This window comes from Methanobacterium subterraneum (genome assembly GCF_002813695.1).
Taxonomy (GTDB): domain Archaea; phylum Methanobacteriota; class Methanobacteria; order Methanobacteriales; family Methanobacteriaceae; genus Methanobacterium; species Methanobacterium subterraneum.
Window position 1 is genome coordinate 1,445,172 of record NZ_CP017768.1, and the last position, 57,671, is coordinate 1,502,842.

The following is a 57,671-nucleotide window of genomic DNA, read 5'->3' on the forward strand; positions in this document are numbered from 1 at the left end:
ATGGCACGCTCATGTAAGTTAACATTACACACCAGGAGCTGATCTGCCTCAGGGTGTTTGGAAACACTCAATATTTCCCCTTTTTTAATATCAACCCCCATTACAGGATCTTTAATTTCCCCCAGGCTGATGCGGTCCTTTAAACCAGAGATGGTGTTGAGGAAGAATTTAATCTTGGCCAGGGCCTCTTCCAGTTTTGGTTTCTCCTCTCGATTGGCCAGTTCCATGAACTGCAGGTTCCATGATTCTCCCCCAAGGGCTTCAACTATTTCCATTCCCTGGTCTTCCAATAAACTTATTTGAGGAGTTTCAATCATTGCAGCTGGTTCCAGGTAGGAGTAGTAAAGGGTCTGTATTTCTGAAGTCATTTTCCGGGCTGCCTGTAAAGCCTGTTTCTTGTTCCATTTGCCCTTGAGGTTAGCCCCTTCAACTGACCTCATGAAAAGTTCAACTGATTTTTCTGCCACTAAAAGCCGGTAATCATTACTAGTATCCCACATTAGAGCACCTGATATAATTTGATGGATTGCTTAAAAAGTTAAGATCAAATATCTTCCTTTGAAAATTAACATTTATTTCTTAGATTTTCATTAATTTAAATTAGTTTACTATTTAAATAGTTCTGTTAATTTATGCCTTTTTTCTGGGATTACTATTATAAATTTATTAAAGACCACATGGATTGGGGGTGTTACTCCTAAATTTCTCAAGAAGAACCTCTTCTTTCGAAATATTTAAGTATAGGGAAGGTTTTAATTTAATTTAGTTAACGTTGCACCCTGAAATGTAAAGGATAAGTTTGATAGACCCAGGGCATGCACCAAAAAATGAGAGGTGGAAAGATGGTGGAATTAACGAATCTGTACAACTTAGATGTGTACACCACACGTGGAAAGTACGTGGGACGCATCCAGGATGTGATCTTAAACATCAAAAAAGGCAGGGTTTCAACCCTAAAAGCCGTTGCCATGAATCCTGATAAAAAAAGCGTTGGTATTAAAGACGTTATAACCAAAAGTATACGAATAGTTCCTGAAGGGGATGAAATAAGACCCCTTAGAGAAGAGGGGACTGTGGAAATACCTTACGACCGAGTTCAGGCAGTGGGAGATATTTTACTCATTAGTCCAGAAATTAAGGAAACCACAGTGCCAGCCAGTGCGGAGACTTAGATTTAAATGAGGGTAGGCATTATGGGATGTGGCGCCATAGCTAACATTATCACTAATTTTGCCAGAGAAGGGAAGCTGGGCGTTGAAATCAAATTTTTTTATGATCGAGATATGGAAAGAGCCGAGAACCTGGCCTCCCAAGTGGATGGTCGGGTGGTTCTGGACATGGAAGACATGCTTAACCAGGTTGACCTGGTAATTGAAGCTGCCGCCCCCCGGGCAGTGGAAGAAATGATACCACCCATCCTCAAGGCAGGTAAGGATGTGATTATCATGAGTGTGGGGGGCTTATGGACATGGAAGTTAGGAAAAAACTGCAAAAATTAGCTAAAGAGAATAATTGCAGAATATATGCTCCTTCAGGGGCAATAGTGGGATTGGATGGGATTAAAGCTGCTTCTCTTGGTAAAATTGAACACATTACCCTTGTAACCCGGAAACCACCACGTTCACTAGGGATCAGTACGGAGAAAGAAACCATACTCTATGAGGGTAAAGCCAGTGAAGCAGTTCAGAAATTTCCCCTGAATATCAATGTGGCAGCCACCGTAAGTATAGCCGCAGGTCATGAAATTGATGTGAAGATCATTGCCGACCCCCAGGTGGACCGTAATATGCACGAGTTGGAGATGGTGGGGGACTTTGGAGAATTCCGCACCATAACCAGCAACCTCCGATGTTCAATGAACCCTAAAACCAGTGTTTTAGCTGCATATTCTGCTATAAAATTGCTCAACAGTCTCAATGAGAACCTGTTGGTAGGAACCTGAAAAAATTCCTCTTTTGTAGAGACTTGAAATTGATTTCTGAAATTCATTTTTTTAAAAAATCTATTTTTTATAGTACTGATAAAAATACAATAAATCATAAACTAAAACTATTACTCAGGATAATTATAATTCCATAATTTCTTCACAGATAATGCTTGCCCATTTAGGAATGGGAAGATTTGGGGGTTATCGTAAATAAAATAAAACTAAATGTATTTTATTTGATCTATTCGAGTTAGATTTAAAAATAATCTCTGTGATAAATTGAGATGAATGCAATATGTGAGATTAAATGAAAAAATGTGAAATATTTTCCAGTTTGAAAGTTCCCTGCACTTCCCATATAGTGGTCAGGCTTGATGGGAGGAATTTCTCCCAGTTATCCCGTAAACTGGAGTTTGAAAAACCCTATGATCCTGAGTTTATGAGGATCATGGCAGAAGCAGCCAGCTTGCTCTTTCAGGAGTTCAGCCCCAAATTCATTTTCATCTTCTCCGATGAAATCAGCTTGCTTCTGGGAGAAATACCCTTTGCCGGACGGGTGGAAAAGATTGATTCAGTTATGGCCAGTTTTCTAAGTGGAGCTTTCACCGGTAAGATCATGGAACAGGATGAATTTCGGGAAAAACTTAAAAAAACAAGTCCTATTTCTTTCGATTCCAGGGTTATCCCATTATCCAGTGAGGGGGTTGTTGATTACTTCCAGTGGAGACAGATGGAAGCTTGGAGAAACTGCCTCAACGGCTATTCCTACTGGAAATTAAGGGAAGAACATTCACGAGAAGAAGCAATGGCAATTCTCCATAAAAAGAAGAGCAGCCAGTTACATGACCTGCTCTTCCAGAAAGACATTAACCTGGCAGAGACACCGGCCTGGCAGAGAAGGGGAGTGGGTATCTATAAAGAAAAATTCACAGTTCAGGGTTTAAATCCTCTGACCAAGGAAAAAACTACCACCCACCGGAGAAAAATATTCATAGATTGGGAGCTTCCCTTATTCAATGATGAATTTTTCAAAACAAATTCATTCATTTAGAACCCATTAAATGAAACTAAATTAAATGAAAAAATTAATCTTTTTATTTGATTTGTTAACAGTATTTTTTAGCAAAAAAATAATGCAATTAAAACTTGAACATCCCTGTTGATTGATTTTATGAAGAAAAAAGAGAGTTGGATGGACCGGGTTATTGGATCTTTTCTGGGAAACCAGGATAAGAAATTCCGGGAAATACTCATAGACCAGGAAGTTGTTGAGGATATAATACAAATTGCTCGAGAGTCTCATCCCCTTGAATTTGCCGCCCTACTTGAAGGTAAGATTAAAAAAGGTGTTTTAAAGGTGGATGGCCTTGTTTTCCTGCCAGGTGAAACATCTAACCAGGGCGCGGTGATGAAAACCTTCATGATGCCACTCACCACCGGCACAGTGGGATCAGTGCATAGTCATCCCATCCCCAGCCGGGAACCTTCCACTGCGGACCTGCAATTTTTCGCCAAAAACGGTTTGTTCCATCTGATAATAGCCTATCCCTACACCGAAGATACCATACAGGCCTATGATACATTTGGGGAAATGATCAGTTATGGGCTAATTTAATATTCTCAATAGATTGCTTGGAATGAATTCTAAGGAAAAAATTCTTGATTTAACACCCAGTACTACTATTAACAAGTTAAAATTTAAAATTTTTTAATTCTAATTTAAATTAAACTCCCTAAAACAGTTAAGGAAATTGATTTTGATTTTTAGACCATTTAAAGAATTAGAATATTATAATAAAAGTAAAACTACTACAATAAATAAAAGAAGAGTATTACAAAGAAACATTACAAAAAAAAGTTTTGTTCAACCTTTTTTAAAAGGTTGAATTATAAATTAACTGACACTGCATCGTAAACATGGGCTAAAGCTTTAATATCATCTTCCACATCACGGGAGACGTTCTGATCCACTTTTAATACCATAACTGCTTCTCCACCAGGTTGCTGCCTTCCTACTTGCATTTTAGCTATGTTTATATCGTGTTCACCCAGTTTAGTTCCAATTGAACCTATTATGCCTGGGATGTCTTTGTAGCAGACAATTACCATGGTTCCTTTGGTTTCAACATCCACTTGGTAGTTGTTGATCATTACAATTTTGGGTTCTTTGTCAAAAACACCCTCAACACTAACTTCATTATTGTCAGCCTTCATTTTGATGCTTATGAGGTTTTTGTAACCCTTGGAATCACTTCTTTTTCCTTCAGTGATGATTATTCCCCTGTTTTTAGCAACTCCAGGGGCGTTTACCAAGTTCACCGGTTCGGTGAGTATGGGGTTTAAGACTTCCTGGAGGATCATCCGGGTTATGATGTCGTGTTTTTGGATTTCAGCCAGTTCTCCGCAGTATGTGATGTCCAGTTCGTTGATGTTACCCTGGGCAGTTTGAATCAGGAATTTACCCAGTTTTTCGGCCAGACCAAAGAATGGTTTGATTAGTTGAAAGGTTTCTGGATCCATTACTGGCATGTTAATAACATTTTTAGGGGATTCTCCCTGGAAAACCTTCTTGATCTCCTTGGCCACGATTATGGCAGCGTCACGCTGAGCTTCAGATGTTGAAGCTGCGATATGAGGGGTTAAAACTACATTATCCAGTTGAAGGAGAGGACTTTCCTTGGGAGGTTCTGTTTCAAACACATCAAGTGCAGCACCACCAATTTCATTCTGGGTGAGTGCATCATACAGGTCATCCTCTTTGATTATTCCTCCACGGGCACAGTTAACAATAATGGCATTCTCTTTCATTATCTTGAATTGTGGTTTGGAGATGAGGTATTTGGTCTCAGGAGTTAGAGGCACGTGGATGGTAATTACATCCGCGTTAACCAGAAGGGTTTCCAGATCAACCACTTCCACTCCCAGTTCAGCCGCCGCTTCAGGGGTGATGTAAGGGTCGTAAACCATAATATCCATACCAAATGCCTTGGCCCTGATAACCACCTGGCTGCCGATACGACCCATGCCCACTATACCTAGAGTTTTACTATTGAGTTCCATTCCCATGAAACGGCTTTTTTCCCATTTACCTTCCTTAACTGAGTTATCAGCAATGGCTATCTTACGGGACATGGATAACACCAAACCCATGGTGTGTTCTGCCACAGTTATGGAAGTGGATTCCGGTGCATTAACCACCATTATTCCTCTTTCGGTGGCTGCTTCCACATCCACATTATCCACACCCACTCCAGCTCTGGCAATGATTTTTAAAGAAGGAGCAGCTTCAATAACTTCACGGGTCACTTTGGTTCTACTTCGCACTACAATGGCATCAAAATCTTTAATATCATCTACCAGTTCTTCTGGAGTGATGTCTGTACGCGCAACAACTTCTGCAACCTCTTCCAATTCTTCGATTCCTTTTTGGTTTATCTGATCAGCGATAAGTACCTTCATATTATCCACGTTATCCATTTTTATTACCGGCCCTACATGGGCAAATTCAATTATCGTACAATATTCATATAGGAAGGATATAGTTTAAAAATCTGTTGTGAATTCCCATAAAAATAATACAATAATTATAATATGAAATTAATTAACCCATTTTCTTTAATAACATATTGCTCAACAGGATTTATCTAAAATTAAACTTATTTTAAGGAATATTTTTTAGTCAATATGATACTAAACTAAATTTTAAAGATTTAAACTCTTAATGAGCATAAATTTATATCTTGGAAATGCTATGAGTTTATAACAAATGTAAGTTTTTTTAGAATGTACTGATTGTGAACTGAAAAAAAGAATATGTTTTAGGAGGTCGGAAGTATGGTCTCAATTGATGAATATATTATTGTGAGCTCAAATTACATACCAGGATATGAAATTACAGAAACTAAAGGCTTTGTATACGGCCTTACCGTCCGTAGTAGGGGTGTTGGCGGACAGATAGGTGCGGGGATACGTTCCATGTTCGGAGGGGAGATCAAGGAATACGTTACAATGATGGAAGAAACACGGGACGAGGCCATGACAAGGGCCATTGACCATGCCAAAGCCATGGGTGCCAATGCCATAATCAGTGCCCGTTACGACTCCAACGATATTTCCGATGTGATGCAGGAGATCCTGGTTTTCGGAACTGCAGTTGTGGCTCATAAAGTCGAATAGAAAAGGTGAATGAAGTACTAAAGCATCAGTAAACCCAACTTTGAAAAATCCAATACAAATAGTGAAAAGTGTATTTCAAACTACGAAAGCAATAATACGAGCTTAAGAAGATGTATTTTTGATAAAATGTTAGAAGGTTACCTTGAAATAGATGGAAAAGAGATCCCTCGTGCTTTACTGGGAACTTCCCCCTTTATTGGGGCCGCCCACTTCGGTCACCGGGCTCGACTGTACCTCCTGGATCTTTACCGAAATCCAGAAGCAATGGCCAGGATAATGATTAAATCCTACGATTTAGGAGTTAGGGGAATTCAGCTAATACCCCATGCTCCGATAATAGAGGCCTTGCAGATTGCACAGCATGAGGGTTGTCCACTGGATATCATAGCCACCATCGGATCAGAGCCTGGAAGTGATGATATAGCTCTTGTTTCTGACCTGGAACCACAGGCTATGCTGATTGATCCGTTGATCACCGACCAGGCTGACTGGAATATCATAGGGAAAAAACTGGATGCCATTAAAGATACAGGATCAGTAGCCGGCCTCATAACCCAGTTCCCATTCAGCACCACCAGGAAGCTGTTTGATTCTCCTGTGCTGAATGATTTCAAACTATACATGATCCCCCTTAACCGCCTGGGATACCTGATGGACTGTGATACTTTTGGTCCAGATGAAAGAACCCACTTCAAGGAAATCATCAAAAAACTGGATAAAACCATAATCGCCATGCACATGATGGCAGCCGGGATAATTACACCTGATGATGCCTTTGATTATCTTAAAACAGTGGATTTCGTGGACATGGCGGCCCTGGGAATAGCTTCTGAGGTTGAAGCGGAGGAATCCTTTTCAAAGCTGTTTAAACGTTGAGAAAATAGTTGATTTTTTTATTATAATTTATTTATTCTTTTTAACTGAGAACAAACAGTTACTGGATATAAAAACACTTACCGCAGATGATCATAAATCAACATGAAAAAGGGAGAATAAATTGATATTGTGAGGATAATCTTAGAAATAAATTTTTAAAACTCATTTATAATATAAAAAGGGATTTAAAAGAATGAAAAAGGATTAATTACATTCCCTTCTTTCAGCCAGCATTTTAAGGAACTCGGCTGGATTTTTCATTTCACCGATCTCCCAGCTGTGAACTACTGGAACTCCCTCAATACATTCAGTATCCTTCTTTTTTTCCAGAATGAAAACTGCATCAGTGTCAATCACACGAGAAAGGTCCTTTAGATTTGTGGCCATTTTACGCAGGACTTTCTGATTTCTGTTTTTCTCCAAATCGGTGATTAAGGGTTCTGCCTTTTTGGAGGTGGCTTCTGCCTGAGCCATAGCATCAAAGGGTGTACGGTTGGTGTTTATAACTCCAAAACCCAGATCAACCAGTTCACGGGGTTCGCCCTTTTTAACATCTGCCTTCCCCTCATTTTTAGGAACCGAAAACAGGTTAACTGAAAGAGTGATTCTCATGTCCAGGATGTTCTCCAGTAAAAATGCGGTGTCTGGTTGTGCCCGTACCCTTCCGGTTTCATATTTGTAGATGGTTTCCCGGGATACATGGGCTTTGTCAGCCAGATCCTTCAGGGATAAGTTCTGCTGTTCTCGCATTTCCTTAATGATCTGTCCATCGATCTGCACATAATAACCACCCCTGTCTGCGAATATCTCAGGATAAATATCTTCCACCACTATATTACGCAGAGTTGAAGGTGCAATAACCGGTATTCCGTGGCGTTCATAAACCACGTCTTCCTCTAAAACTTCATTTTTAGATTTTAGACCTACTAAAAGGGGAGATCCGAAGAAGGTGCTGGCTACTCTTTTTATTTCCTGGGCGTGGGCTGCACTAAAACCATCCACGTTAACCAGTACTTTCATTAGAAGTAGTAGTAGTTCCCTGCGGGCCACCAGATCAAAACAACTTCTATCATATATATTAGAAGTGTCAAATCCATGGTTGGATAGAAGCTCGTTGATCTCAATAATTATATGATCTCGATGTAAGGGCATGTTCGACATGAAAAAACACCCCGGTGATATTTGATATGAATAACCATAATTTTGATAATGATTTTAGCGTTTATGTTGGTATTGATGACACTGACTCTGCCAGTGGCATGTGCACCACATATATATGTTGTGTGATAATGGACCGACTTATAAGTTGTGGTTTTAGAGTTGATGGTCCACCCCGCCTGATACGTCTCAACCCATTTGCACCCCATAAAACAAGGGGAAACGGAGCAGTATCATTTAAAATAGTCCTAAAATCTAAAAAAGAAGTTGAACAGGCTAAAAAAATAATTCGAGACATGGTAGGGAATCTGGCAGTCATGGGAGACCCTAAAACAAACCCAGGACTGGTATTCTATGAGGGAAAGATAACCCCTGAACTTCAGGATTATGCCATCCGAACCATCCGGACTATTGTAAGCCAAGAGGAAGCAGAAAAGTTAGCAGGGAATTTAGGTGCAGATATATTCAAGTATAAGAAAGGTAGAGGTGTTATAGGATCTCTGGCAGCCATTGGTTGTCCCCTTACTGATGCTACCTATGAATTACTGGCCTACCGTGAACCTGCAAATTACGGGAAAAAAAGGATGGTGGATGAAGATTCAGTGCTGGGGATGAACCAAAAAACCTATCCCAACACTTTTGACAATGTTGATGATGGTTACATGACCATAACTCCCCATACCCCATGTCCGGTTCTTTACGGGATCCGGGGAGAGACCATGGGAGCAGTGGAGGAAGCTCATAAACTGGTTAAGGTTTCTGAACCCATAGAGTTTTTCAGGGTGTTTTTAACCAATCAGCATACTGATATGCACCTGCAAAACATAGATGCCATTTCCAATATGAAACAGTTCCAGTGTTACATCGTCCCGGGAACAGTTAGAACTCAGCCAGTGGTTATTGAAGGGGGACACGTTATTTTCGTCCTAGAGGATGAATCTGGTGAGGTGGAATGTGCAGCATATGAACCCACCAAAAAATTCCGTGATGTGGTGCGCCACCTGGCCCCTGGAGACCAGGTGATAGTATACGGGGGAATTGGGAATAAAGGAACCCTCAATGTGGAAAAAATCAAAATCACATCTTTAGCACCCGTATACGAATATTTAAACCCGATCTGTGACTGTGGTAAACGTATGAAGTCTGCAGGTAAGGGTAAAGGGTACAAGTGTCCCCGTTGTGGTAGTAAAATGCCAACTGGTTCTGAAGAAGATGTGGAAGTTAGGGAAAAAAGGGAAATTGAACGAATGATTAAACCCGGTTTTTATGAAGTTCCACCTTCAGCACGCCGCCATCTGAGTAAACCATTAGTTAGAGGTTGATTATATCCTGAATTAATGTTAAGGTTGAAAAATGATTACCCAATATCTTGCAGAGTTCATTGATTCTACCCGTTACCAGGATCTTCCAGAAAATGTTATTAACCAGGCAAAACTCTGTTTTCTGGATTTTCTAGGAGTTTCCCTAAGGGGTTCCCGTGGTGAAAGTTCAGGAATTGTGAGAAACATTATAAATGCCCAGGGAGATTCCACTGTTATTGGTTATGATACAAGTACCCCCATGGATGCTGCTTTAGCCAACGGTGTATCTGCCCACTGCCTGGATCTGGATGATGGTCATCGCCTGGCCCAGCTTCATCCTGGTGCCTGTGTTATCCCCTCAGCACTGGCTTTAGCCGAGACAGAGAAACGATCCGGAAAAGAATTTATAACTGCCATGGTGGTGGGATATCAAGTAGCAATTCAGCTGGGGATGTTGCTTAATCCAAGTCATCGCCATAAAGGTTTCCACAGTACTGGTACCTGTGGCACCATTGGTGCTGCGGCTGCCGCCTCCAAGATATTGGATCTGGATAAAGAAAATATTCTGAATGCATTGGGGTTGGCAGGGACCCAAGCTGCAGGGTTATTGGAGTCTGATCATGCAGGTAGCATGGCCAAACACCTACATGCAGGTAAATCCGCCCAAGAAGGCGTTTTATCAGCATTATTAGCCAGTGAAGGCTTTACCGGAGCCCATACTATTCTTGAAGGGAAAGAAGGGTTTTTAAAAGCTATGGGAGAAATTAATGATGTACAAACTCCTTTACCAGAAACAGCCCCTGAACAACCAACTAACGGGGAATTTGAAATTTTACGGGTATACTTCAAAAAATATCCAGTATGCAGACATTTACACTCATCATTGGATGCTATTTTTAATATAATGGAATATAATAAAATTAAAATCACCGATATTCATGATGTGGCTGTTGAAACCTATGAAATTGCAGCTCTTCATAATAATTATCATCCAGAAACTGCTGAAGGATTCAGGCAGAGTTTACCCCTGAGTTTGGCCATGGCCATTATCAATGGAAATTTGGATGTGGTGAACATTGGAAACACCAACTGTGAAGATTTGAATGAAATTGCTAGTAAAATCAGGATTAAATGTAATGACGATTTAAATAAACTTTATCCCCATAAAAGGCCCTCAAAAGTAACCATTAAAAGTAAAGGTCAATTTTACATATCAAGAATTGATCTCCCTAAAGGAGAACCTGAAACTCCATTCACCAGGGAGGAATTATTAAATAAATTCAACACCCTCAATCCCGAGGTGGATGTGAATGTTTTGGATGTTCTGGAAGATTTAGAAGATTTACGCACAGATAAATTAATGAATTCCCTTAATGATGAGTTTAAATGATACTTAATATATTCTTTAGAATAATCATGCTCTAATTGAAACTAAAATAAATTAAAATTAGAATAAGTTGATGGAAATAGTGGATTATGGGAATATTTTGATTAAAAAATTATGATAATCAATCATATGATAATGAAAATAATGGTAAGGGAGTAGGTGTGTGAAATGGACACTCATGACTTTTTAAATAAAATTGGAATTATTAAATCTGAAAATAATTTACAGGATTCACCTAAGCGGTTTCCAGATGGTGCCCAGTACCGTTTTGAAGTTCCAGGTATCCAGAAACCAGGTGCCCTGGAGGGTTTACTGGAAGCCATTGATGAGTACGAGGTTATGGTGCACCGGGTGACCCAAACTAAGGGAATAATGCTCTTGACTGATCAGGAAATACTGGACATGGCAGATCTGGCCCATGATGCCCAGATGGAACTCTTTTTAAGCGTGGGTCCACGTGCACCCTATGACACCAGTGCCTCTGCCAAGACTAAGGAGGGGGCACGTATAGGATACCGGTTAAGGGGATATGATAATTTAACCTACGCCATTGAAGATGTTAAAAGGGCGGTGGATCTCGGTGTAAGGGGTATAGTGGTCTACGATGAAGGACTCCTGTGGGTGCTGAGTAAAATGCGTGAAGAAGGAGAATTACCCACTAATGTGCATTTCAAGGTTTCAGCCCACTGTGGTCATGGGAATCCTGCCTCGGCAAAGCTTCTGGAAATGATTGGAGCGAATTCATTCAACCCGGTCCGAGATCTGCAGATAGCCATGCTGGAGGCTTTACGAAACTCAGTGGATATATCCCTGGATATTCACACTGAAAATCCCAAATCTTCTGGAGGGTTCATCAGGCATTACGAGGCACCGGAAATCATAAGAAAAGCCTGTCCGGTGTACCTTAAAACAGGGGGGTCGGTGGCAGCTTATCATGGGTATGATACCACCCGTAAAGAAGCAGGAGAAAGGGCAAGGCAAGTTTTACTGGTTCAAAGTATGGTAAACCGTTTTTATCCTGAAGCTGTGATCTCCAAAAAGGGAGCAAGTGAAATGGCCATACCAGATAATATTTAACTAGAGGTAAAAACCTATTCAAATAATTTTGTTAAAAAATCTTTAGATTAAATATTTCCAGAACATCAGACGATTAGGAGCTTATTATGTTGGTAAACATCAAGGAACTGGTTAAAGATGCGGTGATAGAAGCCAGCACCACTTTCAGAGAAGACCAGATTAAGGCTTATCAGCGGGCTGTGGAAATGGAAGAAAATGATAACGCCCGCTGGGTTCTGGAGTTATTACTGGAGAATGCAGAAGTCGCCCATTGTAATAAAGTTCCTCTATGTGACGACACTGGCATCCCCCATGTACTGGTAGAATTAGGAGTTAGAACAAAGTTTAATCCTGATTTATTCAACCAAATAGAAGAAGGCATATCTTTAGGCCTTATTAAGTTACCTGGAAGGCCAATGGCAGTTCAAGGAGATGATATTGGGCGGATTGAACAGAGCCAGGGACTTTACAATGATCCGGGAAAAGTAATACCTCCATCTGTTTTAGTTGATAAAATGGATGGTGAGGGTGTTAAAATCCATGTATTAATGTTAGGTGGAGGTCCAGAGATAAGGAGTCACACTTATCGTGTTTTTCACCAGCGGGATCATGGAAACCTTTTTAAGGAAGCATTGACATGGATGAGATCAGAGATTCCTAAGTTGGGATGTACACCATGCATCCCTGCACTGGGGATTGGGAGAACCCATTTTGAAGCGTCATCACTGATGTTAAAGGCAATGGCCTATGGGAATCTTAATCATCAATCATTAATTGAAAAAAAGATAACTAATGCCTTGAATAATACCAATGTAGGTGCCCTTGGTCTAGGGGGTTCAGTAACCGCACTGGGGACTATGGTGAAAGTAGGGCCGCAAAGGGCTAGTGGAGTGCGTATTGTTTGTATGCGCCCCTGTTGTTGTGTTGAACCACGGAAAGCATCTATTTATCTTTCACAAGATTCACTGGAGTAAAGAAAATGGCAATTGGAAGAGAGACTGTGGAAAATTTATTAAAGCTTACCAAGCCCAAATGGAGGACCTCCATTACTAAGGTAGAACCTAACCGAATAATCACCCGCGGATACCCTCAGGAAGATTTGATAGGAAATATTTCATTTTCAGAAATGGTTTATTTACTCCTGAAGGGTGAAATTCCCCATGAAAAACAAGCCAAGATGTTGGAAGCTGTTTTAGTCTCTTTTTGTGATCACGGAGTAACCCCCCCCAGCACCCAAGTGGCCAGGATCATGGCCTCCACCGGTGCCCCCATGAATACTTGTGTCTCAGGAGGAATATCTTCCTTTGGAAAATACCACGCTGGTGCCCTGGAACGTTCCATGCGCATATTACAGAGGATAATTAAGGAAGGTGTTAATTCCAATGGCCCTCCTTCATCCAGTAGTGATCTGAAAAATTCGGCGCTGATTGTGGTGGAACACTTCCTGGAGAAGGGGAAAAAAATACCCGGATTTGGGCACCGTTTCCATGATGAAGACCCCCGACCAGTTAAACTTATTAAAACTGCCAAAAAATATGGATGTTTTGGAATTCACAGTGAATTAGCTGTTTCTATTGAAAATTTACTCCTGGAAATGAAGGGCATCCGTATGAATATAGACGGTGCCAATGCAGGGATACTCTCAGACATGGGGTTTGACTGGGAGTTAGGAACCGGGGTATTCATGATCGGGAGAGTTCCAGCACTTGTTTCACACATAAAAGAGGAAAAATCTGTTGAAAATTCTTTTAGAAAGTTTGTTGAAGTTGAAGATATTTATTACAATGGCTTAGAGTGTAGAAATATTGATTCTGATAGAAATGAACTTAATACATCCAAATAAGTTCTTATGCTCTTTTTTCACTTGAAAAATTAAATAGTAAAAGATAAATATAAGCCTTAATAGAGTTCCGTTTATCATGGTCATATTAGGGTGATTTAAATGACAACGATATCAGAAGCGATAACAACGATAAAGAAGGCTGAAAGTGATGCCGATAAACTAATAGAGGACACAAAAGCCAAGTCTTCTGAAATGATTCTAGAAGCCAAATCTAAATCAATAGAAACCATAGAAAAGGCCAAAGAGGAAGCTAACAGTGATGCTGAAAAGATCACTTTTGAAGCCGAAACTAACGCCAAAAAGGAAGCATACCAAATAAACAACCAAACAAATGAAAAAGTAGAGATAACTAAAACAAGTGCTGCCAAAATGGTTGATGAGGCTGCTGAAGTCATTGTGAAAAGCATATTATAGTGTGAGTACCATGTTCAAGCCGGCAAGGATGAAAAAGCTTAGGATAATCACCTTGGACAAGTACGCTGATTCGGCAGTGAGTTCACTTCACGAAGCAGGCTTAGTCCAGATTGAAGATATATCCGAGCGCATACAACAGGACGCAGAATGGAGGCAGATCCTGAAACCATCCAGCACCTCTCCTTTTACCGGTAAAATTTCTTCCCTTTTGATGAAAACATCAGGGACTGTTGATTTTCTAAAATCAATGGCCAAAAAAGAGAAGGGAATTTTACCCCTGGTTAAGGGTTTTATTAACCCTCCACCCATTAAAAAAGTAGAAGTAGAAACCCTGGATACCGAAGAACTTATTCAAAAGGCCGAAAGACTCCTGGGAGAAGTTGAATCACAAACAAAACCCCGGGAAGAAAAAATAAACCAGTTAGACTCTAGGAAAACTGAACTTGAAAATGCCCTTAGAGTTGCTGGTAATCTTTCCAATTTTGACGTTGATCTCGGTCTTCTGGAAGAATCTGATTATGTCTCTGTTATTGCGGGAAAACTATCCTCAGAAACCTATGATAAATTCATGGGTTATTTGAAGGATTTAACCAACGAAATTGTAGTTTTTGACCAGGACGATGAATCAAAAGGATTCAAAATACTGGTTATTGTAACTGTGAAAACCCACCAAGAAGAAGTTCTGAGTCAGTTGCGTAAGATGGAATTTGAAAGATTCGAATTTTCAGGGCTCAATGGTAAACCCTCAGAAATAATCCAGAAATCAGAATCTGAAATGGAATCTATTGCCCGGGAAAAAGAATCCGTCTTAAACGATCTGGCAGAAGTATCTAATGAATGGTTCGAGCAACTTAGAGCCCTTAAAGAAGAGTTGGAAATCGAAAAACAACGCAACGAAGTCTTTTCTTCATTTGGTGAAACTGATAAAACTGTTTTGTTTGAAGGATGGGTTCCGGAGAAAAAACTCAAAAAAGCTCTTTTAACCATTGAAACATCAACTGAGGGCCACTCAATTGTAGATGTAACTGACCCTGATGTGGAAAAAGACAATATACCAGTTCAACTGGATAACCCTAAATTCGCAAAACCCTATGAAATGTTCGTAAACATGTATTCTCCCCCGGATTACCGGGAAATTGACCCCACTATCCTCATGGCAATTGTATTCCCATTTTTCTTCGGTTTCTGTCTCACAGAAGCAGGTTATGGTATTATCGATGCCATGGTAGGCTATATTATTTTCAGAGGACTGGGAAGAAACAGCAAAACAATGGCCAACATGGGTCTGATTATGGTTGCCTGTGGAGTATGGGCTGTAATACTGGGACTGGTTACCAACAGTTTCATAGGAGACTTAATCCCTCGATTCATCTGGGGAGATACAAGTATGGCTCTTCCAACCACCATACCATCCATAAACTCCTTTGCACACCCTGAAAACATACTCATAATCGCCATAGTAGTGGGTGTAATACACCTGAACCTGGGTTTAGCAATTGGAGCCTACAACAACATAGTTCGTGGGGACACTAAAGAAGCTTTAGGAGCCCAGATTGTCTGGTTTATCCTGGAAGCAGGTATTGCATTACTGGCAATAGGATACCTCCTTTTAGGAGGCGGAATATTGATGTACGCAGGAGTAGGTATCTTTGTATTGAGCCTAATCATGCTGGTGTATTTCAACGGTATGTTTGGAATTATGGATTTATCCGGTTTCCTGGGAAACGTATTATCATACGCCAGGCTCCTGGCACTGGCACTTTCCACTGGTGGGATCGCAATGACCGTGAATATATTAACCGGAATTTGCGCTGAAATGATCCCTCTGATTGGAATAATAATTGCACCAATAGTATTCGTTGGAGGACAAATCGCAAACCTTGCCTTCCAAACACTGGGTGCATTCATCAATGCATTACGTTTGCATTACGTTGAGTTTTTCGCTCAATTTTACATAGGCGGAAGTCAGAAATTCAAGGCTTTCCGTGCCAAAAGAAAGTTTACTGATATAGGAGGAAAATAACATGGTAGAAGTCGCTTTAGGAACAGCATTAGCAGCAATCGGTGCTGGATTAGCAGTCGGTTTTGCAGGATTAGGATCAGGTTTAGGTCAAGGAATAGCAGCAGCAGGAAGTGTAGGTGCGGTGGCCGAAGATGAAGACATGTTCGCCAGAGGTATCATCTTCACTGCACTACCTGAAACCCAGGCTATTTACGGGTTCCTGATTGCCATACTCCTTATGGTTTTCACAATTATGGCTAACAAAGCATTGTCTCCTTCCTTAGGTCTGGTGGCAATAGGTGCAGGAGCCGCAATAGGGTTTGCCGGTCTAGGTTCCGGTATGGGGCAAGGTATCACCGCATCCTCATCAGTAGGAGCAGTAGTTGAAAACGAAGACATGTTCGCCAGAGGTATCATCTTCACTGCACTACCTGAAACCCAGGCTATTTACGGGTTCCTGATTGCTATACTCCTCATGGTATTCGGCGGAATTCTGGCAGGATGATCAAGATGAGCGCCGGGACAGATAAAATAGTCTCAAGTATAATGTCTGATGCCCAGATAAAAGTAGAATCCATATTAGCGGAAGCTGAAAAGGAAAAAGAATCCATTATCTCCGAAGGCAATGCTCAAGCAGCAGCAGAAAAGGAGAAAATCTTAGAAAACGCTGAAAAACAGGCAAAAATGAGGTATCAACAGATTATCTCAGAAGCTAAGATGAACTCCAGGAGAATGGAACTTGAGGCTCGAGAGGAAGTAATAGAAGAAGCTTTCAGCAAAGCTGAAGAAAAGCTTAAAGAAATAGCTTCTTCAGATGCAGCTGAATACAAGGCATCTCTTGAAAAAGTAATCACCGAAGCTGGTACTGAAATTGGAGGTGGAGACATGATAGTCCTCGTTAAAGAAAGCGATGCGGCTAAAATAAAAGGATCCCTACCTTCCATTGAAAAAGATATCAGCAACAACACAAGTACCCCCACTAAACTGGAGATGGGCGAAAACATCAACACCATTGGAGGAGCTATTGTTAGAACCAAAAATGGTGAAATAGAGGTTAACAACACCATCGAAGCAAGGATGTTAAGATTTAAAAAATCTCTAAGATCTGAAGTTGCCGGGATACTGTTCAAATAATAGGGGAGATTTCATATGGTAGAGGACATTACTTCATTAGTCACTGGACTGGGATTCCCCTCTATTGAAGCTTTTTTAGCGGCAGTAATTCTAGTACTGGCTATTTTCGGAGCAATAGTAGTTATAGCAACAATTAGGCCCGTTCTAGGCATGTTTCCTTACACATATCCCAATGCACGTGTAAGGGCCAGAATAGGGAGAATATTCAGTGAAAAACAGTTCCAGGAAATCATTGAAGCTGGGAACATTGAAGAAGTTAAAAATTACCTCCGAGGGTTCCCAGATTACGCCAAATACATTGACCAGTACCCCTTGGAAAAGGCCCTGGACACTCAGCTTGCTGAGAACTACGATTTAGTAGCCAGAATAACCCCTGAAAACAGCAGAGATGCATTCAAATTTCTCCTGAAAAAATGGGATATTAAAAATATAAAAAGCATAATAATCGCCAAAGAAGCAGGGCTAAATCAAGAAGAAACCATGGATCTGTTAGTGCCATTTGGTGATCTTTCCGATAAACTGGACACTCTCCTGGATGCAGACAATGTAACTGAAGTTTTAAGTGCCCTGGAAGGAACAGAATACACCCCCATCCTTGAAGATGCCATTCCTAATTACCAGGAAACTGGGATGTTACTGCCACTGGAAGCTTCCCTGGATAAGTACCTTCTGGAAAACCTCTTAAGAACTGTTAGCACCCCTGAAGATGACAACACTGCATACCTCAAAAATTATGTGGGTAACATAGTGGATGGAAGCAACCTTAAAATCATCTTAAGGGCTAAAGTGGATGGGCTGAAATTCGAGGATATCGAACCCTACATGATCAGTGATGGTTACCAGATTAGGGAATGGAAACTGAAGGATCTCATGGAAGCAGAAGATGTTGCAGGCGTGGTTAGTGGACTGGAAGGAACCGATTACGCACCAATACTGGCCGAAGCAATGGCCACCTACAGTGAAACCGGCTCCATTGGAGCATTTGAAACTGCATTGGATAATCAAGTGGATGAAACTGCTAAAAAGATAGCTTTAAAGAATCAGTTCGGAATCGGGCCCATGATTGGATTTTTAAGTAAAAAAGAAAAGGAAATTAAAAACTTAAAAATCATTGTCCGTGGTAAACGCGAAGAAGGATTCACCCCTGCTATGATCAAGGAGATGTTAGTATGAGTTCAAAAATAGCAGTAATGGCAGATCCTGACACCGTCACCGGTTTCATGCTAGGTGGAATCAAGGATGGATTCCCCGTTAACAACATGGAAGAAGCAGGAGATAAACTGAAGAAACTGGCCAAGGAGTACTCTATTATTATAACCACTGAGGAAATAGGCGATAATTTCAGAGAAATAATTGATAAAATTAGCAGTGAAAGTGCACTGCCCATGATAATTGAAATTCCAGATAAAAAAGGCTCAGTAGAACGGGAATCAGACCCAATCAGAGAGCTTATAAAACGAGTAATCGGGGTTGAGATGGTAGAATGACTCTCGAAGGAAAGATAATAAAGATAGCGGGTCCTGTTATAACCGCAGACGGTATGAGAGGGACCCAGATGTACGAGATGGTAAAAGTAGGTGAAGACAAGCTCATCGGTGAAATCATCGAACTTGAAGGCGACACCGCCACCATCCAGGTTTACGAAGAAACAGCAGGGATGAAACCCGGAGAAGTAGTGGAAAGTACAGGTGGGCCACTATCCGTGGAATTAGGACCCGGAATTATCGGTTCCATATTTGACGGTATACAGAGGCCACTGGAAACCATTAAACTCACTGTGGGAGACTACATTGAAAGGGGTGTGGATGTACCTGCATTACCAAAAGATAAAAAATGGACATTCAAACCCACTGCAACAGCTGGTACTGAAGTTAAAGGTGGAGACATCATTGGTGAAGTGCAGGAAACCTCAGCAGTAGTCCAAAAAATTATGATACCCCCACGAGTCAGCGGTACCCTCAAAAGTATCGTTGGTGAAGGGCAGTACACTGTTCTGGATGACATCGCAGAAGTGGAAACTCCTAAAGGCCCAGTTAAAGTGCAGATGATGCAAAAATGGCCAGTTAGGGTTGGTAGGCCTTACAAAGATAAATTAGACCCTGACATACCACTGGTAACCGGTCAAAGAGCACAGGACACCTTTTTCCCTGTGGCTAAAGGTGGAACCGCAGCCATACCCGGACCTTTCGGATCCGGGAAAACCGTTACCCAGCAGCAGCTGGCCAAATGGGCTGACGCAGACATCATTGTCTACGTGGGATGCGGTGAAAGGGGTAACGAGATGACAGAGGTTCTGAAAGAATTCCCAGAACTCGAAGACCCTAAAACCGGTAAACCATTAATGGACCGAACCGTGCTTATTGCTAACACATCCAACATGCCGGTGGCAGCCAGAGAAGCCTGTGTGTACACCGGTATAACCATAGCTGAATATTTCCGTGACCAGGGATACGATGTGGCCCTAATGGCAGATTCCACCTCCCGATGGGCAGAAGCCATGAGGGAAATCTCCAGACGACTGGAAGAAATGCCTGGTGAAGAAGGATACCCCGCATACCTGGCATCACGTCTGGCACAGTTCTACGAACGAGCTGGCCGGGTTAACACCGTGGGAACTGAAAGTAAAGTCGCATCAGTTAGTGTGGTTGGTGCAGTTTCACCACCTGGTGGGGACCTATCTGAACCAGTTACACAGAACACCCTGCGTATATGTAAAGTGTTCTGGGCACTGGACGCATCCCTAGCAGACAAACGTCACTTCCCATCCATAGACTGGCTGCAAAGTTACTCATTATACGTGGATAGTGTGGAAAGTTGGTGGGATAAAACCGTAGGCGCAGACTGGAGAGCAACCAGGGACGAAGCCATGGCCCTACTTCAGAAAGAATCTGAACTTCAGGAAATTGTTCAACTGGTGGGACCAGATGCCCTGCCTGACCGGGAAAGGATCACTCTAGAAAGTACCCGTATGATACGGGAGGATTTCCTGCAGCAGAACGCGTACCACGAAGTGGACACTTACTGTTCCCCAACCAAACAGTACCAACTACTTAAAACTATTATCATCTTCCAGGAACAGGCCACTGCCGCCCTGGAACGTGGAGCATCCGCAGCTGATCTAACTGATCTACCAGTTAAAGAAGAAATTGGAAGGATGAAATTCATCCCTGAAGATGAATTCGACGCTGCAATCAAAGATATCCAGGATAAAATAGTTAAACAGACAGGGGAGGTGTGAAAATGAACACCAATATCAAAACCAGAGAATATACCACAGTCAGAGAAGTGGCTGGTCCTCTCATGATTGTTGAAGGCGTTGAAGGCGTTGCCTACAATGAAATAGTGGACATTGAAACACCCAATGGAGAGATGAGAAGAGGGCAAGTCCTGGAAGTTAAGGGAGACGTTGCTGTGGTTCAGGTTTTTGAAGGAACCAGAGACCTCAACACCTCCACCACAAAGGTACGATTCACCGGAGAAACCGCCCATATAGGAGTTTCACTGGACATGCTAGGACGAGTATTCAGTGGTACCGGAAGCCCCATAGACGGTGGTCCTGAAATCATCCCCGAAAAGGAACTAGACATCAACGGAAGCCCGATGAACCCTTCTGCCAGGGAATTCCCAGCAGAATTCATCCAAACAGGTATTTCAACCATTGACGGAATGAACACCCTTGTTCGTGGACAAAAACTACCTATCTTCTCTGGATCAGGTCTACCTCACAACGAACTGGCTGCCCAGATCGCAAGACAGGCCAAGGTGTTAGCTGAAGAATCAGAGTTTTCAGTTATATTCGCAGCCATGGGTATCACCCACGAAGAAGCAAACTACTTCATGCGTGATTTTGAGAGAACCGGAGCATTAGAACGTGTGACTGTGTTCATGAACCTGGCTGACGACCCAGCCATTGAAAGGATCATCACCCCCCGTATGGCTCTAACTACTGCTGAGTACTTTGCCTTCGAGCATGACATGCACGTACTGGTTATACTAACTGATATGACCAACTACGCAGAAGCTTTAAGGGAAATTTCAGCTGCTCGTGACGAGGTACCTGGACGAAGGGGTTACCCTGGTTACATGTACACTGACCTTTCCAGTTTATATGAAAGGGCAGGACGTATAACCGGTAAAGAAGGTTCCATCACACAGATGCCTATTTTGGTGATGCCTCAGGACGATATTACTCACCCCATACCGGATTTAACCGGTTACATTACTGAAGGACAGATCGTTTTAAGCAGGGATCTGCACCGTAAAGGTATTTATCCACCAGTAGATGTACTCCCATCACTATCACGACTGATGAGTGGTGGAATTGGTGAAGGGCAGACAAGGGAAGACCACAGTGGAGTTTCTGACCAGCTTTACTCAGCATATGCTGAAGGACGAGACCTCAGAGACTTGATGGCTGTGGTTGGGGAAGAAGCTCTTACCGAGCGAGACCGTAAGTTTCTGGCCTTTGCTGATGGTTTTGAAAATAAATTCATCACCCAAAGCAGGGACGAAGACCGTTCCATTCAGGAAACCCTGGACCTCGGTTGGGAGTTAATGAGCTTACTACCCGAAGCAGAGCTTAAGAGGGTACGGGCAGAACACATCCCCAAATATCACCCTGACCATAAATAATCCCCTTCCTATTTTTTAGGAAGGAAAAAGAGTGATAAAATGGCACAAGAAATGATAGAAGGCATCAATCCAACCCGGATGGAGCTTCTAAAACTAAAACAACGGGAAAAACTTGCAGTGAAAGGGCACAGTCTCCTTAAAGAGAAACGAAATGCCCTGATCATGGAGTTTTTCAACATCCTGGAACGGGTGAAGGGATCCAGGGATGAAGTTTCTCTGAAACTCCAGGAAGCCTACCAGGATTTAACAGCAGCCCAGGTAATGATGGGTGATCTGTCTGTTAAGAAAGCTGCCATGTCCGTCACTGAATCAGTGGATGTGGACATCGACTCCAGGAGTATTATGGGAGTGGTGGTGCCAGTAGTAGAGTCAGAAATCTCCCAGAGAACCATTGTGGAACGTGGTTACGGATTCATGGACACCTCAGTTAAACTGGATGAAGCTGCCCGTAAATTCGAGGAATCCATCCAGCTCATAATTGAACTGGGCGAAATCGAGAAGACCATCATGTTACTGGCTAGTGAGATTGAATCAACCAAAAGGCGTGTGAACGCCCTGGAACACATCATCATTCCCCGGCTGGAAAACACAGTCAAATATATTGAAATGAGACTGGAAGAGATGGAAAGGGAAAGCTTCGTGCGTTTGAAGATGGTCAAAAAAACCATGGAAGAATCTGAGGAGGCCATTTAATGGTTAGAATAATCACAAGACTGGACCAGGTTCGAAAAGAACAACAAAAACACGCTAAACCGGCCATTGACTTTGAGATGGGTAACATCTCCGGGAAAGTCCGAGCTATAATTGCCGATGAAGAACAGGAATTCAAAGCCGGGGAAAACAAACCAGTCCAGATCAAAAAGATCGACATAAACGCTAACCATGTCTGCTTCATCAGCGCCTACGGAACCAACAAATACGGACACACCCTGGCAGTTGGTGAAGAAACCTATCTACCAATAAGCATGGACCGAACAGCAGACCATGCCCTCTTCGCAGCAGCCCTTGACTACAAAGTGGAAAAAGATGATTTATTAGGTATTCTAATACTTTTACCTGTGGAAGTAAACTTCTAAAGGTTGAAAATAAGATTAACCTGATAAATATCTCTAATTTTTTTTTAATTTGCAAATTCAAATAAAAATCTAGTTATAATAAATTTTAGTTACTTATATTACTTATTTTATTCTCTATCTAACAGTATTCTATTATTTATTCCATTAAGTTATTTCAATTGCTAATTTAATAAAAACCAATTAAACTGTATTGTAATCATTTTAATAAATCCATAAAATAATTATTAATTGCTCATTTTACTAAAAAATCAAAAAAGAAGGGTTTAAACACCAAATAATCGCTTTTTAATATAGTCATTGAGCGGTTCTTTGGCCTCTTGAATCTGGACCAGAAGATCATCAATCACATATTTAACATCATAATATGATTCAAGGGTTTCGTAACGTTTTTTTTCCAATTTTTTCAATTCTTTGACCTTGGATTTCCCACGAACACGGGATACGATCCCTGGAGATCGGCCTTCAGCAAAGTCCATATTGATCTTCTGTTTCATTTCCATAAACTCAAGTTTAATATTTTGGATGTCATTAAGGATCCTCTTTTTAAGGTCCTTTAAGATCATCTCTCTCTGATTGAGTTCGGCTAAAATCCGTCTGGAATCAGCAATAGAATCAGCTTCCAAATCAATAGTTGAAATTTCATCAATGAGAATATGGTAATCTTTAATTTTCATCTGAGGGTACCTTTATGATTTAAAAAATCGCGGGGAGTGACCTTTAAGGTTTTACATTCAATAATATCTTAAAAAAACCATCTTCAATTTCACACCAGGTTTCCAAGTCATCATGTTCCTTTTCCATTTCCCGGACCTTGTAAAGTACGTTGGTAATGGAGTAAGTATTAAACACTCCAGTTTTGTTTTCTGGTTTTGATGATATGAGAAGAATTAAAACCTGGTCACCCTCCACCATCACATTGTAATTAATACCATTTATGTAGATGGTATCGGATAAACGAAGAAGTAGTTTAATATGTTTAATGGGAAGTCCACTTTTGCTGATAATATCCTTGATCTTATCATTTTCCCGGCACTGTTCAATGTCTATGTCCATCTTATCCCAACCCAAATAATATCATATAATTTTAAAAAAGTTGTATCCCATTGGTTTGTACGAGCTCGTTTTCAATACTCAATAATTTATACTAAACAATATTATATTCCACCCAATATATTCTTAACTATGATGAGAGGAGATGGAAACCCGGATGACAGACAGTTAAAAAAGCAGATCATGGTATTAAACCGCCACCTTCCCCAACGGAGAAAAACCCTGAAAGAACTTTTAGAGGAAGAGAAACCCCACGTGATAGGAACAGACGGATCCCGGCATCGTTTCAAGAAAAACGAGCTTGATAAAATTTCATCAATGATTCCTGAAGTATCTTGGGGACGGTTGAAGTTACCACTATATATTGAGATAAGTTCCCAGATGAGCGGCTCCAGGATAAAGGGAAAAGTGGAATGTGAACTTGTTTGCCAGATTTTGAACAAGGAAGATTGTGGTGAGGAAATCTATATTTACAGAGGGGACACAAAGATAGTAAGAAGAGAGTTACCAACCACCTCCCAGCACATATTCCTAATTAAGTGACCCTGAAATCAAATAAAAATAATCGAATCCAATATTACCAATTATGTATTTAATATATCTCAATACAACTGATTTGTTATCTAATACAGCCCATTAAACTAACACAACCACCCTAATAAATAAACTGATATAAAAATAACTAAAAGGATGAATCTGATCATGGGATTTAAAAGTATGTGGCAGAAATTGAAATCATTCAATTTAGACTTTCTATATGATTTTGATTGGGAAGAGATAAAGAAAGACCCTGATAAAATGGCCAAAGTATCTATGCTAGTTTTCGGTGCTGAAATTATGGTTACTGTCCTAATTGTAATCGGAACTATCATCTTCATTCTGGCCGTGGTATTTAGATAAATGGCAGATATTAAATAATTTTACAGGATTTTATGAATTTTGACTTAATATTTTTAACCTACTTTTTCCTTTAAAAACAAGGCATTTCAATATTAGAAAAATTAAAGGAGATATTTGAAGGAATTTCCCACATAGGACTTAAACTTTTGTATAAATTTGTTGAAATTAAATTATGATAATATTTAATTCATTTTATTTATTAAAAATTCATTAATGAATAAAACTAATAATGAAACTTACATAGGTTAACTAATTTTATAAGTAATCTCATAGGATTCAATAGTTTTAAGTTATAACTTTAAAATTATGATACATTCCTATAATCAGAGTTATGTTTATCTTATTTGCAGAGTTTCACTGAATTGTAAACTATATCAGCCAGTCTTTTTGCCGAATATACCGCATCTTCCTTTACCTGCTGAGAAGTTACAATTGTGACCATGGGTTCTCCTTTCTCAATTATCACCCCTGGATGGGGTAGGTCGAAGATCCCAGGAATGTTCAGATCGCTCCACTGTGATCGTTGTTGGGCATGGACCACCATTTTAACTGCAAATTTACTGGGAGAGGGGACTTCCTTTAATTGTCCCTGGCACGCGGCCAGGTGGAGTTCGGCCATGTTCACATCAAGTGATAGTTCTGCACATTCAAATGTTCCCTGCAGCCGAGGGTTTACTTCAATCAGGTATAGTTCCCCATTTCGAGAGATGAAATCCACCCCATTAGAACCTATTAGGGATAGGTGTCCCACAACTTTTGGGGCTAGTTCGGAGATCTTCTCACCGCCTGTGTATGGAACCAGGTTTCCACAGTATCCAAATGGCTCCTTCTGACCAAGTTCAGTGTCACCAGTGATCTGGGTGCTGGTGAGTATGGTCCTGGCCTCATCCCCACTAGAAAGAACTGAAGCACTGATATTTTCACCATGAATGAACTCCTGCAGTATCCATTGGTGGGATTCAATTTCATCCACCAGATCCCTTTCTCCCAGCATTATCTCATTATCAGATCTCATCTCAACAACAACATCCAGATCATCTGCCATTTGTACCCCGTAACCACCAGCCCCCTGACGTGGTTTTAAGATGAACTCCTTTTCTTTGGTATTCTGGATTATCTCCTGGACTTCGCAGATATCTGTAGGGAGATAAGTTTCAGGAAGATTAAATCTGTCTTTAAGTTTTTCATATAGGGAAAATTTATCCTCAACCATTTCCACATCCCTATTTCCGATAATTTTAGATGAATGGAACCAGGAAGGAGATGCGCCTGCGCAGCAGATAATACCATCTACTTCATCGGCCATTTCCAGGGCCATTTCTCTGATAATGTGTGGATGGAAGTTTTGGGTAAATCTACCACACGAGATGAGTGGTTTCTGGTCTAAAAATGATTTTGAACGGTCTGTCCAGGATTTTGAATCCGCAGTTCCGAAATAATCAGCAGAATAAACAATGTATCCTAATTTTTTAAGGGAGCAGGCCACGGCACGGGTATTTACACCCACTATTAGAATGTTTTCCATGTGATCCTCCCTTAAGAACATGTGATTAGTGTTTAGAAGAAAAATAGTCCCGAGCGGAGTCGAACCGCCGTCGCCGGTTCCAAAGACCAGCAGGATTACCACTACCCCACGGGACTAGACATTAAAAAAGGCTGCAACTGCAGCATTCACCTTTTAGGCAGAGGTGATATTTAAAGTTATCTACAAGGTATTTAAAGGGGATCATAAGACTCAGCGCGAGCCCGGCTTTGCTTTCATATCGCACTTTATCTTCAAACGACAACTTCGACATTTTCTAGGATTACTGGTGGGTATGAAATCCTTTTTTCCAATTAAAAGGTCTTGAACACGATTTATTAATGATATTATGTCTTTTTCTGATTTTTCGTCGAAATAAGCTGACCAAAAAATGTTATCAGTTCCCCTTTCCCTTAGAGCAGCCACTATATTCCTTTCATCTTTAACCATATCCTGAAAAGCCAGGCAATAGCCGTAAACCTGGTTTATTGATGATGCGAATGCCCTATTTCCTGGTTTATCATCGATGATAATGAACTGGTCAGGAGTCATCCATACTTCATCGATGTATCCCCTGATACCGTAAAGTTTGGATATAACCGGGAGTTCTCGAGATAGGAGTTCTGTAGTTAGGGATTTCTCCAGCATCCCTTCAAAGGTGGTGGGTTCGGCATCCTTTTGGAATTCCATCTCTAACCGGGTATGTTCCTCAGTTCCAATAACCATTTTCAGGGTGGGTTTTACTTCCACACCCCTAACATTTTCAAGGTATATGCTGTACTCACAGTATCCCTGCTTGTTGAGCCAGCTGATGGGGAAATTGTTACGTCCATCAATTATCATCACCTGGGATATTTCAGGGTGGGGTTGAGAACTGGTTTTGGGCATGGAAAACACCATAAAATAATTTTCAAATTATTTCTCAATATTATTTGAATCTTTGTTATGATTTGGATATATTTGAAGTGGAATTCTGTTCCAAACACTGAACATGGAATTAATTAACATTATAGATTTTAATTTTACTACTATGAAATTGTTGAGATATAAGCCTCCTATAAATCTGTTAAGACATAAGAATAAAAATTTTAGGGTAGAGTATTTGAAAAGTAATCAAATTACTCTGAAAAATTCTAGTAACCCTTAAAGTAAGATTTTTTTTGAAGAATAATCAGATTACTCAAGTATGAGAGTTAATCTTCCTTTTCTTCTTCTTTTTTGGTGAGGCGGCTCCTGAGAACAGTCCAGATATCCCCCTTATCCTCCTCAAAATCCTTATTTTTAATTTTACTATCTTCTTTAATTTTAGATTTCAGATTAGTAATATCATCAGGCTTATTAGATTCTAGATCAGCGGATGGTTTATTAAATGCCTGTTGTTCCGTCTTGAGTTTTTCGGTGATCCTTCTTTCCTCTTTCAGGGCATTGATCAGTTTCTCCCTATCACTTTCCAGGGTTTTGACCTTTTCTTCAAGTTCCTGAAGGTTCCTACGAGTTTTATTATGTTTACTGAATAATTCTTTGTAGGTTCGGGACAGTTTACTGTGTTTCCACTCCAAATCTTCGAAATCAGCTTTATACTGGGCGAGTTTACTTTCATATTCATCTTCTATACCAGAAGCATCTTTGAATTCACCATTTTCATCAACGAGATCGGATAGATCATCCTGGGGTATGATGAACACTTCCATACTGCAATCCAGATTATCTGAGCGTTTCAGGGGAACCAGGTACTGGTTGTATTCATAGGTCTTTTTCTGGCCGCCCACTGTTTTTTTGGTCTTTTTCTTATAGCACTTGACCGCAGATTTAACTAGCTTCACCATGTAAAAAAACTCTCCTTTATCTATATCCCTATTGGTAAGAGGGTCTTTTATAGTTGATGATGGCCTGAAGTACCAGCCCCTATGCCCATCTACTAATTCAAATCAACACCATAGTTTAAGGCATATAACAACTTACAGAGAAAACATAAACGATTCTAAGTTATATTTCCCACCCAATATTTTCTGGACATCCATATATCATGATTTAACCTAAATAACATATCGAATGGGATAATTATATTAAATGGATTAGCTTATGATTAAATGAATTGAATTCAGGATAATACAAAGTTTCTGGATAATAAAAGATTGAATAATTTTGGATGCCCCTAAAAAGAAAGAAGTGTAACGATATTATGAAGACTGATAAACCAATCCTAGGATACGATCGGTTCCTGATGATGGCTATTTTCAATGAAGAGTCTGTCACCCTGGAAGAACTAGAAGATAAAACTGTGCTTTTCTTATCACTCATATGGTACCAGCAGTTACCTGAAAAAGAGGAACCACTGATGGAAAGATTGTTTTTCACATTATCCCATCTAAGATCAGAGTTAGAAGATCAGCGGAAGAGTAAAAAGGTTGGTAAAACCGAAGAAGAATGTGATAAGCTTATCCAAAAGGGGTGGGTGAAACTGGAAGATGATCATTATTCTGTAACTGGAGATGGAGAAAAAGAGGCCCAAAAATTTGTTAAAAATATGGAAAAAAAGGCTTCTCTGGTTCGGAAGGATTTTTTTAAACCTGCAGCCGCAGCCCGGAACACCACTGTATTAGATGCCTTTTTAGCAGTGATGAAATTAGGATCAGGTCTGATCAGTGGAAGTGTGGGACTGACTGCAGATGGTACTGATGCCACCATGGACACTGTTTCTGCATTTATGGTGTGGCTGGGAATCAAGTACCACCGGGAAACCCTTAGTACTCTCCTGGTGATATTCGGATTATTCTTTGCCGCCCTCAGCATTGGTTATGATTCAGTGACCCACCTTATAAGCGCCTTTTATGGGACACTGACCCCTATGGGCATGCCATTCCTGGTGATAGCAGTGGAGGGAATTGCCATCCTGGCAGCTGTCTTCCTATTCTATTACCAGCGTTACGTGGGAAAGGTGAATTCCAATCTAACTCTAATCTCCCAGTCAGTGGACTCTAAGAACCATATATTCATAGGTTTATCAGTGATTGCTGGTGCAATTTTCACTTTACAGGGGATTTACTTTGTAGATGCCCTTATAGCATTATTCATTTCCATCGGAATCTTCAAAGATGCTACCGACTTACTCAGAGAGGCAATTTCAGCCCGTAAGGGGAAAGAAGAAAATTATTCCCAGTACAAACTTCCCCTGGAGGAATGTTGGGAAGGGAATAAAATGATGGCCTTCCAGAACTGGGTACTGTACATCCTGTGGACTACAGAGAAAAAAACCAGAGTTGAAATTGTTTCCTCCCTGAAGACTGCTTTCAGTCCCGGGAACTATATTCCCGTACTATCTGAGCTTAAAGCCACTTGCAAAGATACTCATGACTTTGAAGGAGATTTTGAAGGACTGATAAACCCCCTGAAAGAGCATAAACTCATAAATGAAGATGGAAAACACTACACTTTAACTGAAAATGGAGTAAAGTACTTGGAAGACTTTATGAGTAATTTCGACTACTACAATGTGCACCTGTCGGATACCATCCTCCTGGCCATGGCTGAGGATGTGTATTAATAAAAACATAAGGGAGAAAAAAAACTCTCCCATATGTTTTTCTTAGTTAAAACAATAAAAAAAAGAGGGACTTTGATTAAACCAATAAAGATTTATTTATTTTTTAATTCAACGTTGTATTAAACTTCAATAATTGATAAACTTTATTTCTAGTTTTGTTAGCTGTTTGAACTATCTTGTTTGTATATAATTTTAATATAATCAATAATTGATCTATTCGTTATAGTTCTGTTTAACGAAGTAAAGATAATACGTTTTAACAACGTGTAAACTCCATAAATAAGCGAATTTAATAAAAAAAATATATCCTCAATTTTATATTATAACTGAGGATTAATTTTATAGTCAAATTTACATCAAACTCTGCTCTTTTTTGCTGAATATCAATGCAGATATCAAGATCATTAGCACTGCGAAAATCGTTACCACAATGACATCCACATATAATGGAAGTACTGATTGGTGTAGAATTATATTCCGCAGAGCATCCACTCCATAAGTTAATGGGTTGATGTAAACCGCTGCTTGTAACCAGGAAGGAAGTCCAGTTATGGGGAAGAGAGCTCCACTAAGAAGGAATATGGGCATTACAATGAAACTCATGATGAGGTTGAACCCTTCCATACTATCGGTGAACGATGCAATCAAAAGGCCCATTCCAGATAGGCCCATGGAAATTAAGATTATCACTCCGGTGGATAACAGAAGAGTGTAGATGTCCATGGGGACACTGACCACAAATGAGAGAAGGAGAAGTATCACTCCCTGGATAAGAGCAGTAGTGCTGATTCCAATTGCTTTTCCCAAGACAATTGAAGGTCGGGATATGGGAGCTACCAGTATCTCCTTTAAAAATCCGAACTGGCGGTCCTGTATCACAGAAAGCCCGGAAAACACCGAGGTAAATAGGATGGTTTGGGCTATTATCCCTGGAAAGATGAATGCCTGGTAACCTCCCGACATGTTACCAAACCTTATGGCTGAACCCAGCCCAGTTCCAAATATAAGAAGCCATAAAAGGGGTGTTACCACCGAAGTTAGGATACGTGACCGGTAACGGAGGAATTTCTTGTTCTCCCGGAGCCAAATGGTGTAAATTCCCTCAATTTCTGCCATAAACCTATCCCCCCTCCCCCTGAATGGTTCTACCCGTGTACTTAAGAAACACATCCTCCAGGTTAGGATGTTCCAGTTCTATAGAGTATACGAAGATTTTATGTTCATTGGCAAAATTCACCAGCTCCGCCACCAAATTTTCACCCCGCTCTACCATTAACTTAATCTCAGAGTCCATCACAAAGGTTTCTCTGACAAAATCCAGTTTCTCTACTTCTTCCGTGAACTTCTTAATATTATCCACATGCATGGTGATGGTGTCTGCTTTTAACTCCCTTTTCAAGTTTTGAGGTGAATTTGAAGTTATGATCTGTCCCTGGTTGATGATGGCCACCTCATCACAGAGTTTATCCGCCTCTTCCATGTAATGCGTGGTCATAAGGACTGAAACATCCTGATTCTGGTTTAAATCCTTAATATACTCCCAAATACTTTCCCGGGTCTGTGGATCCAAACCCAGGGTGGGTTCATCCAGGAAAAGAACCTTAGGATGATGTATAAGCCCCCTTCCAATTTCCAGTCGACGTTTCATCCCTCCGGAGTAGGTTTTAACGAATTCATCCGCCTTCTTACCCAGGGCAATAAGATCCAGTATTTCATCAATACGACTCTGGCGAATATCCTTGGGCACACCATAGAGTGAAGCATGCATCTGGAGGTGTTCACGACCTGTGAGCATGTCATCCAGTGCCCGGGACTGGAAAACTATTCCAATGGACTCTCGGACCTCTTTAGGATGTTTAGTGACATCATAACCATTAACAGTGGCTGATCCACTGGTGGGATGCAGTATGGTGCATAGCATAGAGATTAATGTGGTTTTACCCGCCCCATTCGGCCCTAAAACTCCGTAAACACTATTTTTAGGCACATTAAGATTCACTCCGTTAACTGCGGTGAAATCATCATATTTTTTAGATATATTATGGGTTTGGATGATGTATTCCATGCTTTTCCTCCAGTCGAAATAAATTTATCTTAAATGAAACTGGGTGCTGGTAAGATTTAATAATATCGAAGAATCCATTTCATGATATTAATTTATCATTAAAATTATTAATTTTAAGCTACATAACTATTAGATCAAGTAGAATCATTAGGTTGGATAAACTCTGAATATGAGAAAAAATTAAGTTATAATTTCAAAATTAAGAAAAGGGGGAAATGTTATTGATGGTTAAACTGATTAAATCAGCGGGAATAGCCCATCACTCTTATTTTATTGGAGCCAGTGGTCGGGCAATTGTGGTTGATCCCCGTAGGGATGTGGAGGTTTATCTGGATCTTGCAGAATCATGGGGGCTGGATATTACCCACATCTTTGAAACCCACCGTAACGAGGACTACATTATTGGTTCGGTGGAACTGGCTCATACCACTGGGGCGGAAATATTTCACGGTGAAAACCTGGATTTTGCCTACGGTAACCCGGTGAAGGATGGAGATAAGTTTCAGTTTGGTAACATAGAACTGGAAGTTCTTGATACTCCTGGACACACTTTAGAAAGCATATCCCTGGTTTTAAGAGACCTAAGTGTGTCGGAAGATGCCCAGATGGCATTTACCGGGGATGTGATCTTTGCCGGAGAGACAGGGCGAGTTGATTTTTACGGAGTTGATCGACGTCCAGAGATGGCAGGATTGTTATACGATAGCTTGTTTAACAAGATTCTCCCATTGGGTGATCAGACTGTTCTTTGCCCAGCTCATGGTGCGGGTTCAGTTTGTGGGGCGGATATACGGGAACATGATTACACCACTGTGGGTTATGAGAAGAAAACCAATCACCAACTACAGGTCAGTAGGGAAAAGTTTATCCAGCTTAAAACTGCTGAAGAACTATACACACCACCCTATTTCCAGAAAATGGAATTTTATAACCAAAATGGAGTGCAAATATTAGGCAGACTTCCCTATATTAATGCTTTAAATCCTAGGATCTTGAAGAACATGATGAAAGACCGACTTTGTATCCTGGATATCAGGAAACCCACCAGTTTTGCAGGGGGACATATAAATGGTAGTCTGAACATCTGGAGGGAGGGTGTTCCTGCCTTTGCGGGATGGTTCTTGAACTACCAAGACCCCATTGTGTTGGTTGATGACCATGACCACCGAATGGATGAGGTTCGCCAATCACTGGTCAGACTGGGTTTTGATAACATTTATGGTTATCTGGCAGGGGGTTTTCCCAGCTGGTATCTCCATGCAGAGCATCTAGACACTCTAAATCTGTGGAGTGTTCACCAATTAAAAGAGGAACTGGGAGGGGATTTCTTCCTACTGGATGTGCGTAAACTAGAAGACCACACTGAAGGTTACATTGAGGGGTCCCATCATATCTATGTAGGGGAATTACCAGAGAAAATTGGGGAAATACCCCAAGATGTTCCAGTGGTTGTCTACTGTGATTCAGGTTACAAATCCACCACTGCATGTAGTTATCTTAAAAAATGTGGTTACACTGATTTAACCAGCGTTCTGGGGAGTATGACTGCCTGGACTAATGCAGGTTACCCTGTGGTTAATGAATGATCTGGGAAGGATGGTTTATCATGGAATTGCTTTATCACTTTTTTATTTTATCCATATTTCTTATGGAAAAATATAATATTGGCATAGACAACAATTTAACTATAAATATTTAAGGGGTGATGCTTTTGGACATTCTTAAAATTCCATCCATGGAAAAAAAGGAATATGATGAATTTATCGGGAAACAATACGTTAGTAGAATTGCTTTTAAAGGGGATTATCCCTATATTGCTCCATTTTTGTATGTTTTTGATGGGAAATTCATCTACTTCCTCAGCACCAAATATGGTAAAAAAGTGGAACTCATCAAGAGTGACCCTCAGGTTGCAGTGGAGATTGAAAAATACAGTGCAGACATGGCACAGTATCGTTTCGTGACACTGCGTGGCCAGATAAAGGAGGTTACCAGTGAAGTGGAAAAAATTGATGTTAAGGAAAGGTTCGTGGATATGATCAGAGAAAAAGATCTCTCACCCAATGTACTGTCTGCCCTGGGACATTCACCCCAAGACCAACCTGAATCCATATTAAATGAAGATAAGTGTAATGTTTGGAAATTAGTGAATGTTAAGGAAATTGTAGCCCTTAAAAACTCTTAATCCCCTAAAATCAACTTTTTTTCATGAAATCATTAAACAAATATTAATTAATAATAAAGGAGGTTTGATTGGGTATGGAAGGTTTTAATTTAAGAGAAATTCCCAAATTAGTGGCCTCGGTACTTATAGTTTTCTTTTCTGGCGCAATAGGGAGTTTAGCCACTTATCCAGAGATAACAACCTGGTATGCGGCCCTGGCTAAACCAAGCTGGACTCCTCCCAACGCATGGTTCGGCCCCATATGGTCCACTCTTTACATTCTTATTGGAATTGCCCTTTTCCTGGTTTGGAGACAGGGATTAGATAGGCGTGATGTTCGATTTGCCATTGGGATATTCGCGGTGCAACTAGTATTGAATGTTCTATGGTCTCTGGTGTTCTTTGGATTGCACTCAATAATAGGTGGATTTGTGATTATATTCCTGCTCTGGATAACTATCTTAGCCAACATGATTGCTTTTTATGTTATTTCCAAACCTGCAGGACTCTTAATGGTGCCCTACATAATCTGGGTGAGCATTGCATCCTACCTGAACTATAGTGTGCTCATGTTGAATTAAAACCACCGAAAACTCTTATTTTATTTTTTTAAACCCTTAAATGAAATCATATCCTTGTAATGGGATGGAAAATGGGATGCTATGACTTGTCCAAAGAGGAAATGCAAAAATTAGTCCTTAAAATGGAAAATGATTAATAAAAGACCTTAAAAATAGTAAACCCACCTCCATTATTCATAGATGATGATTTTTATATTCTAAAAATGTCTCCTCTATTTTAGGAAGGATTTATCATGGTCAGGATCTTTTCAAAAGAGATATAATTCAGTTGGCAGGTCAACTTCTGGAAAATGATGATGAAAAGGTTCGGCAGGTGGGGGTGTACCTTCGGGGGAAATGGGAAAGATTAACCCGGGAAGAATTGTATTTACCAGTCAATTATAGGGCAATTCACTGAATTTAATGATGAATTTAGTGCCATTAGTCCTATCAATTTCCATTTCACCGTTTAATTGATTTACTAATGTATTAACAACCATCAAACCGAGTTTTTTGGATTTTTGGGGATCCAGATTTTCCGGTAAACCGATTCCATCATCCTCAATGATTAGTATATGAGCATCATCATCGGTTTTTAATTCAATTTTTATGATACCCTTTCCCTGTGGAAAAGCATGTTTGATGCTATTGGTTGCCAGTTCATTGATTACCAGACCACAGGGCATAGCAGTCTCGATACCCATCTTCACGCCTTTTATCCGCATTTCCAGGATAACAGATTTCTTATTCACACGATAAAGGTTGAAAATGTCATATAACAACATTTCCACATAGTTTTTAAAGTTTATACGTCCAATATCCTGTGATTGGTATATGTTTTCATGGATCATGGCCATGGCCCTGACCCTCCCCTGACATTCCCAGAGTATATCTGCAGTTTGTGGATCTTCCACCTGAAGGCGTTGTAAGCTCAGAAGACTGGATATGATCTGCAAATTGTTCTTAACCCGATGATGGATTTCCCTTAACAAAACTTCTTTCTCTTTTAAAGAATATTTAAGACTATTTTCAACATTTTTAAGTTCTGTGATGTCTTCCATAATTAGCAGAATGCCAATCACAGTAGTTTTAGTTTTTATTAGAGATGGTCGGACTCTGAAGATTATTTTCTTCCCCTCTTTATTTTATAAGATCCATTCAACTTGTTTTAATTCATTTCCAGAGATCAGATCATTTAGAATCTTCCGGGATTCTTCATTGTGCATCCCCATCATGGATCCCATATGCAAAAAGTTTTGGCCAATAATTTCCCCATTTTTAAACCCGAAAGTCTCTTTAAACTTCCCATTGAATTCTACAATGTTTCCTTGGCAGTCAAAAAGAATTATAGCCTCTGCTGCGTTTTCAAAAATACTTTTAAACCTTTCTTGAGATTCTTTAATCGCCATTTTAGATCTTCGTAGTTCAGTCATGTCTAAAATAGAGGCCATACTCTTTTCGGTGCCAGGGATCATGGCCACAGTTAGATGAACAGGCTTAACAGCACCTTTACGAGTAACAATTCTTGCTTCATAATTTCGAGGAGCATAGTCCGGATTTACTCTACGTAACTGGTGGTACTCTTTCATCTGGGAAATGTCTTCCTGGGAAAAAATTTCAGTCCACTCCATTTTACCCTCAATCTCATTCTTGGAATACCCAGTTAATGATGTAAATTGCATATTCACCAGGGAAATCAACTTATTCTCTTCGATTATAACTGTTGCTGCACCAGTATTTTCAAAAATAGTTTGATAATAAGTTTCCTGGGATTGTTTAAGTTTATTTTCCATTTGTTTCTTGTAAAGAGCCACTTCAATGGATATTTTTAATTTGCGAATGTCGTAGGGTTTTACCAAGTACCCATAAGGTGCGCTGATAAGGGCCCGGTTAACAGTGGCATCATCTGGAAGTGCTGAAATGTATATAACTGGTATTTCATGTTTTGAAATAGCTTGAGCAGCAGTAATACCATCCATTTTACCCTTAAGAAGAATATCCATAAGTATAATGTCCGGTTTTAATGTGTTGGCTTTTTCAATCGCTTCTTCACCATAAGATGCAATAGCCATCACATCATAGCCCATAGCCTGGAGGCTTCTCTTTAAATTCATAGCCTCCACCATTTCATCTTCTACCAGGAGAATCTTTGCCAAATGTTGCACCTCTAACACATATTTTAGATGATCATCATATTTTGATCATTACCGACATTTTATAATCTATTGGTGTTTAAGAATTAATAATTACTGTTAAACCAGAACCACCTATTAAAAAATGATTAACTGGGATTTTTTATAAGTATAACCCTTAATTTTTTCATATTTTGTTTTGAATCGAATTAATTTCATTTTAAAAAAGAGAAGAAATGTATCATCCGGGTTAATATATCTTTTAATCATACGAATATTGACAGTTGATGTGTTAATTACATAAACTATATATTGAACTATTGAATATATATTCACAACATGGCAAGGCCCCGGAGATTTAGAAGAATTTCAGAAGAACCACAAATACGATGTTTTAAACCAGAAAGAGAAGATTTAGAATCTATTGAACCTATTGAAATATTAATTGATGAATTTGAAGCAATCAGATTAAGAGACTATCATGATATCCAACAAAAAAGATCTGCTGAAATAATGGGGGTTTCACAACCCACATTTCATCGCATATTAAGCTCCGCCCGGAAAAAAATAGCCAATGCACTGATTAACGGTAATTCTATAATCATAGCCGGGAAAGACCAGCTATTCAGATACAAATGCAATGATTGCAAATTCCAATGGCAAAACCCCCGTAAAGAGTATAAAAACTGTCCAGACTGCAGATCTGCCAATATAATCACCATCGAAGATTATCAAGAAACCGAAGAATCACTTTTACATCGAAAGTCTTATGGTGGTAGGGGAATCGGAGCAGGACCTCCAACAGTTTGCAAATGTCCCCATTGTGGTTATGAATCTCCTAAGACAATAAAAGTGCCATGTAGCAATACAAAATGTCCTAAATGCGAAACTCCCCTCTGTGGAACTTGAAGAATACTAAAAATAAATCATTTATCCATAAATTCCTTCAATTTAGTTAGATATGACATATGGCTAGAAAAAGGGAAAAATGAGTGTAAAAAAAATTATATAATCATTGAAAGGTCCCTTTAATAATTTCATAAAAAGAATGGGTGGTTGAATGTCTTTCATAGAAATAAAAAACATAACAAAAACATTCAATGGCGTTGAAGTACTGAAAGATTTGAACATCAATGTGGAAGAAGGAACAATTCTTGGAATTCTAGGAAAGAGTGGTTCTGGAAAATCAGTTTTAATAAACATGCTCCGTGGAATGAAGGATTACAAGCCAGATGAGGGCCAAATAATCTATAACATTGCACTGTGTCCTGAGTGTCTTGCTGTGGAACCTCCTTCAATGGCCAGTACAACCTGTAAATGCGGAAGCCAGTTCGAAAGTAGAGAAGTGGATTTCTGGAGTGCAGATCGGTATGTGTTTGCAGCTATCCGGCGACGTATCTCCATAATGTTGCAGAGAACCTTTGCACTGTATGAAGATGAGACTGTGATAGATAATGTCTTGAAATCAATCCAGGGACATGATTCCGAGGAAAGCACCTACATGGCAATTGACCTCCTTGATCTGGCCCAGATGACACATCGAATCACACATATTGCCCGTGACCTTAGTGGTGGGGAGAAACAAAGAGTGGTACTGGCCAGACAGCTGGCCAAGGAGCCCATGGTATTCCTGGCAGACGAACCCACCGGCACCCTTGACCCTACCACCGCCGAATTCATCCATCAGGCACTTATTCAGGGTATTAAGGGTCAGGGCCTGAGTATGGTGATCACATCTCACTGGCCAGAGGTAATGCGGGATCTTTCAGATGAGGTTATCTGGCTGGATAATGGTGAAATTATCCAGAAAGGAGACCCAGAAAAAGTGGTGGAAAGTTTCATGGAACACGTGCCCCGGCCTAAAATAAGTGAAGAATTTAAAACTGGTGGCCCCATAATCGAACTTCAAGATGTGAAGAAACATTATTACTCCATTGATCGAGGTGTGGTTAAGGCTGTGGACGGTGTTAACCTCAGTGTAGATGAAGGAGAGATATATGGAGTGGTAGGTCTTTCCGGAGCCGGGAAAACCACCCTATCACGGCTTTTATATGGTCTGACTGATCCCAGCAGTGGAAAAATAAATGTTAAACTGGGAGATCAATGGATCGACATGACTGAGAAAGGTCCTTTTGGCCGTGGCAGGGTGAAACCATACCTCGGAATTCTCCATCAAGAGTACAGCCTTTACCCCCATCGTAATGTGCTTGGAAACCTGACTGAAGCTATTAGTCTGGAGTTACCAGCTGAATTCGCCCAGATAAAAGCATTGTACGTTTTGAACGCCGTGGGATTCAATGAAAATTATGCAGAAAAAATTCTACATAAATATCATGATGAACTGAGTGGAGGGGAACGACACCGGGTGGCTTTGGCCCAGGTGCTGATTAAAGAACCGAATGTGGTTATCCTGGATGAACCCACCGGTACCATGGATCCCATAACCAGAGTACAAGTTACAGATTCAATTAGAAAAGCTCGTGAAGAACTAAATCAAACCTTCCTCATAATATCTCACGATATGGACTTCGTGCTGGATGTTTGTGACCGGGCATCCATTATGAGAGGAGGTAAAATCCTTAAAACAGGACTACCAACAGAAGTGGTGGATGAGCTTACAAGTTCAGAGAAAAATAAGATGTTAAGTGGTAATAAAATTTAAAATAAGGAAATTGTCCTTGTTTTATCTTTTTCTTTATTTTTTGGAGTTTTAGATAGATAAACCACTAATTTTAAAAAATCATGGAAGGTGATGATGTGTACAGAATACTTTTATTAGCTTTAGCTATCGGCGTGATTGTTTTTGTTGCGATTAACGATCCTGTAAAAAAATATTAAAAAATCTATTAGATATCCAAATTTTTTCCTCCTTTGATTTCCAGAATCAACAACATTAGCAAAAAACAATTTATGAACACTAATTTAAACCCATGGGAACTTGAAATTAATTAGTTTTTCTATGTAACCTTTCCTGAACTTTCTCACTTTCAAGCTCCCTTAAAGCATCTGCCGCTATCCATTTAGCACTCTTTGAATGAATTTTCTGAATTTCCTCAGATACTATGATGGCTTTCTTATTCAATTCAATATTCCTTTTCCCTATGTGTCTTAAAGCCCAATTAACACCCTTTTTAACATAATTACGGTTGTCAGTTGCCTCCCGGATTATTAATGGGAAGAATTGTTCGAATTTTTCATCAGCTGCCTTTTTATCATGGACTGCCAGGACTGCTATTAATGTGAAGGCAGCCCTTTTAACGAATTCTTCCTTCCGCTGGCTCCATTGGAATACTTTTTCATAGGCATATGGCGTCATACGGAATAATTTCATGCAGCACTGGTCACATATCTCCCAGTAATCAAATTCAGAAGTCCACCGATCCATTTGTTCTGAGGTAAGCTGTTTAGGGTCGTCAATCATACAGGCCAGTATCCGGGTCTCTCTATATCCTGCTTTCCAGAGCTGTGCTGCCAGATGATGATCCTTTCCCACAGTTTTTGCAATCTTTCTTAGATCTGGGATGCGGACTGCATAGGTTTTTTCCGGGCTGATACCAAAACGGGCCATACCCTCCACATCCTCCGGGCTGGAGAGTGATTCCAGTTTCTGGATGATTTCATGATAATCCATCTTTATAGTCTCCTTGTTGAAGTAATTCTTGGAATATAATCCTTAAAAATATCATAGGAATAGAATTAAGAGAGTAAGGGATATTATGCTGAGTGATGTGGTTAGGAATATGCAGGCTGCAGTTGCCTTCATATCCAGGTCATAGTTGATGGCCAAGACCAGGCTGAGCATTGCCGAAGGCATACCTGCCTCCACAATGGTAACTGTTCGGTCCAGGCCAGATAGCCCCACCAATCCCACAACGATCATGGCAATAATCGGGGATATAACTAGTTTAAGTACTGAAACAAAGGATGCTACACCAAAATATTCTTTAATACCCCTAAATTCCAGTGAAAGGCCTAATGATAGCATTATCATAGGTATTGCAGCACCACCCAGGTAGTCAAGGACACTTGGAATAACCGATCCCAGTGGTAGATGAAATAAATTAGCAAGCAACCCTATGATCACTGCCAGTAATGGTGGGAAGAAAATGGATCGTTTGATTATATCCTGGTATCTGCCGCCGTATAAGATTAAAAAGAATATCCCGAATAATATGAATAGTATGGTGGATCCCACATCAAAGAATACTGCCCTTACCAGTCCTGCAGCCCCAAAAACCCCCAAGGTGACTGGATACCCTAAAAATCCTGAGTTGAAGAGGGTGGATGCCACCACCACACCCCACCTGGTTTCTGGGGAGTAACCCTTAAGATAAGTGAATGCATAAGCGATGATTCCAGATATTAAGCCCACTGTTATACATATAAGGGTAATAGTACCGAAAGTTTTAATATTAGATAAATCAGCATTGAACATGGTTAGAAATATCAGGGCAGGAATTGCAATGTGAACTACAATCTTGTTAAGGGTTTGGGTATCTTCAGCCTTTAAAAAATCAAGTCTACGGCATACATAGCCAATTATAATCATTATTACAATGGCAATGATAGTTTCATAGGAGTTCATATTATTCAAGGGTTTATTCTCATGACAGTGCAAGTGATTAAAAAATACTGTTTTAGTTCACTTATTTAATTTAGTTATATCCAAATTCAATATTAATAATTTTCTCGCCCCTTAAATCTATTATTAAGGATAGAAACGTTTCAATACTCTTAATGCATTTAGAGTAATCCATTTACTGGGTTTTCCCTTACGTTCAATATTGGTTTGGAATCTTCCATTGAAGGTGTTCTCCAGGATCCACCGGCCTTCATGGTCCTGTTTGGAGATCATAGCCTTCAGGGATTCATGCATTCTTTCATCATTATAACCCAACCGAGTGAGTATTTCCAGAACTTCCAGGGCATCTATACTCCACATCAAAGGGAAACCGAATTCCAACCATTTAAAACTACCCCTGACCGGAGGATGGTTTCTTTTATGGATATGGTGGTTCAACATATGTTCCACGCCCTTAACAATGTAATCGGAGATTTCAGGAGTTCTTTTATCCTCAGGGATTTCTGCAAAGGCTTTGAGTGATTTTACAATTATACTGTGGCAGGTGCGTTCCCCCCAGCATTGTTTCCACCTGTTATAAGGCCATTCATCAGGGGCTTTTCCCGGTTCATCATCGAAGCGTTGGTATTTTATAAGCCACTGGAGAGCTTTTTGAATGCGATCATCACCTAAATATCCTAATCGAATGAGACTCCACGCCATATTGGCGGTGAGGCAGGGTAAAACTCTTTCGGGATCACCATGCCCATCTTTCTTGTGGCTAATATATGAAAATGCACCACTTTGTGGGTCCTGGGATTTTTCAAGGATGAATTCACAGGCTCTTTTAATTCTTTCATCATTACCATCCGCTCCAAGCTCTGCCAGGATTATTAACTGCCAGGAAGTCCCCTTGTATTTACCACGAACATAAAAATTCTCAGGAACACCCCAGTATCCACTTGACTCCTGTTTGGCCAGTATTTTAGGTACAACACCATTATTCATTATATTTTGTCTGGCATGAATCACTTGGGAGTCGTTTTGGGGTTTATCCAGGATATCCAACAGGGTGAAATATCTAACTGAAGGATTATCATCTTCCAGTAGCCACTGGGTTGGATCTGAATTTAAATATTCTTTCCAATCATTCATCAGTCCACTATCTCCTATGAAACACTTTAACTAAATTTATTTTTAAGATTAAAGTTGAATTTGGGATTATATCTCTTGTGAATTAGATAATTTTCCTGATCTGTATAAGTACCAGGAGGATAATGAGAATAAAGGCCCATATCCCCATGGCCAGATAGGTTATTTTATATGCTTTAAAAGCATCCCATGTCTTTAAAGGTTTTATTCTCTGAACATAGAATGTTATGAGGCCAGATAGGTTTATACAGACTAAATTAACTAAAAAGAGTAAAAAAGCACCTGTTGCCAGATAATAATGGCCAGAACCTAATAGAAGGCCGAAAACAGATAAAGGAGGGAGCAGGGCTACTGCCACCATCACCCCAATAAGTGCACTGGATACATCGGTGGTAAATGCAATGGATCCTGCTATTCCTGATGCAAAAGCCAGGAAAATCCCAGCCAGGGCAACATCGGTTCGCAGGGCTATGGCCGGAATAGAAGGATCGAATGTTACCAACACTCCAATGATCACCGAAATAATTATGGAAATCCCCACACCAGCAACGATGCTTTTAATAGAAACACGGGCAAGATCATGATCTTTAAGAACTGTAGCTAGGGATAATCCCATATTAGGGCCTAAAAGAGGGGCAATTACCATGGCCCCAATAATCACCGCCACATTATTATTCAAAACACCAATGCTGGCTACCAGTGACGATAAAATCGTCATGAGTAAGTAGATTTTTGTGGGTTTGCTTACCGCTAAAACATTGGTATATAACTCTTCACGACTTATTCTTTCTGCAGCAACTGATTCTTCATCGGGAGATAATCCATTTTCTCCATTGGAAGTTTCATCAATTCGAGGTATGGATGCTTGCACTGGGAGAATAAGTATTCTAAAACCATTTAAATGGGAAAAACGTTTTTCCAATTTATCAAGGGTGCTTTCACTGTCTTCAGTAGTTAGAAGGACCTTAAACAATATTAAATCATTACCTGCCTTCAAATCAAATATTTCTATAATATTGCATTTTTGAAGCAATTCCAAAACTTCTTTTTGATATCCCTGGGGAATAACCATCTCTATTAAACGTAACGTCACCTGAAACACCTACCCCTGAATACCCATTTCATAATCTAACCACATCAAAAACACCTCTCCTCTGGAAAATCAAAATAACAAATACTGCTAATAAAAAAATCCATATAATTAATGCCATATTTGTCATTTTTTTAGCTTTACCAACTTTTTCTGGAAGGATGGGGTGTATTCTCTGGGTGATGAATGTTATAACCCCTGCTAAATTGATGCACACCAGGTTTACTAAAAAGAGTAAAAGAGCTCCGGATGCGGGATAGAAATTCCCAGAACCTAAAAGTAATCCAAAGGTAACCAGTGGAGGGAGTAATGCCACTGCCACCATAACTCCCACTAAAGTGGTTCTAAAACCCCGAGTGAAAGCCAGAGCACCCACAATCCCTGAAGACAGAGCCAGAGTAACACTTCCCAGACCTACATTAGTTCTCAGGAAAAGTTCGGGAATGGTTGGATCCACCTCTGAAAAGAAACCAAGCAACACTGATATTGCCAGTGCAGTGCTGATTCCAGTTAGATTAGTTTTGAGGGTATTGATAGCCAGATCCATATCTCCAAGCACTGTTGCCAGGGATAAAGCTATGTTAGGCCCAAAAAGAGGTGCTATAACCATAGCCCCAATGATAACTGCCACGTTATTATTCAAAACACCAATGGCAGCAACCAGTGAAGATAATATGATCATTACAATGTATACATTTGAAACACGGGAAATATCAGATATATCTGCATATATTTCCTGACGGCTCAACCGGTCCACCAGTTCCTTAGAACCCAACCTATCTACCAACCCATCTACAATGAGAGTGTCTTCCTCTTCCTGTTCTTCAGGTAATATCCTTACCGGTACTTCAGGTAGAGGTATGGATGCTTCAACTGGGACCAGAATAACTCTGAATCCCTCCACATCAGAGCAATGTTCCTGAAGAAGATTGAGTATGGCTTCAGTTTTTTCACGGCGAATCAGTATGTTTAAAATCATTTGCCCATCTGATGAGTCCCCATACCACATGGAAAGCACTTCATACCTCTCTAAAAGCTCATCTATATTGTCCCTTCTTTTTTCTTGAGGTATTGTTGCTATAATCAAACGATAAGCCATCGAATCCCCCTTACAACTACAAAATCTCCTATCATATAATATGGGTCTGCAACATAATATTTCTTCTTAATTTCTCATGTGACTTCTTAAATAAAACAAATTTCAATTGTATATAATGGCAAATCTGCCTATATTACGAGTTCCAGCCGAGTAATTCTTAGAAATTTACTAAAAATGAATGATCATTTTATAATAAAAAAAATCCCAAATTAATATTATGAATGAATTAATTATAATGTTATTATTTTTTATAGCCGCTTTTATATCCATATTTGTGGGTACAATAGCTGGTTTTGGAACATCTATCCTATTTCTTCCCATTGCACTTATTTTCGTGGACTTTAAAAGTGCATTGGTAATGGTGGCCATTACCCATCTGGCTGGGAACTCTGGGGCAGCCACATTTTTCCGCCAGGGCTTAGATAAAGGGTTAATTTTGCTTTTTGGTGTTCCCAGTGTAATCCTAACTGTGCTGGGTGCTTACATTGTAACCTACATTCCTCAAAATATTTTAACCGCCCTATTGGGGATATCCTTACTTATATTTTCTATTTATTCCTTCAAAAATCCTGATTTTAAAGTTAATGCCACTAAAATTAACACCATCCTTGGAGGAAGTTTATCAGGATTTTTACAAGGGTTTATGGGAGTAGGTGGTCCCTTAAGAGGTTCTTTTCTTATTTCTTATGGTCTGGATAAAACTACATACATAGCAACGTTAGCTGCCGTAGCAGTTTTGATTGATTTGGCCAGGATCCCTGTCTATTTTTCCAGTAATCTGCTGGATGTTCAATTTTATTATTGCATCCCTCCCTTAATTGTGATTGGTATTTTAGGATCATACACTGGGAAGAAAGTGGTAAAAAAAATTCCTCAAGATACTTTCAGAAAAATTATATTGGTTGCAATTGGAATATCAAGCTTAATGTTAATTTACAGTGGAATTTATCCAGCTCTATACATTAACTGATGTAAAAATGATTATAAAAAATCAACACATTCAATTTTAATATGAGATGAATATGTGCTTTTATGGGGATGTATCTGCTTTAATAAGATAAAACAACAGCTTAGAGGGAAGATATCTGTTTTTCTGGAATACTCTGATTTTCATCTGATTTTGTTTTTAGTAGAAGTATGTGTATGGTGACAGCAAAACCAACTAGTGGTAATAATATGAGAAGATAACTTCTATCCTGGAAAATATAGCAGGATATAATTAGAGTTATCCATAAAAAGGCAACACTTTTAATTTTAACATCTAAAGGCACTCCCTGTTTGGTCTGGTAGTTTTCAATGTAACTTCCAAAGTAGCGATTATTGGATATCCATCTTTCCGCTCTTTTGGAGCTTTTGGTAAAGCAGAAAAACGATGCCAGAACAAGGGGTGTGGTGGGTAATACTGGAACGACCACCCCCACAGCCCCTACCCCCAGCAGGGTTGCACCTAAACTGAAGAAAAATAAACGCTTGGTTTCCATTTTTTTAATCCTTTTGATAATCTTATATTACCATTGATAATTTACATATAATAATTCTTAACCAAATATGCGTCTTAAACACACCCCTTTAATTATCATATCCCCCCATTTTCTTAAAAGGTTTTATTCCGGGAAATGTTTCCTGAATACTCCCACCAGTTCATGGGGATCCTTAATAATATAGGTTTCATACATCTTGGCCAGTTTTTCCACATGTTCCACATCTTCCTTGCGGATGGTGATCTTCAGATCCTTCCCATCTGGAAGCTGGGTGATAGTAACACCCTCTTCAACATCAGAAGGTAATATGTAGATGGGAACATCAGCTTTTTGGCCCATTATGGCTGCGTTGGAGATTAGTGTGTCACCCATTCGCATGGCGATCTTGGCCACGGTGTTGGAGGTGGCTGGTGCAACTAACATGAATTCATATTTACCTAACTGGATATTACCAGCTAAAAATGGTGCATTGGCATTGATTTCAACCCAAACCCGGTCAAAGTTGCTTTCTATATCATTGGATATCCCATAATATTTCACCACCTGATCTCCGGATTTGGAGATGAATACTTCAATGTCCACCTGATCCTCGAATTCCAACCGTATTTTCTCCATGACCTTCATGGTTTCCAGTATTTTATCACCGGCACCGGTAATTCCCCAAGCAATTTTTTTCTTTTTTACCATTGCATAACACCTCTATCCCATTCCAATGGCTGTGAAAAATAAATAAAAATAGTCAAGGAGGTGAAAACCACCCCATTCATGAGATACATCCCCCATAGACTCCATCTTAAATTTTGGTTGCTTCCACTCTTTCTCCTTGGGTCATTTCTGCCAATTCTTTCACCCTTCCAACATCCAGCCCAATACCTTCTGCAACCCGGGTTCCATACTCCACATCACATTTGTAGAATAGGGAAGTTTGACGGTACTGTATATTTTCTTTAGCATCTACCAAATGTCCTACGATATTGGAGACCAGGTTGGTTTTAGCCTCATCATCCAGAACCCTCCGGTAGAGTTCACCGGCCTGGACAAAATCAACATCCCCAGTTGGCCTGGTGTGTCTTGCAATGACTGCTTGCACTTCTATGGCCGGAGGACTGAAAGATGCATCTGGTTCCGGTCCGTTCATTGAGTTAGGATAATAGTTGGGACTGGATCCTCCATTATCATCCACATTCATTGGACCATCACGTTCGTAATTGGCGATTTCAGAATTTTTAGCCCGGTTTACAGGTATTTGGTGGAAATTTGCACCTAACCTGTGCCGCTGGGTGTCTTCATAAGAGAATAGTCTTCCCTGGAGTAGTCTGTCTGGTGAGGGACCTATTCCCGGTACGAAGTTGGAGGGGGAGAATGCTGCCTGCTCCACTTCAGCAAAGAAGTTTTCGGGAGCACGGTTCAACACGATTTTACCCAGTGGGATCAGTGGATAATCCGCATGGTACCATACTTTGGTTATGTCGAAGGGATCGAACTGGTAGTTAGCTGCCTCTTCTGGTTTCATTATCTGAACGTACACTTTCCACTCAGGATAATCAGCGGATTCTATTGCATCGTAAAGGTCTTCAGTGGCATGGTTAGGATTTTCCCCAGCCATTTGAACTGCTTCATCATTGGTGAAAGTCTTATTGCCCAGCACTGATTTTATATGAACTTTAACCCATACGTACTCATTCTCCTCATTGTACCACATGTAGGTGTGGCTGGAGAATCCATCCATGTAACGGAAGGAGTAAGGTGTTCCCCGGTCTGAGAAAAGGATGGTTACCTGGTGAACTGATTCTGGAGTTAGTGATAAAAAGTCCCAGAACATGTCCGCATCAGGTAGGTTGGTTTTAGGGTGTCTTTTCTGGGTATGGATGAAGTCCGGGAATTTCACAGCATCTCTAATAAAGAAAATGGGCGTGTTGTTCCCCACCAAGTCGTAGTTTCCTTCTTCAGTGTAGAATTTGATTGCAAATCCACGTGGATCACGTGCCGTGTCGGCTGAACCCCGTTCGCCGCCTACTGTTGAAAAGCGGATGAACAATTCAGTTTTTTTTCCAATTTCCGATAGGAACCTGGCCCGGGTGTACTGAGAAAGGTCATGGGTTACTTCAAAGTATCCGTAAGCCCCGGCTCCTTTGGCATGTACCACCCTTTCAGGTATCCGTTCCCGGTCAAAATGAGCCAGTTTTTCTATGAGGTTAACATCCTGAAGCATGGTGTAACTGGATCCTTCACCCGTGGTTATGGATGCCTGGTCATTGGGCACTGGATGCCCCTTGTTGCTGGTTAGTTTTTCGTTTTTCAATTTAATCCCCCAATTAAATTATTAAACTTGGTTCTATATAGAACTTGGTTCTATATAAGTTTTTGTTCGATAGTTTTTTATTGGATTTCCACCAACATTAGTCTATGGAAGAGAAATTAAAAGAAGAAAAAATCAAAATTACTCCCCAGAGAAGGGAACTTATTAGAAAGTTAAAAGAACTGGAAGAAACACACCCCTCCTTCAACCGGATCTACCAGGCTGTTAAAGAGACACAACCAAATGTAAGTCGTTCCACAGTACATGATAATCTTAAACTGCTGGTCCAACGAGGAATTATAAGAAGTTTCAATTATAAAGGTGAAACTCGCTATGAAATGAGTCAGAACCCCCATGTAAACCTGGCTGAATTCAATAAAGATATTATTGATATTAAAAATGAAAAAGTCAATGAAAAGTTAGATGAAATCATGAATATTTTAAAGGAAGAAGAAGGTATTGAGATCAAATCATTGTTAGTACTGGTTGAGAAATAATATAACTCGTTTTCTTTGTATGAATTCAAAATAGGATTTAATATTTGATCCCAGAATCATAATTTTCATTTTGATTCATTTATTCAGAATTATCTTTAATAATACTAGTCTTTTGCATATCCCGCCAATACTTTAAAGTTTGATCTTTAGTAGCGTATTTTCCCAAAATTTTACCTAAAAACATGGAATATAATTTAGGATTCCTCACATTTTATTAGACAGCAGATTTCAATCCCTCGGAATTTTGATTCAGATTAATAAAAAATATAACACAAGTTTAAAATCCATTTCAAGGCATATTAACAATTTTTTTTAAGTATACAGAAAAGTTAAATGTTATTATGAACAGAATTAGATTACATGTTAAAAATTCCAAATATTAATTCGGGATTAATAGCATTAATATTTGTTTTATTGTTGGTATCTATTTCCATGGCAAACGCCCATCAACCACGCCTGGATATCGGAACCTCGGTTTCTATTGAAAATCCGATAATGGTAGATGATCCTGAGATATCCAAGGCATTTTACGGGGAACTGGATGGGAAACCTGTTTATTATCAAATACACTCTCCACAACCCTTTCAGTTATATGTGAACCTGTTGGTGCCCACCAGTCCCGGGCAAGGTGGTGAACTGGTGTCTGCAGAGGTCACTGATAGTTCGGGAGAGATGATTATGTTTCTCAACGGCACAAACTCCACCTGGACACCTTATTTTGAGGAGTTCGGAGGAGATTATTATCTTAAGGGACCAGAAGCGACCCTAAACGTTCCCGCTGGCACCTACAACATCCGGGTCTTTAACACCCAGAATCAAGGTAAGTATTCCATTGCCATTGGAAAAATAGAATCTTTCCCTGCCAACGAAGCCATCAGCGCCCTTTTCACCTTACCCCTCTTAAAGGAGCAATTTTTCAGTAAACCGGTTTCAACATTATTTTTTGAGTTTTTGGGAATTATACTAGCCATGGGAAGTCTCATGACGCTTTTAACTCTCATGGTAAAATCCAGAAAATCTGATGAACTCACCAGCATCACCTTCCTGGTTGGAGGTATACTTACACCATTACTGTGGATTGGAACCATAATAACCACCCTAGTATGGGCCGGAGTGATATATCAAAACCCCAAGAATATACTGGGACTGTTTAACAGCCTTATACTGATGATAATCCTCATTTTAACCTGGAGAGTTAATTCTAAAACTCGGGATGCTGGTAAAGAAAAACTACCCTTCATATCCACTTTTATCCTGGTAATTTTGTGGTGGATATTCTCACTTTTAGCCATAACCGTGACTTAGAAGTTAATGACTGAAAATAATAAATCTTGAAGAGAGAGATATAAGTATAAGGTGATAACATGGATGCATTTGAAAAATTGATAGACAAACTGAATCATTTGGATGGAGAAAAACGTTTAAAGACACTTGAAGAATTAGAAGGGGACTGTGTCTGCCCTATTTGCCCCAGCTATAATGATTGTGCTAAAGAAAAGGATGAAAATGTTTTCTGCATCACCGGAAAAAGTGAGGGTTGCATTAACATGGAACTGGGTTGCCTGTGCCCTACCTGCCCTCTGGCCCAGAAATACCAGATTGGGATGATGAACAACTTTTACTGCCACCGTGGCTCAGAAACCGAACAAAAATAAGAACAATGACTAATTAAATGCATTTATATTAAAGAACTGATGATTCGCATAATTAGTGGAAGAAGATCTTTTTTATTAGAGTTGTCATAAGTATCATTATATGAGTCTGGAAGCCATCATCATAATATTTACAGCCAGCTTGGTAGAACTATGGCTGGCCATTCCCCTAGGGCTGGTTATGGGGGTAAACCCAATAATAATCACTATTGTATCTTCAGCAGGCGCCATAACGGCCGCGATTGTTGTTACAATCCTGGGAGATAATTTAAGAACTCGTCTACTGAAATGGAGATATGGTGATGAAAATGCTTTACAAGAAACCCGGTTGTATAAGGTGTGGAATAAATACGGAGTAGTAGGTCTTGGCTTATTATCACCCCTGATTTTTGGCGCTCCACTGGGTGCTGCGGTGGGAATTGGATTAGGGGCTCAGAAAAACAGCCTAATAATATGGATGAGTATAGGAATTATCCTATGGAGTATTGGATTAACTGTTGCCGGATCAACGGGAATATTAACCCTTGAACAAATGATTAAATAAGATTTCAAACAATCCAGGCTTTAAATTCCTAGATAAATAGAACATTGAAACTCCTATTCACAAACTTTTAATAGATGATTGGACGAAACATTTAATAGTATATTAGGCTAACTTTACACTCAGAAGAAGTTAATTAAGCTTATGAACCATAAAATGAGGGTATTGATTTTATCGTAACATCAAACATCACTAACGTGGATATTTGATGTTTTTTAGAAGGTGTTAAATTGGAAAAGATAAGGGTAGCGATAATTGGTATAGGCAATTGTGCCAGTTCACTGATCCAGGGTATTTACTACTATGCGGATAAAAAGCCAGAAGAAGCAATAGGCTTGATGCACTGGGAAATTGAAGGATACAAACCATCAGATATAGAAGTGGTGGCTGCATTTGATATTGACGCTCGTAAGGTTGGGATGGACGTAAACGAAGCTATCTACGCCCCACCGAACTGCACCACAGTATTCTGTCCAGATATTAAACCAAGTGGTGTGAAAGTGGATATGGGCTGTGTTCTAGATGGTGTAGCTCCACACATGGCAGAATATCCTGAAAATCATACATTTGTAGTTTCAGATGACTCTGAAAAGGGTAAAGAAGATATTGTGAAAATACTTCAGGATACAGGAGCGGAAATCCTTTTAAACTATCTCCCTGTGGGATCAGAGAAGGCAGCCCGTTTCTATGCAGAATGTGCCCTGGACGCCGGTTGCGCATACATTAACTGCATGCCAGTATTCATTGTCAGTGACCCCGAATGGTCTGCTCGTTTTGAAGAAAAGGGAATACCCATGGTTGGAGATGATATTAAAGCCCAGATCGGGGCAACCATTACCCACCGAACCCTGGCCAACCTTTTCCGAGATAGGGGTGTGGAACTGGAACGGACTTATCAGCTAAACACCGGTGGAAACACTGATTTTTTGAACATGCTTAACCGTGACCGGTTGGATTCCAAAAAGGAATCAAAAACGGAGGCAGTGCAGTCTGTGTTGGGAGAGAGGATGGATCCGGAAAACATTCACATCGGCCCCTCCGATTACGTGCCCTGGCAAAAGGATAACAAACTCTGCTTCCTCAGGATGGAGGGAAAAACCTTTGGGGACGTACCCATGAACATCGAACTCCGTCTCAGTGTGGAAGACTCACCCAACTCAGCAGGGTGTGTTATAGATGCCATCAGGTGCTGTAAGTTGGCACTGGAAAGAGGTATCGGAGGACAACTCACATCCATCAGCGCTTACACCATGAAGCACCCCCCGGAACAGTTCACTGATGATGAGGCTGTGCAGATGGTGGAGGAGTTTATTGCGGGTGAACGGGAACGATAATAATCCTATTTTTTTAATATTCCTTCCTTTTTCTATAATTTTATAAATTTACAGATTTTCCCTTTTAATTTTAGAATATTACTATGATTGTTGCCTTTTTCGCCTACAATCCCATGGAGCTACAAGGACATTATGAATATGGAAGATCCTGAGAGGCAAAAATGGTGTTTGGAAAAAATATCAAAATTAGAAAAAAGATTGGAAAATTTTAATAAATAAAAAAATTATCCAATATCCCCAATCTAATCCATATTCCAATTCCTAACCGTAGCCTCACACTCCAACTGGGGTATCTGAGTATAATCTGCTTCTTTAAGGTCTTCTCTGACTTTTTCCAGTATTTCATTCCTGGTGAGTTTGTTCTGGCTGGCTTTCATTTCCTTGCAGAAGTAATAGGTGAATGCACCATGCCAGTCCCCATCGATGTTGGCATCGGCACTGGTCTGATCAGCACGGCATGCAGCCCATAATATGTGTTGACGCATTCCTTTCTCCAGGAGGGCTTTATTCAAACCTCTTTGCCTTTTTCCATCAACTCTTTTAAATGCTTCCAGGGATGGTGGTGGTATGTATCGTGTTTGCCTGTCCCATATGAGGTCGATTGCTTTGAGTCCGGTCCCACTGTGACAGGTATCCAGAAAGACCTCCAGAACTATCTCATCTGGAAGTTGAATGAACATGTCCCGTAGCTCATCATCCACAATTATATGTTCAGGATCCCACTCATCTTGCTTTTCTTTTAAGTCATAGGGGCAGAAGGCTTCATCCACCCGATCGGACTCATCTCCACTTAAATCTGGTACCTGAGTGCCATGACTGGACATGGTAAATACCAGGTGACTGTATTTACCTGATTTGGCTCCGACTAACATTTCTTGAAGATTCTTCATTATATTAGCCTTGGTAGCCTTAGCATCTGTGAGTTTAACTATGTTATCTGATTGGAATTCAAATAATATCTTTAATAAATTTTCCATATCATTGGCATCATTCACACAACCCCTCAATGCAGCTGAAGGAAAGTATTTGAAATTATTTATTCCAACACACAATGCTCTTTTACCAGTCACAGATATTCACCTCAAATTAAGTTTTTTCATAAATTATATTTCCGATGCCCCATTAGTTTTGAATGTGGATTTCCCTCTGCAGTAATATTAATTTTTATCTGCTACACCTTTTTTATATAAAATATTGCTATTATAAAACAATATTTAAACTATTTTTTTGTTTAAAGAATTATTTGACTTTTAATAATTATGATAACGGCAAATATTTGGTTTTTAATTATATATAAATATAATAGCCAGTATTGTATATAATATTTTCATAATTTTAAATAATATAAAAAAATAGGGTTAACATCATATTATCTAAGCGCATGTGAATCATACTATAAATTTTTATATGATCCTGCATCTTTTGCGCACCTTTAAGGTAAGGATATAAGTAAGGTCGCACTAAGTATATAAGGACATTAAAATTCTAGTTTATAATTAATTATATCGCAGTTTGAGGGTCATCATGACGAAAATTAGGCTAATTGAAACCGCTTTTAGAGATGCACACCAGTCACTCCTGGCTACGAGAATGAGAACCAGGGACATGCTCCCCATTGCCGAGGAAATGGATAAAGTAGGATTTTTCTCTCTGGAATGTTGGGGAGGGGCCACCTTTGATACCTGCATCCGCTACTTAAATGAGGATCCCTGGGACAGGTTAAGGAGCATTAAAGAACTGGTGAAAAAAACTCCACTGCAGATGCTACTCCGTGGGCAGAACTTGGTGGGTTACAAACACTACCCCGATGATGTGGTGCGAAAATTCGTTGAAAAATCATATGAAAATGGTGTGGATGTTTTCCGTGTGTTCGATGCATTGAATGACATCCGTAACATGGAACTATCCATTAAAGTTGCCAAAGAACAGGGAGCCCATGTGCAGGCAACATTAAGTTACACTACCAGCCCCTATCACACCATAGAAAAATATGTGGAGCTTGCCAAGGAACTGGAAGCCCTGGAATGTGATTCTCTTGTCATAAAGGATATGGCCGGACTTATATCACCACATGATACTTATGAACTGGTTAAAACTCTTAAAGATGAAACTGATCTTCTGATTAACCTGCACTGCCACTGCACCAGTGGTATGACCCCCATGAGTTATTATGCAGCTTGTCAGGCAGGAGTTGATCTTTTAGACACCGCCATATCTCCACTAGCATGGGGTGCTTCCCAACCACCAACGGAAAGTGTGGTTGCTGCTTTGAAAGAAACCCCCTTTGATACGGAGTTGGATTTGAAGCTTTTAAACCAGATTAAAAAGTATTTCGAAGAAATAAGGGAAAAATACAGTGGAATTATTGATCCAATCACCGAGAGGGTGGATACGGATGTTTTATTATATCAGATCCCCGGAGGAATGCTCTCAAACTTTGTTTCACAGCTTAAAGAACAGAATGCACTGGACCGTTACGAGGATGTTCTTTCTGAGGTGCCACGGGTGCGAAAAGACTTGGGCTATCCTCCCCTGGTAACCCCTACCAGCCAGATTGTAGGTATCCAGGCTGTAATGAATGTTCTTGGTGGAGAAAGGTACAAAAATGTCTCTAAAGAAGTTAAAGAGTACCTTAAAGGATTTTATGGAAGACCACCAGCACCCGTTGACCCGGAGGTTGCCCATAAAATCATTGGCGATGAGGAACCCATAACCTGCCGTCCTGCCGATTTTCTAGAGCCAGAACTTGAAAAATTCAGGGTAAAAGGAGAAGAGATGGGGATCATCAAAAAAGAAGAAGATGTGCTAACATTTACCCTTTACCCTGCTGTGGCTCCGAAATTTCTTAGAGGGGAAACAGAAGAGGAACCATTAGCCCCGCCAAAATCAGAGAATGTTATCAGTACTCCTACCGCAGTACCCACCGAGTACCAGGTGGATGTGGATGGTGAGAGTTTTGAGGTTAAGGTAGTTCCCACTGGATACTTAGAGATAGAAACCACCGAAGGAGTCAAGCCTTCAGGACCCATGGAAGGTGGGGTGAGCTCTTCCATGCAGGGGATGATTCTAAAGCTCAAGGTGAAAAAAGGCGACAAGGTCAAAGAAGGGGATGTAGTTGCAGTTCTGGAAGCCATGAAAATGGAAAACGATATTCACTCCCCTGAATCAGGAACTGTTCAGGATGTCTTCGTAGATGAAGGTGATACAGTTGGTACAGGGGATACCTTGATGGTTATCAAATAAAACCATCATTCTTTATTTTTGCCATATGGTTAGGGAATTGATCCACAATTAAAATAAAAATCTAATTTTCAACAGCATTTGCAGGAAGAAGAAATAAATTAAATTTAGGGACCAGGAAGTTTAATTTAAGGACCAGGAAGAATTTCTTCAACCTCTTTGGCCTTTGCTTCCATTTCAAAAAGAATAAGACCAATTTGAGCTTCAGTTTCTGTCAAAGCAGTGAATATAGCCTTTGATCCGGCAGGTATTAATAATATATTTCCTTTTTCTGTTTTAAGTGAAATTTCACTCACGGATCCTGTTTTCATCTGTGTTGAAGCGGCTTCAGCAGCACCCATGATGGTTGAACAGAGTGCTGAAAATATTCGAGCATCAACATCTGGAGGAGTTCGGGAACTGATAAGTAAACCTTCCTTGGAAACAATGGCACAGGCTTTTATCTGACCCACCTGCAAAAATGATGATAAAACCGCGTCTAACATTTCCTTTTTAGTTTCAACCATGATATTAACCCCTAATTAAAAAATATAACCATTATATATTTATTTAATTCTCCTTTTTAACTTTTAATCAATATTCTGAGTACTCCACCTGATCCTTAATATTTGCTTCCATAAATGCCCGTTTTCGGCGCATACAAGATTCACATAGCCCACAATGCTCATTTCCCCCATTATAACAGGAATAACTGAGTTCTAAAGGTGCCTTCACCTCATATCCCAATTTTACAATATCCTTCTTATTGAGGTCTATGAGTGGTGCTTCAATTTGAATATCATAAAGGGATCCAATGTCTAAAAGATGATTAAATGCATTTAAGAATTCTTTAGAATTATCTGGGAATGTGGCTGCTTCCTCCAGATCCCAGCCAACAATGATCTTCTCTGCACCTTCAGCCTCTGCAAATGATAAGGCTATGGATGAAAATACAACGTTTCTACCGGGAACCCATACCTTTCGGGCAGTTTCATCACAAACCTCTTTATCATCCAGCTGGTCCATGGAAAGCTCAGGGACTTCCTCTTCACTGGTCAGGGCAGAGCCTCCTATTTGGGCTAACCATGGAAGTTGGATAACTGTGTGTTCAATGCCTAATTTTCCACATATGGTCCTTGAAGATTTTATTTCCATCTCTGCACTCCTTTGACCATAATCAAATGTTAGTGCATGCACATCGTAATCTTTAGCCAGTAATGATGTGGCAACTGCAGAGTCAAGACCTCCTGAGAGGATCGATATGGCTTTTTTTCTTTTTTCCATGGAATTTATTCTCCCAATAATAATATTTAACGATTATATGTTTTAAAAAGTTATATTTCGATTTATAAACCTTATCACATCTTTTAAGGGCATTTTTAACTTTTCAGAAATTTTCCGAGCATCTTCATATTCAACAGTGACGTTAACTATTTCTTCTCCGATTTTAGCTACTTTAACCCTGACTTCCAAGGATTGACCCTCAAAGTCAACCTTAACTGGTACTATCTCCCTGCTGACAATATTCCTGTGGACATAGGGAATTGTTCTAACACCGAGAGTCCCTGTTTCACGGATTATGGTCTCGGAAAGAATATCAACCAAATTTGACTTGGTTATCACTCTTAAAAGATGTGCAGGTCTATTTTTTTTGGCAATAGTTGGAATAATGGTCACGTCAAGGGCTCCTTCTTCCATGAGCCGATCCACTGTGTGACCCAACACTTCCCCAGTAACATCATCCAGATTAGTCTCTAAGATGGAGATTTTATCAGTGGGAATGGGAGAAGTGCCTGAAATAATCCTTAAAACATTTGGAAATTCCAG

60 protein-coding genes, 1 tRNA gene and 1 pseudogene (2 of these 62 cut by a window edge) are annotated in these 57,671 nt (G+C 40.0%); 37 read left to right on the top strand and 25 right to left on the bottom strand.

The window, feature by feature from the left end:
- Positions 1-500, bottom strand: partial view of a tRNA-binding protein gene (locus BK009_RS06955; protein WP_100907012.1) — the 5' portion only. It extends 223 nt beyond the left edge of the window; only the first 500 of its 723 coding nucleotides appear in the window; it begins with the start codon at positions 498-500; its stop codon lies off the left edge, out of view.
- A 342-nt stretch (positions 501-842) separates the two neighbouring features.
- Here BK009_RS06955 and BK009_RS06960 point away from each other — a divergent pair, with 342 nt between their 5' ends.
- The 4 genes and pseudogenes from BK009_RS06960 (at position 843) to BK009_RS06975 (ending at position 3,542) form a co-directional block, all read left to right on the top strand.
- Complete coding sequence (locus BK009_RS06960; RefSeq protein ID WP_100905680.1) at positions 843-1,172, top strand: PRC-barrel domain-containing protein; 330 nt, start codon at positions 843-845, stop codon at positions 1,170-1,172.
- 6 nt (positions 1,173-1,178) lie between these two features.
- A pseudogene (locus BK009_RS06965) lies at positions 1,179-1,942 on the top strand (aspartate dehydrogenase).
- 292 nt (positions 1,943-2,234) lie between these two features.
- Positions 2,235-2,978: a tRNA(His) guanylyltransferase Thg1 family protein gene (locus tag BK009_RS06970; RefSeq protein WP_100907013.1), complete on the top strand. Its 744-nt coding sequence runs from the start codon at positions 2,235-2,237 to the stop codon at positions 2,976-2,978.
- Positions 2,979-3,098: 120 nt separating this feature from the next.
- Entirely contained in the window at positions 3,099-3,542 is a 444-nt protein-coding gene (locus BK009_RS06975; protein WP_100905677.1) for a Mov34/MPN/PAD-1 family protein, read from the top strand.
- 272 nt (positions 3,543-3,814) lie between these two features.
- Here the strand turns inward: BK009_RS06975 and serA are convergent, their stop codons facing one another.
- Positions 3,815-5,386: a phosphoglycerate dehydrogenase gene (gene serA, locus BK009_RS06980; RefSeq protein ID WP_100909735.1), complete on the bottom strand. Its 1,572-nt coding sequence runs from the start codon at positions 5,384-5,386 to the stop codon at positions 3,815-3,817.
- Between the two features lie 375 nt (positions 5,387-5,761).
- Here serA and BK009_RS06985 point away from each other — a divergent pair, with 375 nt between their 5' ends.
- Both BK009_RS06985 and BK009_RS06990 read left to right on the top strand, forming a co-directional pair.
- Positions 5,762-6,103, top strand: coding sequence for a heavy metal-binding domain-containing protein (locus BK009_RS06985; protein ID WP_100905676.1), 342 nt, complete (start codon positions 5,762-5,764; stop codon positions 6,101-6,103).
- 126 nt (positions 6,104-6,229) lie between these two features.
- Positions 6,230-6,979: a hypothetical protein gene (locus tag BK009_RS06990; RefSeq protein ID WP_100905675.1), complete on the top strand. Its 750-nt coding sequence runs from the start codon at positions 6,230-6,232 to the stop codon at positions 6,977-6,979.
- Between the two features lie 204 nt (positions 6,980-7,183).
- Here the strand turns inward: BK009_RS06990 and BK009_RS06995 are convergent, their stop codons facing one another.
- Positions 7,184-8,140 carry a transcriptional regulator gene (locus BK009_RS06995; RefSeq protein ID WP_232728057.1) on the bottom strand — a complete coding sequence of 319 codons (957 nt, stop codon included), beginning with the start codon at positions 8,138-8,140 and terminating at the stop codon, positions 7,184-7,186.
- Positions 8,141-8,166: 26 nt separating this feature from the next.
- On the opposite strand from BK009_RS06995, the gene BK009_RS07000 reads away from it, so the two are divergent.
- From BK009_RS07000 to BK009_RS07070, 15 genes are all read left to right on the top strand, one after another.
- Positions 8,167-9,459, top strand: a complete 1,293-nt coding sequence (locus BK009_RS07000) for a tRNA(Ile)(2)-agmatinylcytidine synthase (protein ID WP_100905673.1) — start codon at positions 8,167-8,169, stop codon at positions 9,457-9,459.
- Between the two features lie 31 nt (positions 9,460-9,490).
- Positions 9,491-10,828 (top strand): MmgE/PrpD family protein, encoded by a 1,338-nt coding sequence (locus BK009_RS07005; RefSeq protein WP_100909299.1) that lies wholly within the window; start codon positions 9,491-9,493, stop codon positions 10,826-10,828.
- 165 nt (positions 10,829-10,993) lie between these two features.
- Complete coding sequence (locus tag BK009_RS07010; RefSeq protein ID WP_100907016.1) at positions 10,994-11,902, top strand: peptidase; 909 nt, start codon at positions 10,994-10,996, stop codon at positions 11,900-11,902.
- An 86-nt stretch (positions 11,903-11,988) separates the two neighbouring features.
- Positions 11,989-12,855 (top strand): fumarate hydratase, encoded by an 867-nt coding sequence (locus BK009_RS07015; RefSeq protein ID WP_100909300.1) that lies wholly within the window; start codon positions 11,989-11,991, stop codon positions 12,853-12,855.
- A gap of 5 nt (positions 12,856-12,860) precedes the next feature.
- On the top strand, positions 12,861-13,724 hold the full coding sequence (locus BK009_RS07020; protein WP_100909301.1) for a citryl-CoA lyase: 864 nt from the start codon (positions 12,861-12,863) through the stop codon (positions 13,722-13,724).
- 99 nt (positions 13,725-13,823) lie between these two features.
- Positions 13,824-14,138, top strand: a complete 315-nt coding sequence (locus tag BK009_RS07025; protein WP_100909302.1) for a V-type ATP synthase subunit H — start codon at positions 13,824-13,826, stop codon at positions 14,136-14,138.
- Between the two features lie 10 nt (positions 14,139-14,148).
- Positions 14,149-16,161 carry a V-type ATP synthase subunit I gene (locus tag BK009_RS07030; protein WP_100905667.1) on the top strand — a complete coding sequence of 671 codons (2,013 nt, stop codon included), beginning with the start codon at positions 14,149-14,151 and terminating at the stop codon, positions 16,159-16,161.
- Between the two features lies 1 nt (position 16,162).
- Entirely contained in the window at positions 16,163-16,645 is a 483-nt protein-coding gene (locus BK009_RS07035; protein ID WP_100905666.1) for a V-type ATP synthase subunit K, read from the top strand.
- Positions 16,646-16,650: 5 nt separating this feature from the next.
- Complete coding sequence (locus BK009_RS07040; protein WP_100905665.1) at positions 16,651-17,274, top strand: V-type proton ATPase subunit E; 624 nt, start codon at positions 16,651-16,653, stop codon at positions 17,272-17,274.
- Between the two features lie 15 nt (positions 17,275-17,289).
- Positions 17,290-18,447: a V-type ATP synthase subunit C gene (locus BK009_RS07045; RefSeq protein ID WP_100907019.1), complete on the top strand. Its 1,158-nt coding sequence runs from the start codon at positions 17,290-17,292 to the stop codon at positions 18,445-18,447.
- Positions 18,444-18,761, top strand: coding sequence for a V-type ATP synthase subunit F (locus tag BK009_RS07050; protein ID WP_100905663.1), 318 nt, complete (start codon positions 18,444-18,446; stop codon positions 18,759-18,761). The genes BK009_RS07045 and BK009_RS07050 overlap by 4 nt, the downstream gene beginning before the upstream one ends.
- Entirely contained in the window at positions 18,758-20,512 is a 1,755-nt protein-coding gene (locus tag BK009_RS07055) for an ATP synthase subunit A (protein WP_100909303.1), read from the top strand. Before BK009_RS07050 ends, BK009_RS07055 begins: the two co-directional genes overlap by 4 nt.
- 2 nt (positions 20,513-20,514) lie before the next feature.
- Entirely contained in the window at positions 20,515-21,906 is a 1,392-nt protein-coding gene (locus BK009_RS07060) for an ATP synthase subunit B (protein ID WP_100905661.1), read from the top strand.
- Between the two features lie 39 nt (positions 21,907-21,945).
- Positions 21,946-22,599 (top strand): V-type ATP synthase subunit D, encoded by a 654-nt coding sequence (locus BK009_RS07065; protein ID WP_100905660.1) that lies wholly within the window; start codon positions 21,946-21,948, stop codon positions 22,597-22,599.
- Entirely contained in the window at positions 22,599-22,982 is a 384-nt protein-coding gene (locus BK009_RS07070) for a DUF22 domain-containing protein (RefSeq protein ID WP_100905659.1), read from the top strand. The genes BK009_RS07065 and BK009_RS07070 overlap by 1 nt, the downstream gene beginning before the upstream one ends.
- 263 nt (positions 22,983-23,245) lie before the next feature.
- Here the strand turns inward: BK009_RS07070 and BK009_RS07075 are convergent, their stop codons facing one another.
- Together BK009_RS07075 and BK009_RS07080 are read right to left on the bottom strand one after the other, a co-directional pair.
- Entirely contained in the window at positions 23,246-23,656 is a 411-nt protein-coding gene (locus BK009_RS07075; protein ID WP_100905658.1) for a hypothetical protein, read from the bottom strand.
- A 43-nt stretch (positions 23,657-23,699) separates the two neighbouring features.
- The gene (locus tag BK009_RS07080; RefSeq protein WP_100906727.1) at positions 23,700-24,035 is read right to left on the bottom strand and encodes a hypothetical protein; all 336 of its coding nucleotides are present in this window, start codon (positions 24,033-24,035) and stop codon (positions 23,700-23,702) included.
- Between the two features lie 132 nt (positions 24,036-24,167).
- Here BK009_RS07080 and BK009_RS07085 point away from each other — a divergent pair, with 132 nt between their 5' ends.
- Together BK009_RS07085 and BK009_RS07090 are read left to right on the top strand one after the other, a co-directional pair.
- Entirely contained in the window at positions 24,168-24,575 is a 408-nt protein-coding gene (locus BK009_RS07085; protein ID WP_335645223.1) for a DUF61 family protein, read from the top strand.
- 159 nt (positions 24,576-24,734) lie between these two features.
- Positions 24,735-24,932: a hypothetical protein gene (locus BK009_RS07090; protein WP_232728058.1), complete on the top strand. Its 198-nt coding sequence runs from the start codon at positions 24,735-24,737 to the stop codon at positions 24,930-24,932.
- A 340-nt stretch (positions 24,933-25,272) separates the two neighbouring features.
- On the opposite strand, the gene BK009_RS07095 is transcribed toward BK009_RS07090, so the two are convergent.
- The 4 genes from BK009_RS07095 to BK009_RS07110 all read right to left on the bottom strand — a co-directional run bounded on the left by BK009_RS07095 (position 25,273) and on the right by BK009_RS07110 (position 28,280).
- Positions 25,273-26,457 (bottom strand): ATP-grasp domain-containing protein, encoded by a 1,185-nt coding sequence (locus BK009_RS07095; RefSeq protein ID WP_100905656.1) that lies wholly within the window; start codon positions 26,455-26,457, stop codon positions 25,273-25,275.
- A gap of 44 nt (positions 26,458-26,501) precedes the next feature.
- A tRNA-Gln gene (locus tag BK009_RS07100) sits at positions 26,502-26,573 on the bottom strand.
- Positions 26,574-26,667: 94 nt separating this feature from the next.
- Complete coding sequence (locus BK009_RS07105) at positions 26,668-27,342, bottom strand: CRISPR-associated protein Cas4 (protein ID WP_100905655.1); 675 nt, start codon at positions 27,340-27,342, stop codon at positions 26,668-26,670.
- Between the two features lie 305 nt (positions 27,343-27,647).
- On the bottom strand, positions 27,648-28,280 hold the full coding sequence (locus BK009_RS07110; RefSeq protein WP_236950962.1) for a hypothetical protein: 633 nt from the start codon (positions 28,278-28,280) through the stop codon (positions 27,648-27,650).
- Positions 28,281-28,636: 356 nt separating this feature from the next.
- On the opposite strand from BK009_RS07110, the gene BK009_RS07115 reads away from it, so the two are divergent.
- Positions 28,637-29,998, top strand: a complete 1,362-nt coding sequence (locus tag BK009_RS07115) for a cation diffusion facilitator family transporter (protein ID WP_100909304.1) — start codon at positions 28,637-28,639, stop codon at positions 29,996-29,998.
- Between the two features lie 351 nt (positions 29,999-30,349).
- Here BK009_RS07115 and BK009_RS07120 read toward each other — a convergent pair whose 3' ends face one another.
- Together BK009_RS07120 and BK009_RS07125 are read right to left on the bottom strand one after the other, a co-directional pair.
- Positions 30,350-31,114: an ABC transporter permease gene (locus BK009_RS07120; RefSeq protein WP_100906725.1), complete on the bottom strand. Its 765-nt coding sequence runs from the start codon at positions 31,112-31,114 to the stop codon at positions 30,350-30,352.
- A gap of 4 nt (positions 31,115-31,118) precedes the next feature.
- Positions 31,119-32,063: an ATP-binding cassette domain-containing protein gene (locus tag BK009_RS07125; RefSeq protein WP_100909305.1), complete on the bottom strand. Its 945-nt coding sequence runs from the start codon at positions 32,061-32,063 to the stop codon at positions 31,119-31,121.
- Positions 32,064-32,287: 224 nt separating this feature from the next.
- Here BK009_RS07125 and BK009_RS07130 point away from each other — a divergent pair, with 224 nt between their 5' ends.
- The 4 genes from BK009_RS07130 (at position 32,288) to BK009_RS12800 (ending at position 35,205) form a co-directional block, all read left to right on the top strand.
- Positions 32,288-33,649 carry an MBL fold metallo-hydrolase gene (locus BK009_RS07130; protein ID WP_100909736.1) on the top strand — a complete coding sequence of 454 codons (1,362 nt, stop codon included), beginning with the start codon at positions 32,288-32,290 and terminating at the stop codon, positions 33,647-33,649.
- Between the two features lie 119 nt (positions 33,650-33,768).
- On the top strand, positions 33,769-34,248 hold the full coding sequence (locus BK009_RS07135; protein WP_335645222.1) for a pyridoxamine 5'-phosphate oxidase family protein: 480 nt from the start codon (positions 33,769-33,771) through the stop codon (positions 34,246-34,248).
- 74 nt (positions 34,249-34,322) lie between these two features.
- Positions 34,323-34,808 (top strand): TspO/MBR family protein, encoded by a 486-nt coding sequence (locus BK009_RS07140; protein ID WP_100906723.1) that lies wholly within the window; start codon positions 34,323-34,325, stop codon positions 34,806-34,808.
- Between the two features lie 268 nt (positions 34,809-35,076).
- Entirely contained in the window at positions 35,077-35,205 is a 129-nt protein-coding gene (locus BK009_RS12800; protein WP_257790619.1) for a hypothetical protein, read from the top strand.
- On the opposite strand, the gene BK009_RS12655 is transcribed toward BK009_RS12800, so the two are convergent.
- Together BK009_RS12655 and BK009_RS12660 are read right to left on the bottom strand one after the other, a co-directional pair.
- Complete coding sequence (locus BK009_RS12655) at positions 35,183-35,848, bottom strand: sensor histidine kinase (protein ID WP_236950963.1); 666 nt, start codon at positions 35,846-35,848, stop codon at positions 35,183-35,185. The two genes, BK009_RS12800 and BK009_RS12655, sit on opposite strands and share 23 nt — an antisense overlap.
- An 84-nt stretch (positions 35,849-35,932) precedes the next feature.
- Positions 35,933-36,943 (bottom strand): PAS domain S-box protein, encoded by a 1,011-nt coding sequence (locus tag BK009_RS12660; RefSeq protein ID WP_236950964.1) that lies wholly within the window; start codon positions 36,941-36,943, stop codon positions 35,933-35,935.
- A gap of 315 nt (positions 36,944-37,258) precedes the next feature.
- Between BK009_RS12660 and BK009_RS07150 the strand changes: the two genes are divergently transcribed.
- Together BK009_RS07150 and atwA are read left to right on the top strand one after the other, a co-directional pair.
- The gene (locus BK009_RS07150; protein WP_100909306.1) at positions 37,259-37,828 is read left to right on the top strand and encodes a DUF134 domain-containing protein; all 570 of its coding nucleotides are present in this window, start codon (positions 37,259-37,261) and stop codon (positions 37,826-37,828) included.
- Between the two features lie 151 nt (positions 37,829-37,979).
- Positions 37,980-39,581 (top strand): methyl coenzyme M reductase system, component A2, encoded by a 1,602-nt coding sequence (atwA, locus tag BK009_RS07155; protein ID WP_100905650.1) that lies wholly within the window; start codon positions 37,980-37,982, stop codon positions 39,579-39,581.
- 282 nt (positions 39,582-39,863) lie between these two features.
- Here atwA and BK009_RS07160 read toward each other — a convergent pair whose 3' ends face one another.
- From BK009_RS07160 to BK009_RS07180, 5 genes are all read right to left on the bottom strand, one after another.
- A complete protein-coding gene (locus BK009_RS07160; protein WP_100909307.1) occupies positions 39,864-40,550 on the bottom strand; it encodes a DNA alkylation repair protein in 687 nt (228 codons plus the stop codon).
- A gap of 51 nt (positions 40,551-40,601) precedes the next feature.
- On the bottom strand, positions 40,602-41,504 hold the full coding sequence (locus BK009_RS07165) for an AEC family transporter (RefSeq protein WP_100909308.1): 903 nt from the start codon (positions 41,502-41,504) through the stop codon (positions 40,602-40,604).
- A gap of 123 nt (positions 41,505-41,627) precedes the next feature.
- Entirely contained in the window at positions 41,628-42,635 is a 1,008-nt protein-coding gene (locus tag BK009_RS07170) for a prenyltransferase/squalene oxidase repeat-containing protein (RefSeq protein WP_100909309.1), read from the bottom strand.
- A gap of 82 nt (positions 42,636-42,717) precedes the next feature.
- A complete protein-coding gene (locus BK009_RS07175) occupies positions 42,718-43,725 on the bottom strand; it encodes a TIGR00341 family protein (RefSeq protein ID WP_157809714.1) in 1,008 nt (335 codons plus the stop codon).
- A gap of 28 nt (positions 43,726-43,753) precedes the next feature.
- Positions 43,754-44,821, bottom strand: coding sequence for a TIGR00341 family protein (locus BK009_RS07180; RefSeq protein WP_100905645.1), 1,068 nt, complete (start codon positions 44,819-44,821; stop codon positions 43,754-43,756).
- A gap of 235 nt (positions 44,822-45,056) precedes the next feature.
- Here BK009_RS07180 and BK009_RS07185 point away from each other — a divergent pair, with 235 nt between their 5' ends.
- A complete protein-coding gene (locus tag BK009_RS07185; protein WP_236950965.1) occupies positions 45,057-45,791 on the top strand; it encodes a sulfite exporter TauE/SafE family protein in 735 nt (244 codons plus the stop codon).
- A gap of 100 nt (positions 45,792-45,891) precedes the next feature.
- On the opposite strand, the gene BK009_RS07190 is transcribed toward BK009_RS07185, so the two are convergent.
- From BK009_RS07190 to BK009_RS07200, 3 genes are all read right to left on the bottom strand, one after another.
- Entirely contained in the window at positions 45,892-46,302 is a 411-nt protein-coding gene (locus BK009_RS07190; protein ID WP_100905643.1) for a YbaN family protein, read from the bottom strand.
- 123 nt (positions 46,303-46,425) lie between these two features.
- The gene (gene afpA / locus BK009_RS07195; protein ID WP_100905642.1) at positions 46,426-46,989 is read right to left on the bottom strand and encodes an archaeoflavoprotein AfpA; all 564 of its coding nucleotides are present in this window, start codon (positions 46,987-46,989) and stop codon (positions 46,426-46,428) included.
- A gap of 106 nt (positions 46,990-47,095) precedes the next feature.
- Positions 47,096-48,604, bottom strand: a complete 1,509-nt coding sequence (locus BK009_RS07200) for a catalase (RefSeq protein ID WP_100905641.1) — start codon at positions 48,602-48,604, stop codon at positions 47,096-47,098.
- Positions 48,605-48,708: 104 nt separating this feature from the next.
- Here BK009_RS07200 and BK009_RS07205 point away from each other — a divergent pair, with 104 nt between their 5' ends.
- The 5 genes from BK009_RS07205 to BK009_RS07225 all read left to right on the top strand — a co-directional run bounded on the left by BK009_RS07205 (position 48,709) and on the right by BK009_RS07225 (position 52,625).
- The gene (locus BK009_RS07205; protein WP_100905640.1) at positions 48,709-49,098 is read left to right on the top strand and encodes a Fur family transcriptional regulator; all 390 of its coding nucleotides are present in this window, start codon (positions 48,709-48,711) and stop codon (positions 49,096-49,098) included.
- Positions 49,099-49,530: 432 nt separating this feature from the next.
- Complete coding sequence (locus BK009_RS07210; RefSeq protein WP_236950966.1) at positions 49,531-50,403, top strand: hypothetical protein; 873 nt, start codon at positions 49,531-49,533, stop codon at positions 50,401-50,403.
- A gap of 59 nt (positions 50,404-50,462) precedes the next feature.
- The gene (locus BK009_RS07215) at positions 50,463-50,753 is read left to right on the top strand and encodes a DUF2769 domain-containing protein (protein ID WP_100909313.1); all 291 of its coding nucleotides are present in this window, start codon (positions 50,463-50,465) and stop codon (positions 50,751-50,753) included.
- A 100-nt stretch (positions 50,754-50,853) separates the two neighbouring features.
- Positions 50,854-51,294, top strand: coding sequence for a small multi-drug export protein (locus BK009_RS07220; RefSeq protein ID WP_100905637.1), 441 nt, complete (start codon positions 50,854-50,856; stop codon positions 51,292-51,294).
- Positions 51,295-51,521: 227 nt separating this feature from the next.
- Entirely contained in the window at positions 51,522-52,625 is a 1,104-nt protein-coding gene (locus BK009_RS07225) for an inositol-3-phosphate synthase (protein WP_100905636.1), read from the top strand.
- 242 nt (positions 52,626-52,867) lie between these two features.
- On the opposite strand, the gene BK009_RS07230 is transcribed toward BK009_RS07225, so the two are convergent.
- Positions 52,868-53,695, bottom strand: a complete 828-nt coding sequence (locus tag BK009_RS07230; protein ID WP_100905635.1) for a caspase family protein — start codon at positions 53,693-53,695, stop codon at positions 52,868-52,870.
- Between the two features lie 454 nt (positions 53,696-54,149).
- On the opposite strand from BK009_RS07230, the gene oadA reads away from it, so the two are divergent.
- A complete protein-coding gene (gene oadA / locus BK009_RS07235) occupies positions 54,150-55,868 on the top strand; it encodes a sodium-extruding oxaloacetate decarboxylase subunit alpha (RefSeq protein WP_100909314.1) in 1,719 nt (572 codons plus the stop codon).
- A 125-nt stretch (positions 55,869-55,993) separates the two neighbouring features.
- On the opposite strand, the gene BK009_RS07240 is transcribed toward oadA, so the two are convergent.
- The 3 genes from BK009_RS07240 to larC all read right to left on the bottom strand — a co-directional run.
- On the bottom strand, positions 55,994-56,371 hold the full coding sequence (locus BK009_RS07240; RefSeq protein WP_100909315.1) for a roadblock/LC7 domain-containing protein: 378 nt from the start codon (positions 56,369-56,371) through the stop codon (positions 55,994-55,996).
- A gap of 67 nt (positions 56,372-56,438) precedes the next feature.
- Complete coding sequence (gene queC, locus BK009_RS07245) at positions 56,439-57,128, bottom strand: 7-cyano-7-deazaguanine synthase QueC (RefSeq protein WP_100905632.1); 690 nt, start codon at positions 57,126-57,128, stop codon at positions 56,439-56,441.
- A 42-nt stretch (positions 57,129-57,170) separates the two neighbouring features.
- On the bottom strand, positions 57,171-57,671 hold the end of the coding sequence (gene larC, locus BK009_RS07250; protein ID WP_100905631.1) for a nickel pincer cofactor biosynthesis protein LarC. 690 nt of this gene lie beyond the right edge of the window; 501 of the gene's 1,191 nt are visible here — the last part of the coding sequence; the start codon falls outside the window, past its right edge; it ends in the stop codon at positions 57,171-57,173.

Excerpts from the sequence above, each read along its gene's own strand:
- BK009_RS06960 (WP_100905680.1), top strand. The coding sequence starts at position 843 with ATGGTGGAATTAACGAATCTGTACAACTTAGATGTGTACACCACACGT.
- BK009_RS06970 (WP_100907013.1), top strand. The coding sequence starts at position 2,235 with ATGAAAAAATGTGAAATATTTTCCAGTTTGAAAGTTCCCTGCACTTCC.
- BK009_RS06975 (WP_100905677.1), top strand. The coding sequence starts at position 3,099 with ATGAAGAAAAAAGAGAGTTGGATGGACCGGGTTATTGGATCTTTTCTG.
- serA (WP_100909735.1), bottom strand. The coding sequence starts at position 5,386 with ATGAAGGTACTTATCGCTGATCAGATAAACCAAAAAGGAATCGAAGAA.
- BK009_RS06985 (WP_100905676.1), top strand. The coding sequence starts at position 5,762 with ATGGTCTCAATTGATGAATATATTATTGTGAGCTCAAATTACATACCA.
- BK009_RS06990 (WP_100905675.1), top strand. The coding sequence starts at position 6,230 with ATGTTAGAAGGTTACCTTGAAATAGATGGAAAAGAGATCCCTCGTGCT.
- BK009_RS06995 (WP_232728057.1), bottom strand. The coding sequence starts at position 8,140 with ATGTCGAACATGCCCTTACATCGAGATCATATAATTATTGAGATCAAC.
- BK009_RS07000 (WP_100905673.1), top strand. The coding sequence starts at position 8,167 with ATGAATAACCATAATTTTGATAATGATTTTAGCGTTTATGTTGGTATT.
- BK009_RS07005 (WP_100909299.1), top strand. The coding sequence starts at position 9,491 with ATGATTACCCAATATCTTGCAGAGTTCATTGATTCTACCCGTTACCAG.
- BK009_RS07010 (WP_100907016.1), top strand. The coding sequence starts at position 10,994 with ATGGACACTCATGACTTTTTAAATAAAATTGGAATTATTAAATCTGAA.
- BK009_RS07015 (WP_100909300.1), top strand. The coding sequence starts at position 11,989 with ATGTTGGTAAACATCAAGGAACTGGTTAAAGATGCGGTGATAGAAGCC.
- BK009_RS07020 (WP_100909301.1), top strand. The coding sequence starts at position 12,861 with ATGGCAATTGGAAGAGAGACTGTGGAAAATTTATTAAAGCTTACCAAG.
- BK009_RS07025 (WP_100909302.1), top strand. The coding sequence starts at position 13,824 with ATGACAACGATATCAGAAGCGATAACAACGATAAAGAAGGCTGAAAGT.
- BK009_RS07030 (WP_100905667.1), top strand. The coding sequence starts at position 14,149 with ATGTTCAAGCCGGCAAGGATGAAAAAGCTTAGGATAATCACCTTGGAC.
- BK009_RS07035 (WP_100905666.1), top strand. The coding sequence starts at position 16,163 with ATGGTAGAAGTCGCTTTAGGAACAGCATTAGCAGCAATCGGTGCTGGA.
- BK009_RS07040 (WP_100905665.1), top strand. The coding sequence starts at position 16,651 with ATGAGCGCCGGGACAGATAAAATAGTCTCAAGTATAATGTCTGATGCC.
- BK009_RS07045 (WP_100907019.1), top strand. The coding sequence starts at position 17,290 with ATGGTAGAGGACATTACTTCATTAGTCACTGGACTGGGATTCCCCTCT.
- BK009_RS07050 (WP_100905663.1), top strand. The coding sequence starts at position 18,444 with ATGAGTTCAAAAATAGCAGTAATGGCAGATCCTGACACCGTCACCGGT.
- BK009_RS07055 (WP_100909303.1), top strand. The coding sequence starts at position 18,758 with ATGACTCTCGAAGGAAAGATAATAAAGATAGCGGGTCCTGTTATAACC.
- BK009_RS07060 (WP_100905661.1), top strand. The coding sequence starts at position 20,515 with ATGAACACCAATATCAAAACCAGAGAATATACCACAGTCAGAGAAGTG.
- BK009_RS07065 (WP_100905660.1), top strand. The coding sequence starts at position 21,946 with ATGGCACAAGAAATGATAGAAGGCATCAATCCAACCCGGATGGAGCTT.
- BK009_RS07070 (WP_100905659.1), top strand. The coding sequence starts at position 22,599 with ATGGTTAGAATAATCACAAGACTGGACCAGGTTCGAAAAGAACAACAA.
- BK009_RS07075 (WP_100905658.1), bottom strand. The coding sequence starts at position 23,656 with ATGAAAATTAAAGATTACCATATTCTCATTGATGAAATTTCAACTATT.
- BK009_RS07080 (WP_100906727.1), bottom strand. The coding sequence starts at position 24,035 with ATGGACATAGACATTGAACAGTGCCGGGAAAATGATAAGATCAAGGAT.
- BK009_RS07085 (WP_335645223.1), top strand. The coding sequence starts at position 24,168 with ATGAGAGGAGATGGAAACCCGGATGACAGACAGTTAAAAAAGCAGATC.
- BK009_RS07090 (WP_232728058.1), top strand. The coding sequence starts at position 24,735 with ATGGGATTTAAAAGTATGTGGCAGAAATTGAAATCATTCAATTTAGAC.
- BK009_RS07095 (WP_100905656.1), bottom strand. The coding sequence starts at position 26,457 with ATGGAAAACATTCTAATAGTGGGTGTAAATACCCGTGCCGTGGCCTGC.
- BK009_RS07105 (WP_100905655.1), bottom strand. The coding sequence starts at position 27,342 with ATGCCCAAAACCAGTTCTCAACCCCACCCTGAAATATCCCAGGTGATG.
- BK009_RS07110 (WP_236950962.1), bottom strand. The coding sequence starts at position 28,280 with ATGGTGAAGCTAGTTAAATCTGCGGTCAAGTGCTATAAGAAAAAGACC.
- BK009_RS07115 (WP_100909304.1), top strand. The coding sequence starts at position 28,637 with ATGAAGACTGATAAACCAATCCTAGGATACGATCGGTTCCTGATGATG.
- BK009_RS07120 (WP_100906725.1), bottom strand. The coding sequence starts at position 31,114 with ATGGCAGAAATTGAGGGAATTTACACCATTTGGCTCCGGGAGAACAAG.
- BK009_RS07125 (WP_100909305.1), bottom strand. The coding sequence starts at position 32,063 with ATGGAATACATCATCCAAACCCATAATATATCTAAAAAATATGATGAT.
- BK009_RS07130 (WP_100909736.1), top strand. The coding sequence starts at position 32,288 with ATGGTTAAACTGATTAAATCAGCGGGAATAGCCCATCACTCTTATTTT.
- BK009_RS07135 (WP_335645222.1), top strand. The coding sequence starts at position 33,769 with ATGCTTTTGGACATTCTTAAAATTCCATCCATGGAAAAAAAGGAATAT.
- BK009_RS07140 (WP_100906723.1), top strand. The coding sequence starts at position 34,323 with ATGGAAGGTTTTAATTTAAGAGAAATTCCCAAATTAGTGGCCTCGGTA.
- BK009_RS12655 (WP_236950963.1), bottom strand. The coding sequence starts at position 35,848 with ATGGAAGACATCACAGAACTTAAAAATGTTGAAAATAGTCTTAAATAT.
- BK009_RS07150 (WP_100909306.1), top strand. The coding sequence starts at position 37,259 with ATGGCAAGGCCCCGGAGATTTAGAAGAATTTCAGAAGAACCACAAATA.
- atwA (WP_100905650.1), top strand. The coding sequence starts at position 37,980 with ATGTCTTTCATAGAAATAAAAAACATAACAAAAACATTCAATGGCGTT.
- BK009_RS07160 (WP_100909307.1), bottom strand. The coding sequence starts at position 40,550 with ATGGATTATCATGAAATCATCCAGAAACTGGAATCACTCTCCAGCCCG.
- BK009_RS07165 (WP_100909308.1), bottom strand. The coding sequence starts at position 41,504 with ATGAACTCCTATGAAACTATCATTGCCATTGTAATAATGATTATAATT.
- BK009_RS07170 (WP_100909309.1), bottom strand. The coding sequence starts at position 42,635 with ATGAATGATTGGAAAGAATATTTAAATTCAGATCCAACCCAGTGGCTA.
- BK009_RS07180 (WP_100905645.1), bottom strand. The coding sequence starts at position 44,821 with ATGGCTTATCGTTTGATTATAGCAACAATACCTCAAGAAAAAAGAAGG.
- BK009_RS07185 (WP_236950965.1), top strand. The coding sequence starts at position 45,057 with ATGTTATTATTTTTTATAGCCGCTTTTATATCCATATTTGTGGGTACA.
- BK009_RS07190 (WP_100905643.1), bottom strand. The coding sequence starts at position 46,302 with ATGGAAACCAAGCGTTTATTTTTCTTCAGTTTAGGTGCAACCCTGCTG.
- afpA (WP_100905642.1), bottom strand. The coding sequence starts at position 46,989 with ATGGTAAAAAAGAAAAAAATTGCTTGGGGAATTACCGGTGCCGGTGAT.
- BK009_RS07205 (WP_100905640.1), top strand. The coding sequence starts at position 48,709 with ATGGAAGAGAAATTAAAAGAAGAAAAAATCAAAATTACTCCCCAGAGA.
- BK009_RS07210 (WP_236950966.1), top strand. The coding sequence starts at position 49,531 with ATGGCAAACGCCCATCAACCACGCCTGGATATCGGAACCTCGGTTTCT.
- BK009_RS07215 (WP_100909313.1), top strand. The coding sequence starts at position 50,463 with ATGGATGCATTTGAAAAATTGATAGACAAACTGAATCATTTGGATGGA.
- BK009_RS07220 (WP_100905637.1), top strand. The coding sequence starts at position 50,854 with ATGAGTCTGGAAGCCATCATCATAATATTTACAGCCAGCTTGGTAGAA.
- oadA (WP_100909314.1), top strand. The coding sequence starts at position 54,150 with ATGACGAAAATTAGGCTAATTGAAACCGCTTTTAGAGATGCACACCAG.
- BK009_RS07240 (WP_100909315.1), bottom strand. The coding sequence starts at position 56,371 with ATGGTTGAAACTAAAAAGGAAATGTTAGACGCGGTTTTATCATCATTT.
- queC (WP_100905632.1), bottom strand. The coding sequence starts at position 57,128 with ATGGAAAAAAGAAAAAAAGCCATATCGATCCTCTCAGGAGGTCTTGAC.